The 48,416-nt window shown below is 73.5% G+C and carries 44 protein-coding genes and 1 riboswitch; of the genes, 29 read left to right on the plus strand and 15 right to left on the minus strand.

The window, feature by feature from the left end:
- Positions 1-140: 140 nt before the first annotated feature.
- Positions 141-1,250 carry a polysaccharide deacetylase family protein gene (locus ACZ55U_RS31475; RefSeq protein ID WP_465531648.1) on the minus strand — a complete coding sequence of 370 codons (1,110 nt, stop codon included), beginning with the start codon at positions 1,248-1,250 and terminating at the stop codon, positions 141-143.
- 176 nt (positions 1,251-1,426) lie between these two features.
- A complete protein-coding gene (locus ACZ55U_RS31480) occupies positions 1,427-3,253 on the minus strand; it encodes an AMP-dependent synthetase/ligase (protein ID WP_465531566.1) in 1,827 nt (608 codons plus the stop codon).
- Between the two features lie 642 nt (positions 3,254-3,895).
- Here ACZ55U_RS31480 and ACZ55U_RS31485 point away from each other — a divergent pair.
- The 6 genes from ACZ55U_RS31485 (at position 3,896) to ACZ55U_RS31510 (ending at position 10,810) form a co-directional block, all read left to right on the plus strand.
- Positions 3,896-7,009, plus strand: coding sequence for a sensor histidine kinase (locus ACZ55U_RS31485; protein ID WP_465531568.1), 3,114 nt, complete (start codon positions 3,896-3,898; stop codon positions 7,007-7,009).
- Complete coding sequence (locus ACZ55U_RS31490; RefSeq protein ID WP_465531570.1) at positions 7,006-7,425, plus strand: roadblock/LC7 domain-containing protein; 420 nt, start codon at positions 7,006-7,008, stop codon at positions 7,423-7,425. Before ACZ55U_RS31485 ends, ACZ55U_RS31490 begins: the two co-directional genes overlap by 4 nt.
- Positions 7,426-7,685: 260 nt before the next feature.
- Positions 7,686-8,015 carry a DUF742 domain-containing protein gene (locus ACZ55U_RS31495; RefSeq protein WP_465531649.1) on the plus strand — a complete coding sequence of 110 codons (330 nt, stop codon included), beginning with the start codon at positions 7,686-7,688 and terminating at the stop codon, positions 8,013-8,015.
- 145 nt (positions 8,016-8,160) lie between these two features.
- Positions 8,161-8,709, plus strand: coding sequence for a GTP-binding protein (locus ACZ55U_RS31500; RefSeq protein WP_465531650.1), 549 nt, complete (start codon positions 8,161-8,163; stop codon positions 8,707-8,709).
- A 507-nt stretch (positions 8,710-9,216) separates the two neighbouring features.
- A complete protein-coding gene (locus ACZ55U_RS31505) occupies positions 9,217-9,417 on the plus strand; it encodes a hypothetical protein (RefSeq protein ID WP_465531572.1) in 201 nt (66 codons plus the stop codon).
- 790 nt (positions 9,418-10,207) lie between these two features.
- Positions 10,208-10,810, plus strand: a complete 603-nt coding sequence (locus ACZ55U_RS31510; RefSeq protein WP_465531574.1) for a winged helix-turn-helix domain-containing protein — start codon at positions 10,208-10,210, stop codon at positions 10,808-10,810.
- A 207-nt stretch (positions 10,811-11,017) separates the two neighbouring features.
- Here ACZ55U_RS31510 and ACZ55U_RS31515 read toward each other — a convergent pair whose 3' ends face one another.
- The gene (locus ACZ55U_RS31515; protein ID WP_465531576.1) at positions 11,018-11,800 is read right to left on the minus strand and encodes an IclR family transcriptional regulator; all 783 of its coding nucleotides are present in this window, start codon (positions 11,798-11,800) and stop codon (positions 11,018-11,020) included.
- Between the two features lie 472 nt (positions 11,801-12,272).
- On the opposite strand from ACZ55U_RS31515, the gene ACZ55U_RS31520 reads away from it, so the two are divergent.
- The 6 genes from ACZ55U_RS31520 to ACZ55U_RS31545 all read left to right on the plus strand — a co-directional run bounded on the left by ACZ55U_RS31520 (position 12,273) and on the right by ACZ55U_RS31545 (position 18,310).
- Positions 12,273-13,418, plus strand: a complete 1,146-nt coding sequence (locus tag ACZ55U_RS31520; protein ID WP_465531578.1) for an ABC transporter substrate-binding protein — start codon at positions 12,273-12,275, stop codon at positions 13,416-13,418.
- A 78-nt stretch (positions 13,419-13,496) separates the two neighbouring features.
- Positions 13,497-14,525, plus strand: coding sequence for an NrtA/SsuA/CpmA family ABC transporter substrate-binding protein (locus tag ACZ55U_RS31525; protein WP_465531580.1), 1,029 nt, complete (start codon positions 13,497-13,499; stop codon positions 14,523-14,525).
- Positions 14,522-15,388 carry an ABC transporter permease gene (locus tag ACZ55U_RS31530; protein WP_465531582.1) on the plus strand — a complete coding sequence of 289 codons (867 nt, stop codon included), beginning with the start codon at positions 14,522-14,524 and terminating at the stop codon, positions 15,386-15,388. The genes ACZ55U_RS31525 and ACZ55U_RS31530 overlap by 4 nt, the downstream gene beginning before the upstream one ends.
- Entirely contained in the window at positions 15,385-16,137 is a 753-nt protein-coding gene (locus tag ACZ55U_RS31535; protein ID WP_465531584.1) for an ABC transporter ATP-binding protein, read from the plus strand. Before ACZ55U_RS31530 ends, ACZ55U_RS31535 begins: the two co-directional genes overlap by 4 nt.
- A gap of 187 nt (positions 16,138-16,324) precedes the next feature.
- Entirely contained in the window at positions 16,325-17,230 is a 906-nt protein-coding gene (locus tag ACZ55U_RS31540) for an ABC transporter substrate-binding protein (protein WP_465531586.1), read from the plus strand.
- 3 nt (positions 17,231-17,233) lie between these two features.
- Positions 17,234-18,310 carry an LLM class flavin-dependent oxidoreductase gene (locus ACZ55U_RS31545; RefSeq protein ID WP_465531588.1) on the plus strand — a complete coding sequence of 359 codons (1,077 nt, stop codon included), beginning with the start codon at positions 17,234-17,236 and terminating at the stop codon, positions 18,308-18,310.
- Between the two features lie 305 nt (positions 18,311-18,615).
- Here the strand turns inward: ACZ55U_RS31545 and mgrA are convergent, their stop codons facing one another.
- Positions 18,616-19,608, minus strand: a complete 993-nt coding sequence (gene mgrA / locus ACZ55U_RS31550) for an L-glyceraldehyde 3-phosphate reductase (protein WP_465531590.1) — start codon at positions 19,606-19,608, stop codon at positions 18,616-18,618.
- Positions 19,609-20,101: 493 nt separating this feature from the next.
- Here mgrA and ACZ55U_RS31555 point away from each other — a divergent pair, with 493 nt between their 5' ends.
- From ACZ55U_RS31555 to ACZ55U_RS31580, 6 genes are all read left to right on the plus strand, one after another.
- Complete coding sequence (locus tag ACZ55U_RS31555; RefSeq protein ID WP_465531592.1) at positions 20,102-21,121, plus strand: LLM class flavin-dependent oxidoreductase; 1,020 nt, start codon at positions 20,102-20,104, stop codon at positions 21,119-21,121.
- A gap of 307 nt (positions 21,122-21,428) precedes the next feature.
- Positions 21,429-21,995: a TetR/AcrR family transcriptional regulator gene (locus ACZ55U_RS31560; RefSeq protein ID WP_465531594.1), complete on the plus strand. Its 567-nt coding sequence runs from the start codon at positions 21,429-21,431 to the stop codon at positions 21,993-21,995.
- Between the two features lie 38 nt (positions 21,996-22,033).
- On the plus strand, positions 22,034-22,678 hold the full coding sequence (locus ACZ55U_RS31565) for a DUF4865 family protein (protein WP_465531596.1): 645 nt from the start codon (positions 22,034-22,036) through the stop codon (positions 22,676-22,678).
- 11 nt (positions 22,679-22,689) lie between these two features.
- The gene (locus ACZ55U_RS31570; RefSeq protein WP_465531598.1) at positions 22,690-23,235 is read left to right on the plus strand and encodes a carboxymuconolactone decarboxylase family protein; all 546 of its coding nucleotides are present in this window, start codon (positions 22,690-22,692) and stop codon (positions 23,233-23,235) included.
- On the plus strand, positions 23,232-24,278 hold the full coding sequence (locus ACZ55U_RS31575) for a phosphotriesterase family protein (RefSeq protein WP_465531600.1): 1,047 nt from the start codon (positions 23,232-23,234) through the stop codon (positions 24,276-24,278). Before ACZ55U_RS31570 ends, ACZ55U_RS31575 begins: the two co-directional genes overlap by 4 nt.
- A gap of 81 nt (positions 24,279-24,359) precedes the next feature.
- Entirely contained in the window at positions 24,360-24,851 is a 492-nt protein-coding gene (locus ACZ55U_RS31580; protein ID WP_465531602.1) for a GNAT family N-acetyltransferase, read from the plus strand.
- Between the two features lie 180 nt (positions 24,852-25,031).
- Here ACZ55U_RS31580 and ACZ55U_RS31585 read toward each other — a convergent pair whose 3' ends face one another.
- Positions 25,032-25,796, minus strand: a complete 765-nt coding sequence (locus tag ACZ55U_RS31585) for an SDR family NAD(P)-dependent oxidoreductase (protein ID WP_465531604.1) — start codon at positions 25,794-25,796, stop codon at positions 25,032-25,034.
- A 138-nt stretch (positions 25,797-25,934) separates the two neighbouring features.
- Here ACZ55U_RS31585 and ACZ55U_RS31590 point away from each other — a divergent pair, with 138 nt between their 5' ends.
- Both ACZ55U_RS31590 and ACZ55U_RS31595 read left to right on the plus strand, forming a co-directional pair.
- A complete protein-coding gene (locus ACZ55U_RS31590) occupies positions 25,935-26,555 on the plus strand; it encodes a TetR family transcriptional regulator (RefSeq protein ID WP_465531606.1) in 621 nt (206 codons plus the stop codon).
- 298 nt (positions 26,556-26,853) lie between these two features.
- On the plus strand, positions 26,854-27,996 hold the full coding sequence (locus ACZ55U_RS31595) for an alpha/beta hydrolase (RefSeq protein WP_465531608.1): 1,143 nt from the start codon (positions 26,854-26,856) through the stop codon (positions 27,994-27,996).
- Between the two features lie 151 nt (positions 27,997-28,147).
- Here ACZ55U_RS31595 and ACZ55U_RS31600 read toward each other — a convergent pair whose 3' ends face one another.
- Positions 28,148-28,477 (minus strand): phenolic acid decarboxylase, encoded by a 330-nt coding sequence (locus tag ACZ55U_RS31600; protein WP_465531610.1) that lies wholly within the window; start codon positions 28,475-28,477, stop codon positions 28,148-28,150.
- 210 nt (positions 28,478-28,687) lie between these two features.
- Between ACZ55U_RS31600 and ACZ55U_RS31605 the strand changes: the two genes are divergently transcribed.
- Both ACZ55U_RS31605 and ACZ55U_RS31610 read left to right on the plus strand, forming a co-directional pair.
- Positions 28,688-30,007 carry an esterase/lipase family protein gene (locus ACZ55U_RS31605; protein ID WP_465531612.1) on the plus strand — a complete coding sequence of 440 codons (1,320 nt, stop codon included), beginning with the start codon at positions 28,688-28,690 and terminating at the stop codon, positions 30,005-30,007.
- Between the two features lie 251 nt (positions 30,008-30,258).
- Positions 30,259-30,407: riboswitch (cyclic di-AMP (ydaO/yuaA leader) on the plus strand.
- A 15-nt stretch (positions 30,408-30,422) separates the two neighbouring features.
- Positions 30,423-31,019 (plus strand): hypothetical protein, encoded by a 597-nt coding sequence (locus tag ACZ55U_RS31610; protein ID WP_465531614.1) that lies wholly within the window; start codon positions 30,423-30,425, stop codon positions 31,017-31,019.
- 107 nt (positions 31,020-31,126) lie between these two features.
- On the opposite strand, the gene ACZ55U_RS31615 is transcribed toward ACZ55U_RS31610, so the two are convergent.
- Both ACZ55U_RS31615 and ACZ55U_RS31620 read right to left on the minus strand, forming a co-directional pair.
- Entirely contained in the window at positions 31,127-31,735 is a 609-nt protein-coding gene (locus tag ACZ55U_RS31615) for a hypothetical protein (RefSeq protein WP_465531616.1), read from the minus strand.
- A gap of 391 nt (positions 31,736-32,126) precedes the next feature.
- Positions 32,127-32,924 carry an IclR family transcriptional regulator gene (locus ACZ55U_RS31620; RefSeq protein WP_465531618.1) on the minus strand — a complete coding sequence of 266 codons (798 nt, stop codon included), beginning with the start codon at positions 32,922-32,924 and terminating at the stop codon, positions 32,127-32,129.
- Positions 32,925-33,127: 203 nt separating this feature from the next.
- Here ACZ55U_RS31620 and aceB point away from each other — a divergent pair, with 203 nt between their 5' ends.
- Together aceB and ACZ55U_RS31630 are read left to right on the plus strand one after the other, a co-directional pair.
- Positions 33,128-34,780: a malate synthase A gene (gene aceB, locus ACZ55U_RS31625; RefSeq protein ID WP_465531620.1), complete on the plus strand. Its 1,653-nt coding sequence runs from the start codon at positions 33,128-33,130 to the stop codon at positions 34,778-34,780.
- 129 nt (positions 34,781-34,909) lie between these two features.
- Complete coding sequence (locus tag ACZ55U_RS31630; protein WP_465531622.1) at positions 34,910-35,296, plus strand: allophanate hydrolase-related protein; 387 nt, start codon at positions 34,910-34,912, stop codon at positions 35,294-35,296.
- Positions 35,297-35,560: 264 nt separating this feature from the next.
- On the opposite strand, the gene ACZ55U_RS31635 is transcribed toward ACZ55U_RS31630, so the two are convergent.
- From ACZ55U_RS31635 to ACZ55U_RS31665, 7 genes are all read right to left on the minus strand, one after another.
- Positions 35,561-36,946 carry an 8-oxoguanine deaminase gene (locus tag ACZ55U_RS31635; RefSeq protein ID WP_465531624.1) on the minus strand — a complete coding sequence of 462 codons (1,386 nt, stop codon included), beginning with the start codon at positions 36,944-36,946 and terminating at the stop codon, positions 35,561-35,563.
- Positions 36,947-37,017: 71 nt separating this feature from the next.
- Entirely contained in the window at positions 37,018-38,517 is a 1,500-nt protein-coding gene (locus ACZ55U_RS31640; protein WP_465531626.1) for a nucleobase:cation symporter-2 family protein, read from the minus strand.
- Between the two features lie 370 nt (positions 38,518-38,887).
- Entirely contained in the window at positions 38,888-39,808 is a 921-nt protein-coding gene (pucL, locus tag ACZ55U_RS31645; RefSeq protein ID WP_465531628.1) for a factor-independent urate hydroxylase, read from the minus strand.
- A gap of 31 nt (positions 39,809-39,839) precedes the next feature.
- Positions 39,840-40,175, minus strand: coding sequence for a hydroxyisourate hydrolase (uraH, locus tag ACZ55U_RS31650; protein WP_465531630.1), 336 nt, complete (start codon positions 40,173-40,175; stop codon positions 39,840-39,842).
- A 126-nt stretch (positions 40,176-40,301) separates the two neighbouring features.
- Positions 40,302-40,805 carry a 2-oxo-4-hydroxy-4-carboxy-5-ureidoimidazoline decarboxylase gene (gene uraD / locus ACZ55U_RS31655; RefSeq protein WP_465531632.1) on the minus strand — a complete coding sequence of 168 codons (504 nt, stop codon included), beginning with the start codon at positions 40,803-40,805 and terminating at the stop codon, positions 40,302-40,304.
- A 288-nt stretch (positions 40,806-41,093) separates the two neighbouring features.
- Positions 41,094-41,474, minus strand: coding sequence for a helix-turn-helix domain-containing protein (locus ACZ55U_RS31660; protein ID WP_465531634.1), 381 nt, complete (start codon positions 41,472-41,474; stop codon positions 41,094-41,096).
- A complete protein-coding gene (locus ACZ55U_RS31665) occupies positions 41,471-41,725 on the minus strand; it encodes a thiamine-binding protein (RefSeq protein WP_465531636.1) in 255 nt (84 codons plus the stop codon). The genes ACZ55U_RS31660 and ACZ55U_RS31665 overlap by 4 nt, the downstream gene beginning before the upstream one ends.
- A gap of 240 nt (positions 41,726-41,965) precedes the next feature.
- On the opposite strand from ACZ55U_RS31665, the gene ACZ55U_RS31670 reads away from it, so the two are divergent.
- The 5 genes from ACZ55U_RS31670 (at position 41,966) to alc (ending at position 48,332) form a co-directional block, all read left to right on the plus strand.
- Entirely contained in the window at positions 41,966-42,811 is an 846-nt protein-coding gene (locus ACZ55U_RS31670) for a TIM barrel protein (protein WP_465531638.1), read from the plus strand.
- Positions 42,812-42,992: 181 nt separating this feature from the next.
- Positions 42,993-43,880 carry a 2-hydroxy-3-oxopropionate reductase gene (locus ACZ55U_RS31675; protein ID WP_465531640.1) on the plus strand — a complete coding sequence of 296 codons (888 nt, stop codon included), beginning with the start codon at positions 42,993-42,995 and terminating at the stop codon, positions 43,878-43,880.
- 361 nt (positions 43,881-44,241) lie between these two features.
- Positions 44,242-45,384: a glycerate kinase gene (locus tag ACZ55U_RS31680; RefSeq protein ID WP_465531642.1), complete on the plus strand. Its 1,143-nt coding sequence runs from the start codon at positions 44,242-44,244 to the stop codon at positions 45,382-45,384.
- Positions 45,385-45,630: 246 nt separating this feature from the next.
- The gene (gene allB, locus ACZ55U_RS31685) at positions 45,631-47,007 is read left to right on the plus strand and encodes an allantoinase AllB (RefSeq protein ID WP_465531644.1); all 1,377 of its coding nucleotides are present in this window, start codon (positions 45,631-45,633) and stop codon (positions 47,005-47,007) included.
- A 119-nt stretch (positions 47,008-47,126) separates the two neighbouring features.
- Complete coding sequence (gene alc / locus ACZ55U_RS31690; RefSeq protein WP_465531646.1) at positions 47,127-48,332, plus strand: allantoicase; 1,206 nt, start codon at positions 47,127-47,129, stop codon at positions 48,330-48,332.
- The last annotated feature ends 84 nt before the right edge of the window (positions 48,333-48,416 follow it).

Genomic DNA, 48,416 nt, shown 5'->3' on the forward strand with positions numbered 1-48,416 from the left:
CGCCGAGCCGAGAGGAAAAGGGCAAACAACAGAAACCCCACCAAGCCCGAACACGGGAGGGGGACGCCCCTCCCTTTTTGGGGGGGGCGGCGGCGCGTCGCGCGGTCCGTTCCCGGACGGATGGCGGAGCAGGCGGCCGGTCAGCGCAGGTAGTCGGCCAGGCCGGCCGGCTTGAGCCCGGCGGCGTCGGCGGCGGCCAGGGCGCGCTGGAGGTCGGTGGCGAGGGTGTCGGTCCAGTGCATCAGCACGACGTCGCCCGGCTGAAGCGGGCCCGGGTGCCAGATGTTGGAGGCGCCCCAGCTGAAGTCCGCGTCGGCGGTGAGCACGGTGCGGATGCCGCAGTTGGCGGCGGCCTGGAGGGTGTCGGCGTTCCAGGCGAAGTAGGGCGGGCGGAAGACCGTCGGCGCGGTGCCGAAGAGGCGGGTCAGGGAGTCGCGGGCGTCGCAGATCTCGACCTGCTGCCGGTCCGCCGGGAGCGTGCTGAGATCGGTGTGGGAGACGCTGTGGTCCTGCACCGAGGAGCCGGCGACGGCGGTGACCCGCTTGAAGAAGGACGGATCGGTGGCGGCCGGCATCGGCAGCGGGAAGGTGGTGATCGGCAGGTGGTGGTCGGCGATGAACTTCTCCGCCTCCGGAGTGCGCTGCCAGCCGTCGTCCACGGTGAAGAAGACGACCTTGTCGGTGGTGGGCACGGAGCCGGCCGCGACCGCCGGGGTGGGCGCGGGGCCGTCCACCCGGACGTCGTCCACCGAGAACGGGCCCTGCTGGTACCAGCCGTGGACGTACAGCCGGATGCTGTGCGCGTTCGGCCCGGTGGTGAACCGGGTGGTCAGCCGCTGCCAGCCGCCGCCGGTGGAATCCGTCCAGGCGGGTGCGACGTCGTTGCCGGTGCCGGTGGCGCCCAGGTGGACGAAGTCGCCGCGCACCCACGCGGAGGCCGTGTAGGTGGTGCCGGGCTGGACCGCGACGGTCTGCGCGCACTCCCCGGTGGAGTCGTCGTTCGCGGGGGTGACGGTGAGCGCGGAGGTGCCGTTGTGCGGGGCGGTGGTGGTGACGGCCGCTTCGGCCGGGCCGCCGGTGCAGCTCCAGCCGGGGATGCCGCCCCAGTCGGCGAGGTCGGGGGAGGGCAGCTCGAAACCGGGATTGGTGGTGAGGTTGACGGTCGGGGGAGCGCCGGCGGAGGCCGCCGGCGCCGTCAGACCGGTGAGCAGCGCGACCGAGGCGGCCAGCGCGGACAGGCGCGTGGACATCGACACGTGAGGACTCCAGCAGGTGGGGGCACGCCCGTGGGGAGGGCGGAGCGGGAATCGCAACGATGGACTAGACCAATGGGGTCGTCAAGGGAACGGCGGATGAACCCGTGCTCATCACCCCTGTGACACAAGGGACAAGATGGTAAGTCAGAGAACGGGCAGAACCGTTGACTTCAGGACAGGTACAGCTCCTCGATGTCCGCCGCGTAGTGCTCCGCGATCGCCGTCCGGCGCAGCTTGAGCGACGGGGTCAGCAGTCCCTGCTCCTGGCTGAACTCCCGTGGCAGCAGCCGGAACGCGCGGATCGACTCGGCGCGCGAAACGGCCGTGTTGGCCGCCGCCACCGCGCGCTGGATCTCCGCGTGCAGCTCCTCGTCCGCGAGCACCGCCCACGGGTCCGCCTGCTCCCGGCCTCGGGTCTTCAGCCAGTGCGACAGCGCCGCCGGGTCGAGCGTGACCAGGGCGGCCACGTACGGCCGGTCGTCGCCCACCACCAGGCACTGGGAGACCAGCGGGTGCGCCTCGACCCGCTCCTCCAGGGCGGCCGGGGCGAGGTTCTTGCCGCTGCTGGTGACGATCAGGTCCCTCTTGCGGCCGGTGATGCTGAGGTAGCCGTCCTCGTCCAGCCGCCCCAGGTCGCCGGTCGCGAACCAGCCGTCGACCAGCGACTCGGCGGTGCAGCGCGGATGGTTGAGGTAGCCGCCGAAGACCGAGCCCCCGCGCACCCACACCTCGCCGTCGTCGGCGATCGCGACCGAGGCCCCCGGCACCGGTCGGCCGACCGTGCCGAGCTTCTGCCGCCCGGCCGGGTTGGCGGTGATCGCGGCGGTGGTCTCGGTCAACCCGTAGCCCTCGTACAGCTGGAGGCCGGCGCCGGTGAAGAACAGGCCCAGCTCGCGCCGCAGCGTGGAGCCGCCGCACATCACGCTGCGCACCCGGCCGCCGAGCACCGCCCGCAGCTTCGGGTAGACGGTCCGCTCGTAGGCGAGGTGGCGCAGCCGCAGCGCCGCACCCGGGCCGGGGCCGCGGCCGAAGGCCTTCTGCTCCCGGGCGGCGGCCCAGTCCACGGCCACCTGCCGGGCCTGCTCGAAGAGTTCGCCGCGCCCGGCGTCCTCGGCGGCCCGCCGGGCCTGCTGGAAGATCTTCTCGAAGACGTACGGCACGGCGTGCAGGAAGGTCGGACGGAAGGTCTCCAGCGCGGGCAGCAGCGCGGCGGTGGAGACCTCGGGGATGTGACCGATCCGGAAGCCGCCGCGGATCGCCGCGACCTGCACCGCCCGTCCGTAGACGTGCGCGAGCGGCAGGAACAGCAGGGTGGCGGGCCGGCCGCCGCCGGTGTCGCGCAGGACCTCGCCCCAGCCGGCGAGCAGGGCGTCGGACTCGGCGGCCAGGTTGGCGTGGGTGATGAGGCAGCCCTTGGGGCGGCCGGTGGTGCCCGAGGTGTAGACGACCGTGGCGATGTTCCCGGCGGCGACGCCGAGGCGCTGGCGGTGCACCAGGGAGTCCGGCACGCCGTGGCCGTCCTCGGTGATGGTGGTGACGCAGTCCCGGTCCAACTGCCAGATGCCGGTGAGGTCGGGCAGCGCGTCGCACACCGCGCCGACCGTCATCGCGGCGTCCTCGTCCTCGACCAGGCAGGCCACCGCCTGGGTCTCGGCGAGGATCCAGCGCACCTGTTCGGGGGCGGCCGTGGGGTAGACCGGGACGGTGATGGCGCCGATCGACCAGAGTGCGTAGTCGAACAGCGTCCACTCGTAGCGGGTGCGGGACATCAGGGCGACCCGGTCGCCGTAGCGCACGCCGTGGGTGAGCAGGCCCTTGGCGAGGGCGAGCACCTGGTCCCGGAACTGCCGGGCGGTGACGTCCCGCCACTGGCCGTCCTCGGTCCGCCAGGACAGCTGGACCAGGTCGGGGGTGCGCTCGGCGGTGTCGTACAGGGAGTCGGCGAGTCCTCCGGTGGCCTCGGGCACGGCCGGGGCGGGAGTGGTGAACTCGCGCACGGTCCTCCCCAGTTCGGTGACGGTGGTACGAAGTGGGCCGAAACTATCGGATCGGTCCGTCACTGCCCAGGGTTGTGTCGGTGACACGACGAGATCGGCACGGGTCGCCACCGGTGGTGTCCTGGTCGGGGAGGTCCGGGCAGCCGAGGGGAGGCGCCGGGGACGAACCGCGGAGGATCCGGGGAGGGCGCGCGCTTCGGGGAGTGCGGGGGTTCCGGGCCGAGCGCGCATGCCGGACCCACCGGGCATCCGGGACGATGCGGGCGCGAGGCGGGGCGGGGAGGACCGGGTTCCGGCGCCTGCGGGGCGAGACCGGCAAGTGGACTGGTTCGCCCCTCGAACGAGTGGTCAGGGCGTAGTAGAGTCTCGCAGACCTGCGGCCGGGCGCCCTCCCCAGACCTTCCCCAGCACCATCCCCGGACTTTCCCCAGCACCGTCCGCGAACCCGTCCCGAGCCTCTCCGTCCCGCCCCGAACCGCTCGCCCCGAACCGGCCCCCCAGGGCCCGGCCCCGCTCCCGCTTCGACCCCGCCCGACCCGCCACGGCACGGCCCTGCCCCCGCCCCGATCCGCCCCGCCCCCGCCCGTTCACCGGCCCCGCCGCTCCCCGTCCGCGCCCGGCACCTTCCCGAACGAGGACTCCATGCGTCTGCGCAGCAGCTCGATCCGCGCGAAGATCATCGCGCTGCTCCTGGTGCCCATCGTCGCGCTCACCGCCCTGTGGGCGTACGCGACGATCGCCACCACCGGGGACGTCTGGAACCAGCTCGGGATCACCCGTACGTACAAGGAGTTCGCGGGCCCGGTCGACCAGTACACCGGCGACCTCCAGAACGAGCGCCGAGCGGCCGTCCAGCGGCTGGCCGACCCGCGCTCCCCGGCTGCCAGGGAGGGCTACGAGCGGGCCAAGGCCGCCACCGACCGCAGCCTGGAGGTGCTGCGGCAGAAGAAGGACAGCTCCGACGGCAAGCTCTCCGTCCCCCAGCGCGGCCGCTTCGTGCAGATCATCGCCGCCGCCGACCAGCTCGGACCGCTGCGCGCCCAGGTCGGCCGTTCCGCGCTGAACTGGGAGTTCGCGCTCGGCCAGTACAGCGACCTGGTCAAGCCGGTGTTCGGCTTCCGTTCGGCCTACGTCGCCCGGCAGAGCGGCCAACTCCCGCGCCAGGGAACCATCCTGATCGAGCTGGTGCGCGCCCGCGAGTACCTGGCGCAGGAGGACGCGGCGATGGAGGGACTGCGCACCGGCGCCGCCAAGCCCACCGCCGAGCAGTACCAGGTCGCGCTGGACGCCCTGCACAACCAGCAGGCCCTGTTCACCGTCTACGTCGCGGAACTCGAACCCGCCGACCAGGCCGACTACGTCGCGCTGCGCGGTGGCGAGGCCTGGGGCGCGCTGGCCCGGGCCGAGGCGGACTTCGTCGGCGCCGGCGGCCCCGACAGGGTCGTCCAGGCACTCAACGGCGACTCCTGGCGGGAGACCGCCGACCGGGCGCTGGGCGACCTCGCCTCGATCAACACCCGGATCTCCGCCGGGCTGGACGAGCGCGCCCGGTCCACGGCGATGGGGATGCTCTGGCGCGGCGGCATCGCCGGTGCGGTCGGCCTGGTGGCGGTCGTGCTGTCGATCATGATCTCGTTCCGGATCGGCCGGGGCCTGGCCCGCGAGCTGATCGGTCTGCGCAACGCGGCCGACGAGCTGGCCGGCACCCGGCTGCCGTCCGTCATGCTGCGGCTGCGCCGTGGCGAGCCGGTGGACGTGGCCGCCGAGGCGCCCGAACTGCACTTCGGAGACGCCGAGATCGGACAGGTCGGCCAGGCCTTCAACGCGGTGCAGCGGGCCGCCGTCGAGGCCGCCGTCGAACAGGCCGAACTGCGGCGCGGAGTCTCGGCGGTGTTCGTCAACCTGGCCCGGCGCAGCCAGGTGCTGCTGCACCGCCAGCTCACCCTGCTCGACACCATGGAGCGCCGCACCGAGGACCCGGCGGAGCTGGAGGACCTCTTCAAGGTCGACCACCTCACCACCCGCATGCGCCGCCATGCCGAGGGCCTGATCATCCTGGCCGGCGGTTCGCCCGGGCGAGCCTGGCGCAAGCCGGTCCGGATGGTGGACGTGGTCCGGGCGGCGGTCGGCGAGGTCGAGGACTACGCCCGGGTGATCGTCCGGCCCTTCCCCGGCACCGGCCTGCTCGGCAGCGCGGTCGCGGACGTCACCCACCTGGTCGCCGAACTCGTCGAGAACGCGGCGGTGTTCTCCCCGCCCAGCACCCAAGTCACCGTGCAGGGCGAGGTGGTGGCACACGGCTTCGCGCTCGAGATCGACGACCGCGGCCTCGGGCTGAGCGAGCAGCTGCTCGCCGAGATCAACGAACGCCTCGCCGTGGAGCAGGAGTTCGACCTCGCCGACACCGATCGGCTGGGCCTGTTCGTGGTCAGCCGGCTGGCCCGGCGGCACGGCATCCGGGTGCACCTGCGGCCGTCCCCGTACGGCGGGACGACGGCGGTGGTGCTGATCCCGCGCGAACTGCTCGCGGAGGCGCCGGACGGGTTGCCGGAGCCGGGCGCGGCCGCATCACGGCAGACGGCGGCCTCGGGCGGGCGGCGAGGCCAGCGGGACCTGGTCGCGGTGCCGGGGCCGGGGGGTGCCGTCGGCGCCTCGGCTTCCGCGGCCGGTTCCGGTGCTGCCGGTTCCGGCGCCCGTTCCGGCGCCCGTTCCGGCGCCCGTTCCGGCGCCCGTTCCGGCGCCGCCGCTGGGGCCGGGACCGGAGCGGGTGGCGGAGGCGGGCACCGGGGGGCGACGGGCGGGCCCCGGCCCTCCGTGACGGAGCCGGGCCGTACGGCGGGCGGGCTGCCGCGCCGGGCCTCGCGGGCCAAGGGCGGGCCGGTCCTGGTCCCCGCGCCGTCGGCGGACGCCGGGGACACACCGGGGACGGGGCGGCACCGGCGGGAGGACGCCGTGGTGGCGGTGGCCGAGGCGGCGGTCGCCGCGGCCGAGGCCGACCCGTCGGCCGACGCCGTCCGGGCGGGCGCCGCCCCGGCCGCCGCGCCGGCCGTCCCGACCGAGGTGGCGCCCGCGGACGCCGCTCCCCGGACGGCGGGTGGCCTGCCCCGGCGGGTCCGGCAGGCGAACCTGGCGCCGCAGCTCAGGGAACAGCTCACGGACCAGCTGAAGGAACGCTTGCGTGCCGGGGGCGGAGCCGATGGCGGGAGCGGGGGCCGACCGGCCGCTGACGGGACCGGAACCGGGGAGACCGGCGGCGGCGGCGGAGAGCCCCGGGAACGCCGGGAGGCCCGGGAGGTCCGGGAGCGCTCGCCGGAGGAGGCCAGGGCCACCTTCGCCTCCTTCCAGCGCGGCTTCACCCGGGGACGCGGCGCTCCGTTGACGGATCGTCCCGGGAGGCCGGACGATCGTGCCGGGCAGGGGAACGGGCGGCCCGCCGCCGTCCCGGCCTGGCAGCCGCCGGACGGGTCGCGCAAGGCGATCAGCCCGGCTCCGGCCCCGGCGGCGCTGCCCGCGCCCCGGGACACCGGGCGGGCACCGCTCGTCCGCCGACTGCCGCCGGTACCGCCCGTACCGACGGGGCCGGCCACCGGTCACCGGGCGCCCGGTGTGTCCGGCGTGCGTGGTGCGCCCGGCGAGCCCGCACCACCGGTCGTACCGGAACCAACCGTTGTACCCGCTCCACCCGCTCCACCCGCAGCACCTGCTCCACCCGCACCACCCGCACCACCCGCTCCAGCGGAAGGAACTGATTCATGACCACGTCGATGCAGTCGCCCGGGGACCTCAACTGGCTCCTGGACGACCTGGTGGGGCGCGTCGCGGCCCTGCGGCACGCGGTGATCCTCTCCAACGACGGCCTGGCCACCGGTGCCTCCCGCGACCTCGACCGCGAGGACGCCGAGCACCTGGCAGCCGTCGCCGCCGGGTTCCACAGCCTGGCGAAGGGCGCCGGAGGGCACTTCAAGGTCGGCGGCGTCCGGCAGACCATGGTGGAGCTGGACGAGGCCTTCCTGTTCATCACGGCCGCCGGCGACGGCAGCTGCCTGGCCGTGCTCAGCGAGGCCGAGGCGGACATCGGCCAGATCGCCTACGAGATGGCGCTGCTGGTCAAGCGGGTCGGCGAGCACATGGCCGCCGAGCCGCGCACCGAAACCGCCCCGCCGGTGGGATGAGCGGTCCGATGGCGGATCCGAACCCGGATGTGCCGGACGGCTCGCAGACGTCGGACGGCCCCCAGGTGCCGGTGGGCACGGTGGGGCCGTCCGGGACCGGAGGGCCGTCGGGCGCCGGCGCTCCGCCGGACCCGGCGGCCCACGCCGAGGACGGACCGGCGGCCCCGGACACCCCCGACATCGACCTGTTCCGGCCGCGCACCCCGGTCGACGACCGCTGGTTCGACGACGAGGCCGGGCCGGTGGTGCGGCTCTACTCGATGACCCGCGGCCGCACCCGGCCGGCCGAGGAGGGGCTGTTCGACCTGATCTCGCTGATCACCGCCGTCGACCCCGGGCCGGTCGCGGGCGCCGTGCCCGCGCACGTCCTCGACCCGGAGCACCAGACGCTGCTCGCCCTGTGCCGCCGCGAGCCGCTCTCCGTCGCCGAGCTCGGCTCCTACACCGACCTGCCGGTCAGCGTGGTGCGGGTGCTCCTCGGGGACCTCTACGACGCCGACCTGATCAGCGTCACCCGACCCGTTCCGCTCGCCGAGCTGCCGGACGAGCGCCTGCTGCGAGACGTGATCAATGGACTCCGTGCGCTCTGACCCCCACCACCACCCCCGCCCCGACGGCACCGGTCCGCACTGGGACGGCACCGCGACCCACGCCGCCGCCCGCGAACCTGCCCACGACGCGGCCCACCACGCCGGCGCCAACGACCCGCGCTGGCGCGGCGGTCCGGCCGTCGCGGTGAAGATCCTGGTCGCGGGCGGCTTCGGCGCGGGCAAGACCACCCTGGTGGGCTCGGTCAGCGAGATCCGGCCGCTGCGCACCGAGGAGGAGCTCAGCGAGCTGGGGCGCCCGGTGGACGACACCTCGGGGGTGGAGGCCAAGCGCACCACCACCGTCGCGATGGACTTCGGCCGGATCGACCTGCGCCCGGGACTGGCCCTCTACCTGTTCGGGACCCCGGGGCAGGACCGGTTCTGGTTCGTCTGGGACGAGTTGGCGCGCGGCGCGCTCGGTGCCCTGGTGCTCGCGGACACCCGGCGGCTGGCCGACTGCTTCCCGTCGGTCGACTTCTTCGAGCAGCGCGGCATCCCGTTCGTGGTCGCGGTGAACTGCTTCGACGGCACCGAGCGGTTCGCACCGGACGAGGTCCGCGAGGCGCTCGACCTCGGTCCGGAGATCCCGGTGCTGATGTGCGACGCGCGGTTGCGGCAGGACGGCAAGGACCTGCTCGTGGCGTTGGTCGAGCACGCCGCCGCCCGCCGGCACCGCGCACCGGTCGGCACCTGACGGGGTCTCGGTCGCCCCGCGTCGGGGTGCCTCGCGCCGGGTGTCTCGTGTCGGGTGCCTCGCGTCGGGGTTCCACGCGCCGGGGCCCCGCCCGAGGCGGTCTCGCGCACGGCCGACTCGGTGGGGGTGCCCCGGTGGGGACGCCGCGCGTCACGGAGGCCGCCCCGTCCCGGCTGACCCCGGCCTGACCTTGACCCGTTCCCGCCCTGGCCCTGGCCCGTCCGGGTGGCTCGGCCGGTGCGCCGAGCTGCCCTTTCCTCCCCGCGTCTCATTCAGCTGTCCGTATCCCGGACAATCGCTGCGCGGAAGGTTGCCTAGACCGCCCCCGCCGTGGAAGGCTCTGTGGACGAGGGCCGCCCGGCCATGCCGTCGGGAGCGCCGGAAATGCCCCGTTCACACGGGCGTTGCCGACCGGCGGACGGCCTTCGGCGAACCGGCGAGGCAGCGTCGGCGGGTGCCGGCAGCGGTACGCCGCCGCATCAGGGAACGAAGGGGGAGGGCAGCGGAATGACCGTCGGACGACGCATCACCACTGCCGTTCCGGGCTTCCCGACGGCCGGCGCCCGGATGGCCGGTGCCCCGGTGGCCGGCGTCTCCCTGTTCGGCGGCATCGCGTCCGGTGCCGCCATACCCGGTGCCGCCGGTCCGGCGCTCACCGTCCGCCGCTACATCGACCACGCGCTGATCTGTAGCGCGTGTTGTCGCTGACCGGCCTGTCCTTCCCGGTACGTCCCCCGGCGCCCCCGGCCCCATCCGGCCCGGCGTCCGACGCACCGCCGAATTCCGTCGACCAGGCCGTAGCGGACCGCCCGTCCGGCGTGCCCGCGGCCGACCAACCGGACCCGCCCAGCGGAGAGACCAACCAGTGAACATCGTCTGCCCCAGTACCGCCCCCGGCATCGTCGGCCGTACCCGAACGACCGGGACGGCCCCCGCGATGCGCGCGGACGGACGGACCGGACGGTGGAACCGGTGCGGGAGCCGCGCCGTGGACAGCCGACGGGGTCGCCTCGACCTCGAACCGTTCTGGACGTCCCGGCAGCCGCACCTGTTCGATCAGACGTGTCCCGGCTCGCCCAGCGCGTCCCGGCTCTCCGCCCGCTGACCCGGTTCGACCCGGTCCAGCCCAGGCAGTACGCCCCGGTCGACGCGCAGACGACTCCACCCCGTCCGTCACGCGCGAAATGAGCGGCACACCATGTCTTCTTCTTCCACGGCCACCCTGTCCCTGCCCACCGCGACCCCGCACCTGCGCGCGGTCCGCTCCGTCCCTCCGGTCTCCTCCGTCCCCGCCGCCGTGCCGGTCGGTCCCGGCGCGTCCGGGGCCGCGGGAGCGTCCGTTCCGCCGGCCCCGGTGTCCGACCGGTGGCACGGAGCGGGGGTGCGTGCGCCTCACGTCCGTCCGCCCCATGCCGGTCCGGCGCACGCCGGTTCGGCCCATGTCGGCCCGACCCGTCCGACTCCCGCCGTCCCGCAGCCGGGCACGGCCGTCCCGCAGGTGCCCCAGACGTTGCTCGCCGCGCTGCCGGAGGGGGCGGCCGTCGTCGCGGCCCTGCCGCAGGGCGTGCTGCCGCAGGGGCTGCTCGCCCAGTACGGCACCCAGTTCGGCGGCCTGAACGGCAGCCCGATGGTCGGGTACCTGGTGCTGGTGCCGACCGACAGCCCCGCGGCGGGGCCCGCCGGCCTGCCGGGGGCTCCGGTCGCCGCGACCGGCGCCGCGACCGGGGCGCCGCCGGCCCCCGGGGCGCAGTCGTCGACGGGCGGGCCCGGCGCCCAGACCGTGGCGGGCGTCCGTCCCGTCCGCCCGGCCGGACGCGGCATCTCCGTGGACACCGAGCGGCGCAACGCCTATGTCGACGGGCGGCTGCTCGACCTCACCTACCTCGAATTCGAGCTGCTCGCCCACCTGACCGAGCACCCGCAGCGGGTGCACACCCGGGACCACCTGGTCTCCGCGGTCTGGGGCTACGGTCACGTCGGGGACGGGCGGACGGTCGACGTGCACGTCGCCCGGCTGCGCCGCAAGCTCGGACCGGCGTACCGGGACACCATCGTGACGGTCCGCCGGGTGGGCTACAAGTACACGCCGGCGACGGTCTGACGGGCCTGACGCCTCCTGCCGGTCGAAGCAGCGGGCCGCCCCCTCATCCGGGCGGCGGTCCGCTGCTTCGCCGTTTCGGGCCGGGCCGACGGCGGGGACGCCAGGGGCGGCTGGGCGCCTGGATCGTCAGGGGCGTCCGCGCCGGTGGGGCGGCTACGGGCGTCCGCGCCGTCAGGGGCGTCCGGGCCGTCAGCGGTGTCGGGTCTGTCAGGGCCGTTGGTCCGGCGGGAGCAGGAGGACGGCGAGGGCGTCCGCACAGGTGCGGGCGTGGCCGAGGAACCAGTCCAGCCGCGCGTCGGTGAGGTACGCCGGCGTCGAGCGGACCGCCAGGGCGAACCGCGCCTGCCCCGCGCCGTCCAGCACGGGCACGGACAGCGTCCGTACCCCGGCGGCCGACTCGCCGTCGTTGAGCGCGAACCCGGCCTCCCGGACCTTGGCCAACTCCTCCTCCAGCACGGCCGGTTCGGTGATCGTCCGGTCGGTGAAGGAGGGGAGCGGACCGAGCGCCGACAGCGCCGCCTCGCCCGGGCGGGGCCAGGCCAGCAGGACCTTGCCGAGCGCGGTGGAGTGCAGCGGGCGGCGCAGGCCCAGCCCGGTGTCCGGGCGGACGGATCCGCCGACCAGGATCACCGCGTGCGCCCCGCTGCGGATCGCCAGGTCGGCCGTCGCCTTGGTGCGCCGGGACAACAGCTCCAGCTCGGGCGCGGCGAGGTGCAGTCCGCGCTGGTGGAAGCTGAGTTGACCCAGCTCGGCGACGGCGGGACCGAGCCGGTAGCGGGCGGTCTGCTCGTCCTGCTCCAGGAACCCGGCGCTGACGAGCGTGCGGGCCAGCCGGTGCGCGGTGGAGACGGACAGCGCCATCCGGCGGGCCAGGTCCGAGGCGCTCAGGTCGGGGCCGTTGTCATGGAAACAGTGCAGCAGTCCGAGGGCGCGCTGGACGGCCTGCGCACCGGCCGGCGGGCTCTGGACGGCGGTGGCGGCCTCGGCCATGGCACCTCGCTCTTCGGTTCGGAACTCCGGCTGGACGGCCGGAGGCGGTCTCAGCGTAGGGCAGTCGATGCTGCGGGTTTGTGTCGACGACGTTGCAATAGCGTGGCGTTGATGAACAACTGATCCCACCATGTGGCAAACGCTTGCCTCCGGCTCACCTGTCGTGGAACGCTCCTTGCACCGCGCCGGACGGCCACTCGGCCGAGGCGGCGCCCGTCCCGACCCATGGAAGGAGAAACACCGTGACGTCCCACCGGTGTCCTTCCTTCCGCACGTGTTGTCGCTGACCGGTACCTCTCGCGCCGCCCGCCCTGGCTGCGTCCCGGCGCACAACTTCCCCGCGTACCGGGCTTCCTGAGCTGTCGTGCGGCGATCGGCCGCGGACCTCTCAAGCTTCCCGAACCCGTCAGGCCCCTCAAGCCCCCCAAGATCCTCCGGTCGTGGCCGGAGTCCCCGTGGAGGACCGACTCCCTTGTCCAGTCGCACCCCAGGCGCCGCCGCGCTTCCCGACACCCTCTGGTTCACCCGTTGCCCGGTGCCCACCGCGACCGGAATCGCCGCCGATCAGGGTTGGCTCGCCCGGGAGTTCGCCCCCGACGGCATCGCGGTGCGCTCGCTCCAGGACGCCCCGCCCGAGGTGGCGGCGGACCACCACTACACCCACGCGCTGACCGGGCTCTTCCGGGAAGGCGGCAACGTACCGGCGCTGTGGGCCCGTTCGAGGGGTGAGGCGACCAGGCTGGTCGGCCTCACCTGGATCGAGGAACGCCAGGTGGTCCTGGTCCGGGCCGGCAGTGGCATCACCGAGCCCGGTCAGCTGCGGGGGCTGCGGCTGGCCATCCCACGTCATGGCATCGGCATCGACTTCTGGCGGGCCATGGCCCTGGCCGGTTTCCGCGGCGCCCTCGGGCTCGCGGGGCTCACCCTGGCGGACGCCGAACCGGTGGACGTCCCCGGCGTCCCGGGCGGCGGGCAGTGGTCCGCCGAGCTGGCCGCGCTGCGGGACGGCACGGTGGACGCGGTGTACGTGAAGGGGGCGCTCGCCGTCGAGGCAGCGCGCCGGATCGGGGCGGAGGTGGCCGTGGAGCTGGACGCGGCGCCGGACCGCCGGGCCCGGGTGAACAACGGCACCCCCCGGCCGATCACCGTCCACCAGCGGCTGCTGGACGAGCAGCCCGACCTGGTCGCCCGCTTCCTCGCCGTGCTGCTGGAGGCGGCCGACTGGGCGGCGGAGCACCCGGCGGAGGTGGCCCGGATCCTGCAGGCCGAGACCGGTGCCGGGGCCGAGGGCGTCGCCGGGGCCTACGCACCGGGCAGCCACCGCACCCTGCACCTGGACCTGTCGGCGGAGCGGCTGGAGCTGCTGGGGGTGCAGGAACGATTCCTCTGGGAACAGGGCTTCCTCGCCGCGCCGGTGGACGTCCAGGCGTGGGCCGACCTGGAGCCGCTCCGGGCGGCGCGCGAGCTGCTGCGGCTGCGGCGGGCGACCGGTGAGGGCACCGTGGGTGCTGGTGCTGGTGCTGGTGCTGGTGCTGGTGCTGGTGCTGGCGGCGCTGGCGCTGGCGCCGGCGACTTCCGGGCTGGGGGCGGCGCCGTTCGGATCACAGACTTCGGCTGACAGCCTTCAGATAACAGATTTCGAAAGTTGTCAGCTGTTAGTTGTCAGCTGTCATCTGTCACTCGCTTGGAGACTCCCGTGAAGACCCCCCGCCTCGCCCTCGCCGCCACCGCGCTGCTCGCCTCCACCGCCCTGGCCGCCTGCGGCTCGTCCGCCGACGGGGCCAAGGCCTCCGCCGACGGCGGGGCCGGCGGCAAGGCCGACGTGGTGCTCCGCCTGCCCGACCCGGGCAACAACGGATTCCTCGCCCGCGGCAAGAAGGACGGTTCGCTGGACCGCGCCCTGGCCGCCGTCCACGCCAAGGTCGCCTGGACCGGCAGCGCCGGCCCCTTCGCCCCCGCCGCCCAGGCCCTCTCCGCCGACCAACTGGACGTCGCCCTCGGCTCGATCACCTCCGCCGTCGCCGCACTCTCCCAGAAGCCCGGCTTCAAGCTGTTCGCCCAGACCGCGCCCGACGGCGTCGGCGAGGGCATCCTGGTGAAGAACGACTCACCCATCAAGTCCGTCCAGGACCTCGTCGGCCGCAAGGTCGCCGTCTCCCAGGGCGGCACCAGCGAGTACCTGCTGCTCAAGGCACTGGCGAAGAACGGCGTCCCGGCCGACAAGGTGGAGCGGGTCTACCTGCGCGCCGACCAGACCTCCGGCGTCTTCAACTCCGGCCAGGTGGACGCCTGGGCGACCTGGAACACCTTCTCGACGCCCGCCATCGCCAACGCCGGCGCGCACTTCCTGGTCAACGGCCAGGAGGTGGGCTCCGACAACTACGCCGTCTGGGCCGTGCGCAACGGCTTCGTCGACAAGCACCCCGAGGTGGTCAAGGCGTTCTACGCCTACCTGCGGGAGAACGGGCAGAAGGAGAAGGCCGACCCGGCCGCCTACCTCAACGTCTTCACCGACGCGGGCCCGACCGCCGTCACCCCCGCCGAGAAGGACGTCGCGGTGAACGTCAGCCGGCAGGGCGCCCCGGCCGACGCCATCTCCGACGCCGACACGGCCCGTTTCGGGACGGTCGCCCAGTTCTTCGCCGACCAGAAGGTCACCAAGCAACTGGTGGACGTCAAGCCGTACGTGATCGACATCAACAAGCTCGGGGACGGTGCCAAGTGACCGCCACGGCCCTGAAGTCCACGCCCGACGAAACCCGGGCCGCGGTGGAGGCCGGGCTGGTCTCCCCGCGGAGCCGGCGGCACCGGCCCCGCCCCCGCGCGCTCGCCGTGACCCTGCGCACCATCGGTCCGCTCGCCCTCCTCGGCGGCTGGGCGCTTGCCTCCGCCACCGGCGCGCTCACCGAGGACGTGCTCGCCTCACCCGCCCAGGTCGCCCAGGCGGTGGGGGAGTTGTGGGGCAACGGCCAGCTGACCGACGCCCTGTCCGTCTCGCTCACCCGAGCCGGGCTCGGCCTGTTCTTCGGCGCCACCACCGGGCTGGTGCTGGGTGTGGTCACCGGATTCACCCGCCTCGGCGAGGAGTTGCTCGACTCCGCGATCCAGGTCCTGCGCACCGTCCCGTTCCTGGCCCTGGTCCCGCTGTTCATGGTCTGGTTCGGCATCACCGAGACCGCGAAGGTCGCCCTGATCGGGGTCGCCACCAGCTTCCCGATGTACGTGTCCGCCTCGGGCGGGGTCCGCAGCACCGACCGCAAACTGGTCGAGGCGATGCGCAGCTTCGGTCTCGGTCGCTGGGCGATCGTGCGCACCGTCGTACTGCCCGGCGCGCTGCCCTCGCTGCTGTCCGGGCTGCGCCTGTCGATGACGCTCAGCGTGATCGCCCTGATCGCCGCCGAGGAGATCAACTCCACCGAAGGAATCGGCTACTTGATGGCCCAGGCGCAGAACTACTCGCGCACCGACGTCCTCGCCGTCTGCATCCTGATCTACGGACTGCTCGGTCTCGCCGCCGACGGCATCGTCCGAATCCTGGAGCGCGTGCTGATGCCGTGGCGCCAGGCCGTCCAGGGAGCGGCCCGATGACCGCCGGACCGTCCAACGCCACGCTCACGCCTTCGGCCTCGGCCGCCGGGGAAGCCCTCCCGGCCGTCCACCTGCGCGGTCTGCGCCGGGTGTTCGGCACCCGGGCCGTTCTCGACGGCGTCGACCTGTCCATCGCCCGCGGCGAGTTCGTCGCCCTGCTGGGCGCCAGCGGCACCGGCAAGACCACGCTGCTGCGCATCCTCGGGGCGCTCGACCAGGCCGACGAGGGCACGGTGCTCGTCCCGCCCGTCCGCACCGTGGTGTTCCAGGAGCCCCGGCTGGTGCCGTCCAAGCGGGTGCTGGCCAACGTCACGGTCGGCCTGCCACGCGGCACCGTGACCCGGGAGACCGGGCTGAAGGCACTCGCCGAGGTCGGTCTGGAGCGGCACGCCGAGGCCTGGCCGGCCACCCTCTCGGGTGGTGAGGCGCAGCGCGTCGCGCTCGCCAGGGCGCTCGTACGGGAGCCTCAACTCCTGCTGCTCGACGAGCCGTTCGCGGCGCTGGACGCGCTCACCCGGCTGCGCATGCAGGACCTGGTGGGCGACCTGGTGCGCCGCCACCGCCCGGCGGTGCTGCTGGTCACCCATGACGTGGACGAGGCCGTACGGCTCGCCGACCGGGTCGTGGTGCTGCGCGACGGTCTGGTCGCCCGGGATGAAGCCGTCACCGTCGACCACCCCCGCGACCCGGCCGATCCGGCGTTCGCCGAGCTGCGGCGGCGACTGCTCGCCGATCTCGGCGTCCACTGACCCCGAGGGCTCCGGCGTTCCCGACTTCCTCGTCCCTTCTCCCGACCGTCCCCGGCTTCCCCCGCCCTTCCTCGACTTCCGAAGATCCAGCCCGTCCCGTCCCATCTCGTCCCAGCCCGACCGGGCCTGCCCCGGCCGCCCTTCCGGACTTCCGACAAACCGACTTCCCACCACCGGAGTTGACCAGATGACCGTCACCCTCGGCGTCCACGCCAGCAACCCCTCGCTCTACTACCTCGCCCGACTCCCGTACCTGGACGAGGAGCTGGCCCCGCTCGGCGAGACCGGCGCCTTCCACCACTACGCCGACGGCACCCGTACCGGCGCGCTGCTCGCCGAGGGCGTCATCGACTTCGGCGGCACCGGTTCGACGCCGCCGATCACCGCCCAGGCGGCCGGTCACGACCTGGTCTACGCGGCGGTCTCCGCGCCCCGCCCGGACCACGGCGCACTGCTGGTCCTGGACTCCGGCCCGGTGCGGACGGTCGCGGACCTCAAGGGCGCCACCGTCGTCCTCGCCGTCGGCTCCTGGCAGACCCACCTGCTCGCCAAGGCCCTGCACGCCCAGGGCCTTTCGTACGGCGAGGACGTCACCCCGGTGCGCCCTGAGGCCGGTGAGGACCAGGCCCAGCGGTTGCGCGACGGGGAGATCGACGGCTGGATCGCGCAGGGTGCCGAACTCGCCGCCGCCCGCCGCGGCGGGGAGTTCCGCGAACTGATCCGCACCGGCGACGTCATCACCGACCGCTCGGTGTTCTTCACCCGTCGGGACTTCGCGACCGGGCGCCCCGAGGTGGTCGCCGCGATCGCCACCGCGCTGCGCCGGGCGGACGCCTGGGTGGCCGCCCACCCGGCCGAGGCCGCCGCGATCGCCGCCGAGGAACTGGGCGGCACGGCCGCGGACTGGCAGTCCGCGTTGGTCGCGCTGCCCTGGCAACTGGAGCCCGCCACCGCCGGGTTCGTCGCCGAGCAGCAGGAGGCGGCGGACATCTTCCACGGTGTGGGCTTCATCGACCGGCCGCTGACCGTCGCCGACGCCCACCTCCCGGCGCTGGAAGCCCCGGTGGCCGCCGCGCTCGCGAAGGCGGTCTGACCCGTGGCCTCCGAAGTCCTCTGGTACATCATCCCGCGCGAAGGCCACTACCCCTGGGAGCCCGCCGGCCGCCGTCCGGTGGATCTCCGCTACCTCCAGCAACTGGCGGGCAGCGTCGAGCGTCTGGGCTACACCGGCGCGCTGCTCGCGACCGACCTGTACGACGTCTGGACGCTCGGGAGCGCGCTGGCGGCCGCCACCACCCCGGCCTTCAAGCCGCTGCTGGCCGTCCACCCGGGGCTGGTCTCGCCCACGTTGCTGGCCAAGATGGCGCTCAGCTTCGACCACCTGCACGGCGGCCGGCTGCGCTTCAACGTGGTGAACGGATCGACCGCGCAGCTCCGCGAGTACGGCCTGGACGTCGAGCACGACGACCGCTACCGGCTCAGCGCCGAGTACTGGTCGATCGTCAAGCGGCTGACGGCCGGCGAAGTCTTCGACCACAAGGGCGAGTTCTACGAGCTGAAGAACGCGGGAGCGAGCCTGCGCGAACTCACTCCGGTGCAACCCGGCGGCATCCCGCTCTGGTTCGGCGGCAGCTCGGCGGCCGGCATCGAGATGGCGGCCCAGCACGTGGACGTCTACCTGACCTGGGGCGAGCCGCCGCACCTGCTCAAGGAGAAGCTGGACCTGGTCCGCGAGCGCGCCGCCGCCCACGGCCGGACCCTGCGGATCGGACTGCGGCTGCACCTGATCGTCCGCGACACCGAGGACGAGGCGTGGGCCGCCGCCGACCGACTGCTGGACGTCACCAGCGAGGCCACCTACGCGCAGCAGCTGGGCGGGGCGAAGGGCGAGGACGGGGTCGGCTGGCAGCGCCAGTTCCGCCAGCACGGAGGCAAGGTGCCGGCGCGAGCCCGGGAGTTGGAGGCCTACCCCAACCTCTGGCCGGGGATGAGCCTGTTCCGCCCCGGACCGGGAACGGCGGTGGTCGGCTCGACCGCCCAGGTGATCGAGCGCTTGCAGGAGTTCGAGGAGTTGGGCGTCGACACCTTCATCCTTTCCGGCAATCCGCTGCTGGAGGAGGCCCACCGGGTTGCAGAAACGGTTCTGCCCGCCCTGGGCATCAGGCGGCCCTGAGCGGTCGAAGGGGCCCGTCGATGGTCGGCGGCTAGCGGACGGCGGACTAGCGGACGGCGGACTAGCGGACGACGGACTAGCGGACGACGGACGCGAACGGCGGACGCCGGCTGAGCGGTGCGGCACGGGGCCCCGGGCGCCTGCCAGCCGAAGGACAGGTAACAGCTGACAGATAACGGATAACAGATGACAGCTGACAGATTTCGAAATCTGTCAGCTGTCATCTGTCACCTGCCGGTCCCCAGCGTCGGCCCGTCCGCCGCCGACCGCCGACCGTCGACCGCTGACCGCCGACCGCCTCTCCCTCAGCGGCTCAGCCGGTCGATCTCCGCCAGCTCCTCCGCCGTCAGCGGCCCGCCCGCCAGCGCGTCGAGGTTCTGGTCCAGCTGGGCCACGCTGCTCGCGCCGATGATCACCGAGACCACCCGCGGGTCCCGCAGCACCCAGCACAGCGCCAGCTGCGCGAGCGTCTGCCCGCGCCGCTCGGCGACCTCGTTCAGCGCCCGCAGCTGCTGCAGCTTCGACTCGGTCAGCGCCTCCTCGGTGAGGAACTTCCCGACCGACATCCGCGAGCCCGCCGGCACCTCACCGGACAGGTAGCGGTCGGTCAGCAGCCCCTGGGCCAGCGGCGAGTAGGAGATCAGGCTGGTGCCGGTGTCGCCCACCGCGTCCAGTACGCCGGCGTCCTCCACGTACCGGTTGAGAATCGAGTACGCCGACTGGTTCATCAGCACCGGCGTCCCCAGCTCGCGCAGGATCGCCACCGCCTCCCGGTGCTGTTGCGCCGGGTAGTTGGAGATCGCGGCGTACAGCGCCTTGCCCGAGCGCACCGCGCGGTCCAGGGCCCCCATCGTCTCCTCGATCGGGGTGTCCGGGTCGTACCGGTGCGAGTAGAAGACGTCGACGTAGTCCAGCCCCATCCGCTCCAGCGACTGGTCGAGGCTGGCCAGCAGGTACTTGCGGCTGCTGCCGTTGCCGTACGGGCCGGGCCACATGTCCCAGCCGGCCTTGGTGGCGATGAACAACTCGTCCCGGTACGGCCGGAAGTCCTGGGCGAACAGGTAGCCGAAGTTGCGCTCGGCGCTGCCGTAGGGCGGGCCGTAGTTGTTCGCCAGGTCGAAGTGGGTGACGCCCCGGTCGAAGGCCCGGCGCAGCACCGCCCGCTGCACGTCCAGCGGCTGGGCGTCGCCGAAGTTGTGCCAGAGCCCGAGCGAGACGGCGGGCAGCCGGACTCCGCTGCGGCCGGCCTTCCGATAGGTCATCGAGTCGTAGCGGTCACCCGCGGCGAGGTAGGTCATGCCGGACATCCTGCCAGTCGCGCTCGGCACGCCCACCCTTGCCCCGCCCCCGGCCGGTGCCTATGCTCGCGGAGGATCGTGTGCGTGCGGGGCGAAGGGGGAGGCGAGATGGCAGTCCTGACCGTGGCCGCCGCCGCAGCCCGCTGTTGTTGTCGCCGGCACCGCAGCACCGAACGCTGACGCCACCGCGCGAGCCGCAGCCCACCTGATCGGCCCGCCGCCCCTCCGGCCCGCCCTCCTTACCGGCTCGCCGCTCGCGTGGTCCTCGGTGGACCGGCCCGTTCGAACGGGCCGCCGTCCGGCCGTCAGCGGTCCCCCCGGTGCCGTCCGCGAGGCCGCAGTGCCGGATCACCCTCCCGGCTCCCCGCGCCCCGCGCGCGGCTCGCCGGGCCCCTCGCGAGCCCCTCGGCGCCGCCCGAGCCCCGCCGAAGCCCTTCCAGAGCCCTTCCAGAACCCTGCCCCGAGCCCCGCCCGAGCCTCCAAGGAGTCCGCCGTGCGCTTCACCGTCTCGTCCCTCGTCGCCAACGCGCCCGATCCGGTCACCGGCGTCCAGCGCACCCCGCAGCAGAAGCTCCACAGCGTCATCGAGCAGGCCGTCCTCGCCGAGCGGCTCGGCTACGACGGCTACGGCGTGGGGGAGCGGCACGGCGAGCCGTTCCTCTCCCCGGCACCGCCCGTGCTGTTGAGCGCCATCGCCGCCCGCACCTCCACCATCCGGCTGTTCACCACCGTGACGGTGCTCAGCGTCCTCGATCCGGTCAGGGCCGCCGAGGACTACGCGATGCTGGACCAACTCTCCGGCGGGCGCGTAGAGTTGATCATCGGAAAGGGCAACGACCCGCGACACTTCGGCCTGTTCGGCCTTCCGGAGGAGCGCCAGTGGGAGGCGCTCGCCGAGAACTACGCCCTGCTGCGCAGGCTTTGGCGCGAGGAGAAGGTCACCTGGGAGGGCTCGACCCGTCCGCCGCTGCGGGACGCCACCGTCTCGCCGCGCCCGCTCCAGGACCCGATCCCGGTGTGGCACGGCAGCGCGACCAGCACGCGGTCCACCGACCTCGCCGCCCGCCACGGCGATCCGCTCTTCTCCGCCAACGCCTTCCACCCGCTGGAGAAGTACCGGACGCTGGTCGAGCACTACCGCGAGCGCTGGGAGCACTACGGGCGCGACCCGAAGCTGGCCCGGGTGGGCGCGGGCTTCGGCGGGCTGTACCTCGCCAAGCGTTCGCAGGACGCCGTCGAGGGCTTCCGCCCGTACTGGAACGCCCTGTTCGACTCGGCCGCGGGCCGGCACAACAACTCGCCGTTCACGTCGCTGGAGGACGCGCTGGAGCGGGGCTCGGCACTGGTCGGGAGCCCGCGGCAGGTGATCGAGAAGATCCACCGCTATCACGAGGCCTTCGGCAACGAGGTGGTCGGCATCGGGGTGGACGCGCTCACGGAGGGGGCGCAGCGCGAGCAGCTGGAGCTGTTCGCCGGTGAGGTCGCCCCGGAGATCCGCCGCGCGCTGCCGTAGCCGCCCGGGGGCGTCGGCGGTCGCCCGTGGCGTCCCGCGGTCGCCCGGGGCCGCCGCCCGCCCGCGCAGTGCGCCGTGCACCCCTACGCGGCGTGACGTCCACCACCGTCCGTGACGTGACGCGCGCCACCGGGTGCGCCGGAATGCCGTTCGGTGGCGTGGGGGATGACGAACCGTCGAGGGGCCGTGGCCGCCGGGGGGCGGCGCACGGCCCTCGGCCGTTCGGATCGGCGGGAAGGAGCCCCCGGAGGCCGGGTGCGGACGTCGTGCTGGCCCTCTGTACCTACTGGTATGTACAGTGATCGGCATGAACACCCAGGACCGCCTCATCGAGAGCACCCAGGCCCTCCTCTGGGAGCGCGGCTACGTCGGCACCAGCCCCAAGGCCATCCAGCAGCGCTCCGGGGTGGGCCAGGGCAGCATGTACCACCACTTCACCGGAAAGCCGGACCTCGCCGCCGCCGCCCTGCGCCGCAGCGCCGAGCAGATGAGGAGCGTGGCCGAGGCCGACCTCGCCGCCCCCGGCACCGCCTGCGACCGGATCGCCGCCTACCTCCGGCGCGACCGCGACGTCCTGCGCGGCTGCCGGATCGGCCGGATGGCCCAGGACCCGGACGTGGTCGCCGACCCGCACCTGCGGGCGCCGGTCGAGGAGACCTTCGACTGGCTGCGCGGCCGGATCGCCGAACTGATCGCGGAGGGCCAGCGGGACGGCGAGTTCGCCCCCGCTCTCCACCCCGCCGACACCGCCGCCGCCGTGGTGGCGGTCGTCCAGGGCGGTTACGTGCTGGCCCGCGCCGCCGACAGCGCCGAGCCGTTCGACCAGGCGGTCCGCGGTGCCCTCGGCCTGCTCGTGGTACACCGCACGTCCTGACCCCTCCACCGAGCCCGTCGCACCCGAGGAACCCCGCCGTGCACGCCATGCAGTACGAGATCACCCTGCCCGCCGACTACGACATGGGCATCATCCGCAAGCGCGTCGCCGACAGGGGCCACCTGCTCGACGCGTACCCGGGCCTCGGCCTCAAGGCCTACCTGGTCCGCGAGCGCGGCCGACACGGCTCGCCCGTCAACCAGTACGCGCCGTTCTACCTGTGGCGCACGGCGGAGGGCATGAACGGCTTCCTCTGGGGCCCGGGCTTCCGCGGTCTGAGCGCCGACTTCGGCCGCCCCGCCATCCACCACTGGCTCGGCGCGGGCCTGGCCCACGGGCACGGTGGGGCAGGCGTGGGGACGGCCGGCGCGGAGGCGCCGACGGGGGAGCCGGCCGAGCCCCCGACCACCGCCACCCGCGAGACCGTACGGCTGCCGGAATCCGCAGACCCGGCCGAGGCCGTCGAGCGGGCGCTGGCCGAACCGCCCGCGCACCCCGCGCTGCACACCGCCGCCGTGGCCGTGGACCCCAGCCGCTGGGAACTGGTCCGCTTCGCCCTCTGGTGCGGCCCGGCGCCGGAGGAGGCGCCCGGTGTCCGGTACCAGGTGCTGCACCTGTCCCGCCCCGAACTCGACCGGCTACCGGCCGGTCGCCACTGGTGGAAGGCCCGACCGCCCCGATGACTTCCCCGCCGATGGCTCCCGCTCCGCCGCTTCCCGCCTCCGGTCGCACCGACCTCGCCCCGGCCCCCTTCGACCGTACGGTCGGCTACGCCCTGCTCGCCGACCTCGCCGGACCGGACGCCACCGCCACCCTCTGCGGGCTCGACGCCCTCGCCCCCGGTTTCCCCGACTGGATCGTCACCAGCCTGTTCGGCGGCAGCTACCAGCGCCCCGGTCTGGCGCTGCGCGACCGCCAGATCGCCAACCTGGCGGCCCTCACCGCCCTCGGCGGCGTCGAGCCCCAGCTCGCCGACCACGTCCGGTACAGCCGGCGGATCGGCATGACCGAGTCGGAGATCATCGAGGTGATCGTCCACCTCGCCCCGTACGTCGGCGTCCCCAAGGCCCTGGCCGGCCTGCGCGTGGCCGCCGCCACCCTCGCCGAGCCGGGCGCTCCCGCCGGGAGTGCCGAGGGCGCCTACCCCGCCGAGAGCACGGGGACCGCCGCCGGGACCGCCGAGACCGGTGGGACCGTCGACAGCACCGATACCGCCGACGATGCCGAGGCGGGGGCATGAGCCGCACCGTCCGTACCGTCCTCGGCGACCGCGCCCCCGCCGACCTCGGCGTCACCGACTCCCACGACCACCTGTTCATCCGCAGCCCGCTGCTCCCCGGCCAGGAACTGGACGACCCGCGCGCTGCCGAGGACGTCCTGCGCGCCTACGCCGCCGCCGGTGGCCGGACCCTCGTCCAGTGGACCCCGTTCGGCCTGGGCCGGGGCGCGGCCTTCCTCGCCGCCCTCTCCCGGGCGACCGGGGTCCACATCGTCGCCGCGACCGGCGCGCACCAGGCGGCGCACTATCCGCCGGGCCGCTTCCCCGAGCCCGCCACCGACCCGGCGGGGCGCCCCCATCCGACCGGGCGCCCGAACCCGACCGAACATCCGGACCCGACAGAACATCCGGACCCGACCGAACGTCCGGAACCGACCAGCCACCCGGACCCGCGCGCAGACCCGTACGCCGACCTCGCCGAACGCTTCGTCACCGAGCTCACCGTCGGACTGCCGGGCGCGCCCGAGGGCGTCCGGGCCGGGCTGATCAAGGTCGCGGCCGACGCCGGGCCCGAGAGCCGGCACACCCGCCGGGTGCTGGCGGCGGCCGCGGAGGCGCACCACGCCACCGGCGCGCCGATCGCCGTCCACCTCGAAGCCGCGGGCGATCCGCACGCCGTCCTGCGCCGGCTCCACGGCCGGCACGGCGTCCGACCCGACCGGATCATCCTCGGCCACCTCACCCGGCTGCCCGACCCCGCGTCCCACCGGTCCCTCGCGGCCGAGGGCGTCCACCTCGCCCTGGACAGCCCCTCCAGGGCCGGGCACCCCGCCGACCACCAGGCCTTCGACGTCATCGCCGATCTGGTCGAGGCGGGCCACGCCACCCGGCTGCTCCTCGGCGCCGACACCACCACCCGAACCGCCCGCGAGGCCGGCGGCCCGGTCCGCCTGCTCACCGACCTCGCCCCGCGCCTCGCCCGCAGCTACGGCCCCGAACTGCCCGAGCTGCTCCTCACCACCAACCCGGCCGCCGCCTTCGCCGCCGACTGGCGCACGCCCTGAGGCGCTTCCGGGGTCCGACGGCCCCGTCGCAGGCGGTAGGGGACCGACGGCCGCCGGGCGGCGCCCGATACGGTGCCGGACATGGCCGCACTGACGCTCCGAACCCTCACGGCCGCCGACTGGCCGCTCTGGCGGGACCTCCGCCTCGCCGCCCTGTCCGAGGCGCCGGACGCCTTCAAGGCAGGGCTCGCCGACTGGCACCACGGCGGCGAGGAGTGCTGGCGTGCCCGGCTGCTTCGCCCGGACGCCCACCAGGTGGCCGCCTTCCTGGACGGCCGCCCGGTCGGTCTCGTCGGCTGCCTGCCCGGATCGCCGGACGGAGTAAGGGAGTTGCGGTCGCTCTGGGTCGCCCCGCAGGCGCGCGGCCGGGGCGTCGCGGACCGCCTCATCGAGGAGGTCGAACGCTGGGCCCGGGCGGACGGCGGCGCCACGCTGCGCCTCGCCGTGCTCCCGGGCAACGAGGCGGCGCTCGCGCTCTACCGCCGTCACGGCTTCGCCCCGCTCGCGGAACCCGGTGAGGTCCTCGCCGACGGTGTCACCCGCGAACTCCTGTGGGCGAAGCCCCTGCGGTGACCACCGCCGCTCACGGCGCCCCGACCGTGGCGGCGCCCGGAAGCCGACCGCGCCCGGAAGCCGACCGCGCCGGGAACAGAGTCGGGAACTGTGTCGGGAACCGCGTCAGGATGCGTGAAGGCGGGGCCTGTGCCGTACGGGGGAAGGCGCAGGCCCCGCGGTCGACCGGACCGGCGGGGGTCACATGTGGGTGCCGCCGTCGATGCGGAGTTCGGTGCCGGTGACGAAGGCGCCGTCGTCGGAGGCGAGCATGGCGATCACCCCGGCGACCGTCTCCGGGCCGGCGAAACCCTGGCCCAGGGCCGGGGAGAGCTTGGCCAGCAGGCTGAAGTCGGCGTCGGCGGGCAGGCCCGGGTTGTGGGTCATGCCGCTGTCGATGCTGCCCGGTGCGACGCTCACCGCGCGCAGGCCCTGCTTCGAGTACTCCGAGGCGATGGCGTGGGTGAAGGACTGGATGCCGCCCTTGGTCGCGGCGTACGCGGCCATGTAGGGGTGGGCGAAACTCGCGGACGTGGAGCTGAAGTTGACCACCACGCCCTTGCCGCCGGCGAGCAGCGCCGGGAGCGCCTCGCGGGTCATCAGGAAGGTGCCGGTCAGGTTCACCGCGAGGAGCTTGTTCCAGAACTCCAGGGTGGTCTCGTGGGTGTGCGAGGAGCGGAGGATGCCGGCCGCGTTGACCAGCACGTCCAGGCCGCCCAGGCCGGCGACCGCCTCGGCGACGCCCGCGACGACGGCCGCCTCGTCCGAGATGTCCAGGACCTGGATGGCCAGGCGGTCCGCGGTGCCCTCGGCGGTGGCGCGGTCCAGGGTCTTCTTCAGGCCGTCCTCGTTGACGTCGACGGCGACGACCTTCCCGCCCTCGGCGAGGATCCGGTGCACGGTGGCCTGGCCGATGCCCGAGCCGCCGCCGGTGATCAGGACGTTCCGTCCGCTGAAGCGCTCCATGGTGGTACTCCGTTCGTTCGTGGCCTCTCGACCTCGAAAGACACGGTACGCCTCAGTGGCACGTCATGCCAAAAAGTCTTTTCGTGCCAGCTTGACGCTTCATGCCGCCATGGCATCCACCCGCGTAGGCTGGGCTCCGTGACCGGACGCCCGACCCTGACCCAGCGCCGCCGCGAGGCCACGCGGCTGGACATCGCCCGCGCCGCCGCCGCGCTCTTCGCCGAGCGCGGCGCGGAGGCGACCACCGCGGAGGAGATCGCGCTCGCCGCGGGGATCTCGCTGCGCACCTTCTACCGGTACTTCTCCGTCAAGGAGGACGCCGTCGCTCCGCTGCTCGCGGCGGGCGGGCAGGAGTGGGTGGAACTGTTCGCGGCGAGTCCGCCGGACCTCCCGCTGCGGGACGCGCTGGAGCGCGCGGCGGTCGCCTCGCTGACTCCGGCCGACGAGGCGCGGGCCGAGATGATGCGGTGGGCCCGGGGCCTGCTGCGGGATCCGAAGCTGGGTGCCACCTGGCAGCGCGTCCACGCGGACTCGGAGGGGCGCCTGCGCGCCGCCCTCGCCGAGCGCTGCCCGGACGGTACCGATCCGGTGGAGATCAGGCTCGCGGCCGCCGCCGCGAGCGCGGCGATCCGGGTGGCGCTGGAGCAGTGGGCCGCCTCCGACGCCGCCCTCACCGGTCCGGGCTCCCCGCAGGACCTCGGCGCGCGCTGCATGCGCGAGCTCACGGCGGGGCTGCGGCTCTGGGAGCGGGTGGGCTGAGCTCGGGATCCCCTGCGGCGGGTCGGGCGATGGCCCCCGCCGCGGACCTGGGTGGCGGACAGCGGACAGGGGACAGCGGACAGATTTCAGCTTTCAGATTTCAGATGACAACTTTCGAAATCTGTTATCTGAACGTTGTCACCGGCCCGCCCCACTCCCCGTCACCTCCCAGCCGCGATCAGCCTCCTCCCAGCTACCGCTAGGGTTGGTGCTCGCGCCCCGGCGGGGGAACCGGGGTGGCCGCCCTGGATGTCCCCAGCGGAGGGGCTGGAGTTCGAGGCGTGGGAGCAAGCGGGACATGGGTCTGACGAGCCACAAAGTGCTGGCGCTGACCGCACTGATCGCGGTCGTGATGATGGGCGGCACGGTCTGGTTGTGGCCCAGACTCGCGAAGAGGACCTGGCAGGCGGTGCTCGGCCGGATCGGCGCGCTGCTCGCCACGCAGCTCGCGGTGCTCGCCGCGCTCGGCCTGGTCGCGAACAACTACTTCGCGTTCTACAGCAGTTGGGACGACCTGCTGGGCACCGGAGACGCCGGCCCGGTGGTGATCCACAACAAGGCGGACGCCTCCGGCCGGCTGATGGTGGAGACGATAGGCCAGGCCGCGGTCAAGGGCGGCGGCGCGATGGGGCGCGAGCCCAGCCAGTCCGGCGAGATCCGCAAGGTCCGGATCGACGGTGCGGTCAGCCGCCTGTCCACCGAGGGCTACGTCTACCTGCCCCCGCAGTACTTCCAGCCGGAGTACGCGCAGAAGCAGTTCCCGGCCGTGATCGTCAGCACCGGATTCCCAGGAATCGCCGAGAACCTGATCACCCGCTTCAACTACCCGGGGGCGGCGCTCAAGCTGCTCCAGGAGGGGCGGATGCAGCCGACCGTCATGGTCCTGATGCGGCCCTCGCCCGCGTTGCCGCAGGACACCGAGTGCGAGGACGTCCCCAACGGCCCGCAGTCCGACACCTACTTCACCAAGGACGTGCCCTCGGCGATCGAGGCCAGCTTCCGGGTCTCCACCGACCCGCAGGCCTGGGCCTTCATGGGAAACTCCACCGGCGGCTACTGCGCGCTCAAGCTGGCCATGCGCCACCCGGACGTCTTCCCGACCGCCGTCGCCCTCTCCGCCTACTACGACGCCGCGGACGACCCGACCACGGGGGACCTGTTCGGCGGCAGCAAACAGCGCCGCGACGAGGCCAACCTGATGTGGCGGTTGCAGAACCTGCCGCAGCCGGAGGTGTCCGTGCTGCTGGCCGGCACCAAGAAGGGCGACGGCAACTACCGCCAGGAGACCGAGTCCTTCGTCAACGCCGTGCAGAGCCCGATGAAGGTCTCGTACAGCATGCTGGAGAACGGCGGCCACAACTTCGAGACCTGGAGCGCCCTGCTGCCCTCCTCGCTGGAGTGGCTCTCCCAGCACCTCAAGGTGCCCGGCCAGCCCGTCTGAGCGGGAGCCCCTCCGAACAGCCGGAACAGGCCGAGCGGGCCGAGCGGACCGAAGCGGAAACGGGCCGAACCCCGGAAGCCACAGCCCCGGGGTTCGGTCCGTCGTTCGTACGTTCAGGAACCGTTCGGCTCGCGCCCAGCGGTCCCGCCGCTCAGGCCACCCGCTCCAGCGTCCCGGTGTGCAACTCGCCGACCCGGCCGCCCTCGCCCTCGAAGGTCCAGAAGGCCCGGACGGTCAGCTTGCCGAGGTCCATGACGTGGCTGACGGTGATCCCGCTCTGCTCGGTCCAGCTGACGAAGTAGACCTCCGGCGCGACCTCGGCGACGTGCAATCGCACGTCCTCCCACTGGCCCGCGGACTCGCCGAGGCCCTCCCAGCGCAGCCGCGTGCCGTCGGCCGAGTAGGTGTTGCGGAAGGCCGCGCCGTTGTCGGCCCGGAAGAGGTAGGTGCGGCCGGCGAAGGCGGGCAGGGACGCGGTCATGGTGGGGCGGGTCCTCATTCCTGTGAGGTCGCGGCGAGCCTCCGGTCGGGCTCGCCGCTCTTGTGCACTGCGGACGATGTCAGACTTCCAATTTATCCGACCGGGCGCACTCGGTCAGGTGCTCGCCACGGTACGGTCCGCCACCGCCCGGCCGTCGGGATGTGCGACCGGCACATGGGCACGGCCGGTCGGCGGCCCTAGCGTCCGGCCATGAGACGCACCCCCACATGCCCCGCCCCGACGAGGCGCGCCCCCACCGCCCTCGCCGCCGTGCTCCTGGTGCTGGCCGCCGCCCTCCTCGGCACCCCCACCGCCGCCCAGGCCGCGAACACCGCCACCACCGCCACCACCGCGAACACCGCCACCACCGCGCCCCTCACCCTGGAAGCCACCTTCCCCACCCCCGGCAACGGCTGGGCCAAGGTCGAGCGCTACCTCGACGCCACGCCCGGCTTCCGCACCGAGCAGTTCCCGTCCGACGGCCGCGGCGACCAGGACGGCGCCCGCCGGACGTACTTCGGCACCGGTCGGCCCTCCTCCGCCCGCTTCCTGCTCTACTCCGCCACCGGCTGGGACACCGGCGGCAAGGCCACCCCCGTCCTGCTGGTCCACGGCGCCAACGACAACGCCGACCGCGCCTGGGCGAACCCGGGGGAGAGCGGCGCCTGCGGTGCCGCGAGCTGCCCGTCCACCGGCCTCGCCCAGTACCTGTCCGGCACCGGCCACCGGGTCTTCGCGATCGGCTTCGCCCACAAGCACGGAGACAACCTGCTCCAGGCGCAGGCCGTCGGGGACGCCGTCGCGCTGATCCGGGACCGGCTCGGGGTCTCCCAGGTCGACGTGGTGGCGTGGAGCAAGGGCGAGGTCGCCGCCCGCGCGTACGTGTCCTCGGTGAAGCCCTCCTGGGGGAGGTCCTACGCGGGTGACGTGCGCCGCCTGATCACCCTCGGCGGACCGAACGGCGGGCTCGACTACGTGTACGCGCACGGCTGGGACTTCGACCTGGCCACCTGGCCGGCCTGCGGCGGCACCGCCAACGCGCCGTCCCCGCACCTCTACATGACCTGCTACGGCACGTACACCGCGCAGCCCTGCCTCGGCGTCCTGCCGAGCGGCGGACACGACTGCTTCCCGGGCCAACGCCAACTGCTCGCCCGCTGGGACGGCACCTACGGAGTGGACTCCACCGCCCAGGACTGGTGGACCACCTACTACGGCGGCCAGGGCTTCTACACCTCCGGCCAGGGCATCCAGGCGGCGATCGACGCGGGCTCGCTGATCGCGCCGCTGCGGCAGGCCGGCATCCCGGCCTCGGTGCGCACCTACCTGCTGGCGGGCGGGTCGGCGGACATCCCGGGCGTGCTCAACGAGAACCGCGGGCCGAGCGACGGCCTGGTGTTCACCGCGAGCGCGCTGGACACCACCGGCATCGCGACGGTCGGCGGCACCCGGCTGCTCAGCGGTCTCAACCACATGAAGCTCGCCTGGGCGCCGGAGGCGGAGAGCCAGGTCGACGCCTGGCTCGGCTGACCGGACCGGACTCAGGCCGAGCCACACGCGGCGGACTCGGCCCGACGTCCTCCCCTCCTGGCCCCTCCCGCTCCCGGAACTCGATCAACTCGACTGCGATCCGGCGTCGTTGATCGACACCACTGTGACCTGCGCGACAACCGGCCGGGCCGAGTTGTCCGTTCACGGACGGCCCGCCTAGCCTGCAACGGTCGTCCGCCCTCGCGGACCCCGTCGCCGGGACGCCGAGTCCTGTCCACCCGTCGGCGGGCCACCGAGTACCACAGCGGACGGGAGCGGGGGAACCAAGGTCAGCGCCCGGCCCGTACGCTCCCGCGTGCGGGCCGCGGCTAGGGGTGAAGCCGCTCCCCGGGCGGCCGGGCGACCTCAGCCCGAACCCGACAGCTCACCTCGCAGGCGTCGCCGAGGTGACCGCATGTCCACGCCCGAGAGCTCCACGCGCAGGCCCGCGCTCGTACCCGGCCGCCGCCGGGCACCGCGCCACGCCCGTCCGTCCCACCGCGGCCGCAACGCGGTCCTCGCCGCCGCCGGGGCGTTCGCCCTCAGCGGCGCGGGCCTGCTCGGGCTGCCGTCCATCACCGGTGCCCAGGCCACCACCGGCGCCGAGGCCGCCACCGGTGCTCAGCCCGCCACCGGTGTCCACGTAGCCGCCGCGCCGGCCGTCACCCAGGACCGCCTGGCCCCCGCCGCCATGGTCGCGGGCAAGGCTGCGGCCGCCACGCTCGGGCTGCACTCCTCGGACTGCGTCACCGCGAAGACCGTCGGGGTGGGCGTGCGCGACGCCCGTGGCAACAACCTCGACTTCCCCGGTCACGCGTCCGACGTGCGGATCTGCCCGGAGGGGTTCGACCTCACCAGCGCCGCGCGCACCCTGCCGGCCGGGACGTACACCCAGTTCGGCTTCTGGCAGGACCTCGACGGCACCTGGCACGACCTGGCCGCGCAGCAGCTGGTGGTCGCCGCCGCCGGAACCCCGACGCCGACGCGGACCCCGGCCACCCCGAGCCGGTAGAGCCGATCCCCGCCCCCCGATCCCCGACCGCTCGGCGGCGGGTGCGGGGCGGGGCCGTCCACCGGTGGGCGGTCGGCGGCGAGCGCCCACCGGCAGGACCGCGCGGCTCAGGAGCCGGCGGCCGGCGCGACGACCGTGATGTCGAACGGCTGCCGGTTGTTGCTCTCGTCCGGGTCGTCCGCGCCGTGCGCCTCGACCGAGCCCCCGCCCAGCGTTCCCACCGGCAGTTCCGGGTCGAGCCGGACCGGGACGAGGGCCGTCGCACTGCGTCCCTCCCGCAGCCCGGGCTCGAACGAGCACCGCACGACGCGGCCCTGGTCGCGGTTGCGGCCGAGCACCCGGCAGTCGGACGGGAAGTACGGGCCCTCGGGCGTGACCCCCTTGGGCAGGGTGACCAGGACGGTGAACGGGGAGGCCGTGGTGCCCGGGCCTCGGTTGCCGACGAAGGCGCGGACGGTGGTGGTGCCGCCGGGGGCGGCCGCGTCCGGGTCGAGCCGGACGACCTCCAGGTCGGCGCGGGACGGGCGGTCGGCGGTCGGCGCGGGCAGGGTGGTGGCCTCGGAGACCCCGGGTGTCACCGGCGCGGGCAGGGTGGTGGCCTCGGAGGTCGTGGGCGCGGGCAGGGTGGACGCACCGGGTGCGCCCGGCACGACGACCTCCACCGCGGGCCGGGGCTCGGGCCGCCGCAGCGCCCAGGACGGGTCGGTGGCCAGCATCGTCACCGCGCACCCCGCCGCCACGGCCGCGACGAGTCCGGCGCCGCCGAAGCCCCCGCCTCTCCCGGGGGCGCGCCGCGTGCCACCGTCCCGACCGCCACGGCCCCGCCCCTCACCGACCCGACCCTCACGGCTCCGACCCTCACCGCGCCGCACCTCGGCGCCCTGTGCCGTCTGGCCCCGCACGTCCCGGTCCTGCTGCTCCATCCCCGCTCACCCTGTCCTCGCGTCCCGGCAGCCCGCGCCGTCGCGGGCCGCGTCGGCACCAGGGTGGCGGAGCCGGCGCCGTCGCCGGGTGACAACCCGCCCGTCGTCCGCCCGAACGGATGACGCGGCGCACCGACGTGACCACGTGCGCCGGCGAGGGGAGTCAAGAGAGGTTGACGCGGCGTCAGGGCGCGAGGACCTGCCCCAGCCGGGCCGCGATCTGGTGCATCACCGGCACCAGCGAGGCGGCCCCGGCCTGCTCCTCCAGGGCGCGGATGCGGGCCTCGGGGCCGGAGACGGACAGCGCGGTGGGCGTCGGCGCGCCCGGGACGGCGAGCGCGATGCAGCGGACGCCGATCTCCTGCTCCTGGTCGTCGACCACGTAGCCGCGCTCGCGCGCCTCGGCGAGCTGGCGCATCAGCTCCTGAGGATCGGTGACGGTGTACTCGGTGTGCGCGGGCAGCGGATTGGGGCCGAGCACGGTGCGTGCCTCGTCCTCGGGCAACTGGGCGAGCAGCGCCTTGCCGACGCCGGTGCAGTGCGGCTGCACCCGTCGGCCGACCTCCGTGAACATCCGCATCGAGCGGCGTGACTGCACCTGGCCGACGTACACCACCTCGCCGCCCTCCAGCACCGCCAGGTTGGCGGTCTCGCCGGTGGCCTCCATCAGCTCGGCCAGGTACGGGCGGGCCCAGCTGCCGAGCAGCCGGCCGGCCGTCTCGCCGAGGTGGATCAGCCGGGGACCGAGGGTGTACCGGCGCGCGGTGTCCTGGCGGACATAGCCCTGCTGGACGAGGGTACGAACCAGCCGGTGGATGGTCGGCATCGGGAGGCCGGAACTGGTGGAGAGCTCGCTGAGCGTGGCCACGCCGCCGGAGTCGGCCAGCGCCTCCAGGAGTTGGAAGGCGCGCTCGACGGACTGCACGCCGCCACTCGCGCGGTTGGTGCCTGTCGTCGATGCTGGGTCGGGGGTCGCGGCCACCGGCGTTCCCTTCGCTGTCGGGGAGGAGTAGAGTCCCGGCGATCTCTTCAACAAACCGTTGAAATTCTGTATCGCGGAAACTACTCTCCACTTTACAGAATCGAACTCGCCGGTAGGCGGGTCCGGATCGTGGAAGTTCCCCCGAGGAAGTTCCCACTGGAGCTCCCTTCGCCAGGTTCAACCGTCTTAGGAGTGTCCTGCCCATGGCTGCAGATCAGGGGCCCGTCGGCGCCTCCCCCGTCGCTCCGGCCGTCACTGTCGCCGGTCCTCGCGTCCACCGGGCGGAGGAGGTGCTCACTCCGGAGGCGCTCGCCTTCGTCGCTGGGCTCCATCGAGCCTTCGAAGAACGCCGGCAGGAACTCCTGGCCAGGCGCAAGGCCCGCCGCGCCGAGATCGCCGCCACCGGCACGCTGGACTTCCTCCCCGAGACCGCCGCCGTCCGGGCCGGGGACTGGAAGGTCGCCGAAGCGCCCCGCGCCCTCCAGGACCGCCGGGTGGAGATCACCGGTCCGACCGACCGCAAGATGGTCATCAACGCGCTCAACTCCGGCGCGAAGGTCTGGCTCGCCGACTTCGAGGACGCCACCTCCCCGACCTGGGAGAACGTGGTCAGCGGCCAGGTCAACCTGATCGACGCCTTCGAGGGCCGGATCGACTTCACCAGTGCGGCCGGCAAGGCCTACGCCCTCAAGCCCGCCGCCGAACTCGCCACCGTCGTGGTCCGCCCGCGCGGCTGGCACCTGGACGAGAACCACCTGCTGGTCGACGGCACCCCGGTGGCCGGCGCGTTCGTCGACTTCGGCCTCTACTTCTTCCACAACGCCGCCCGGCTGCTGGCGAAGGGCGCCGAGGACCCCAACTCCGGCCCGTACTTCTACCTGCCGAAGACGGAGAGCCACCTCGAAGCCCGGCTGTGGAACGACGTGTTCACCCACGCCCAGGCCGAACTCGGCATCCCGTACGGCACCGTCCGGGCGACCGTGCTGATCGAGACCGTCACCGCCGCGTTCGAGATGGACGAGATCCTCTACGAGCTGCGCGACCACGCGGCCGGCCTCAACGCCGGACGCTGGGACTACCTGTTCTCGATCGTGAAGAACTTCCGCGACGCCGGCGCGCACTACGTCCTGCCGGACCGCAACGGCGTCACCATGGCCTCGCCGTTCATGGCCGCCTACACCCGGCTGCTGGTGCAGACCTGCCACCGGCGCGGCGCCCACGCGATCGGCGGCATGGCCGCGTTCATTCCGAGCCGCCGCGACCCCGAGGTCAACGCGGCCGCGCTGGAGAAGGTCAAGGCGGACAAGGACCGGGAGGCCGGAAACGGTTTCGACGGCTCCTGGGTCGCCCACCCCGACCTGGTGCCGATCGCCCGGGCGTCCTTCGACGCGGTGCTCGGCGAGCGGCCGAACCAGAAGGACAACCCCGGCCCGTCCGAGCCGGTGACCGCCGCCCACCTGCTCGACATCGCCGGCGCCGGAGGCAGCTGCACCCGGGTGGGGCTGCACAACGCCGTCCAGGTCGGCATCCGCTACATCGAGGCCTGGCTGCGCGGGATCGGCGCGGTCGGCATCTTCAACATGATGGAGGACGCCGCCACCGCCGAGATCTCGCGCTCGCAGATCTGGCAGTGGATCCACAACGGGGTCGTGCTGTCCGACACCGGCGAGAAGGTCACCGCCGAGCTGGTCCGCACCCTGGTCGCCACGGAGTTGGCGGAACTCCACGCCGAGCTGGGCGAGGACGCCTACGGTGCGGGCCGCTGGCGCGAGGCCGCGCAGCTCTTCGAACAGGTCGCTCTGGCCGAGGAGTTCGCGGACTTCCTGACCCTGCCGGCGCTTCCGCTGCTGGGCTGAGTCCAGACCACCCGCCGGGCCAACGGCGCTCGGGCGGGTCCACCCTCGCGTTCCGTGCGGCGGCGCATCCACCTGTCCTCCGCCGCCGCACGGGACGTCATCCTCGTTCCGCAGCACAGGAGTTGAACCATGGCTCGCATGTTCTTCAACGGTCAGGCGATGGTCGGCGGTCCCTTCCACGCCAAGGTCGCCGACTCGCTGATCGGGTCGGCGCGCACCGCGCCGGGCTACCGCTTCTTCTCCATCGACGACGTGTGCCCCGGACTGCTGCGCGACCCCGCCGCAAACACCTCGATCGAGGGCGAGCTGTACGAGATCAGCCTGGAGCGGCTGCGGGACGTCATCCTCCCCGGTGAGCCGCGCGAGCTGGAGCTGGGAGTGATCGAGCTGGAGGACGGCTCGGCCTGCCTGTCGATGCTGCTGGCCCGCGGTGAGGTGGAGCGCGGCGTGCACCGCGAGATCACCCACCACGGCGGCTGGCGGGCCTACCTGGCCACGCTGGGGCGAACGGCCTGAGGGAGCGACAGAGGACGGACGGATGACAGCTGACAACTTTCGTCATCTGTCATCTGTTATCTGCAATCTGTTATCTGTTCGCTGTCAGTCGTGCGCCTGACACCTGTCCCGCTGGTCCCCCGTTGCGTCGGCGGCCCCGGACCCACGCGTTGGGGTCCGGGGCCGCGCCGGTGTCCACGCGCGGCGAACGGATGTCAGCTGACAGATGACGAAAGTTGTCATCTGTTATCTGTCAGCTGACATCCGTCACCCGCCCGCCGGCCCTCACCCCCGGCGGCCTGCCAGCTCCCGGGCGGCCCGGGCGCAGTCGCGAGCGATCCGGTCCTCGTCGACGGTGGTCAGCCGCCCCTGCTCGACCACCGCGTTGCCGTTGACGAGCAGCACCGCGAGCGGAGGCAGCGCGCCGAAGGTGAGCGCGGCGACCGGGTCGGCGATGGAGGAGTGCATGAGCCCGTCGATCTTCCACAGCGCCAGGTCGGCGAGCTTGCCGGCCTCGATCGAGCCGATCTCGTCCTGCCTGCCGAGCACCCGGGCACCGCCCATGGTGCCCAGCCGCAGCGCCTGCCGCCCGGTCAGCGCGGCGGGCGAGCCGTGCAGCCGGTTGATCAGCAGCGCGTTGCGCAGCTCCGTGCCCAACTCGCCGGATTCGTTGGAGGCGGTGCCGTCGACCCCGAGCCCGACCGGGACGCCCGCCCGGAGCATGTCGGGCACCCGGGCGATGCCGGCTGCCAGCCGGGCGTTGGAGGACGGGCAGTGGGCGACGCCGGTGCCGGTCTCGGCGAACTTGGCGATGTCGGAGTCGTTCATGTGGACGCAGTGCGCCATCCAGACGTCCTCGCCGAGCCAGCCCACCGACTCGAAGTAGTCGGTCGGGCCCATCCCGAACTGCTCCCGGCAGAACCGTTCCTCCTCCGCCGTCTCCGAGCCGTGGGTGTGCAGCCGGACACCCTTGCGGCGGGCGAGTTCGGCGGACCGGCGGAGCAGCTCGGTGGAGACCGAGAAGGGCGAGCAGGGCGCGAGGGCGACGTGCAGCATCGAGCCGAAGGAGGAGTCGTGGTACCGGTCCACGGCGGCCTCGGAGGCGGCCAGGATGTCGTCCGGCTCCTCGACCGCGTGGTCCGGCGGCAGCCCGCCGTCCTTCTCGGAGAGGTCCATCGAGCCGCGCAGCGCGGTGAAGCGCAGGCCGAGCTCCCGGACGGCCTCGACGGAGGCCCCGAGGACGTCGCCGCCGTCCTTCGGGAAGACGTAGTGGTGGTCGGCGGCGGTGGTGCAGCCGGACTTCAGCAGCGCCGCGGCGGAGCCCTGGGCGGCGGCGTGGACGAGCCGTTCGTCGATCCGCGCCCAGGTCGGGTAGAGGGCGACCAGCCAGTCGAACAGGATGTCGTCCTGGGCCAGGCCGCGGGTGATCCACTGGTAGAAGTGGTGGTGGGTGTTGATCAGCCCGGGGGTGGCCAGGTGGCCCTCACCGTCGATCCGGCGCACCACGCCGTCCAGCCCCGCCGGGGCGGGGCCGTCGCCCACCGCCTCGATGGTGTTGCCGAGGACGACCACGTGGCCGCGGGCGTACTCGGTGTCGTCGGTGTCCACGGTGGCGATCGCGACGTTCTCGATCACGGTCCGCCGGTCGGCGGGCGGGGGCTGGACTGCCATGGTGTGCCTCCTCTGGGGAAGGGCCGAGAGGGGGCGCGTACCCAGTGGCGCGCGCCCCCTCGCCGTACCGGTCAGGACGGTGTCGCCGCAGTCGGAACCTGGGGGACCGTGGGCACCGCCGTACCGGAATCCTGGCCGGATCCGGCTCGGCGGGCGGCTCCGACATGGTGGAAGAGCAGGTTGAGCAGTACGGCCATCACGCAGCCGGCCGAGATCCCCGAGTGCATCAGGGTCCGGACGGCCTCCGGGAAGGAGTCGTAGAACGCCGGCACGGCGATCGGGATGATGCCGACACCGAGCGAGACCGACACCAGGATCGTGTTCGAGCTGGACTCCATCCCGGCCTCCGCGAGGGTGCGGATGCCGCTCGCCGCGACCGTGCCGAAGAGCACGATCCCGGCGCCGCCGAGCACGGGCTGCGGCACCAGCGAGACGATCGAGCCCAGCACGGGGAACAGCCCCAGCAGGACCAGGATGACGCCGCCGGCCGCGACCACGAAGCGGCTGCGGATCTTCGTCAGCGCCACCAGCCCGATGTTCTGGGCGAAGGCGCTGGCCGCGAAGCCGTTGAAGACGGGGCTGAGCGCGGTGGCCAGGCCGTCGGCCCGCAGGCCGGCGGCGAGGGTCGGTTCGTCGGCCTCGCGGTCGACGATCTTGCCGAGGGCGAGCATGTCGGCGGTGGACTCGGTCATCGAGACCACCATGACGACGCACATCGAGACGATCGCGGCGGCGTCGAAGACGGGCGCGCCGAAGTGGAAGGGGGAGGGCAGCGAGAAGATGCTCGCGTCCTTGACCGCACCGAAGTCGGCCAGCCCCAGCGGGAATGCGATCAGGGTGCCGAACGCCAGGCCGATGAGCAGGGACAGCTGCTGCCAGAAGCCGCGCAGCAGCCGGTTGCAGAGCACCACCGCGACGAGGGTGATCGCGGCGAGGCCGATGGCCCGCATGGAGCCGTACCCGGGGGTGCTCGGCGAGCCGCCGCGCGCCCAGTTGACCGCCACCGGGAGCAGGGACACCCCGATGAGGGTGATCACGGTGCCCTGGACGACCGGGGGGAAGAACCGGATGAGCTTGCAGAAGTACGGCGCCGCGAGGAAGCACAGGAGCCCCGCGACGATCACCGCTCCGAAGATGACCGGGAGGGCGTCCTTCGTTCCCCCCGTCCTCTCGATGGAGCCCTTCGCGATCGCGATCATGGGCGCGACCCCCGCGAAGGAGACGCCGTTCACGAACGGCAGGCGGGCGCCGATCTTCCAGATGCCGAGGGTCTGGAGGAGGGTGGCCAGTCCGGCGGTGAACAGGCTGGCCGAGATGAGCAGGGCGAGTTCGGCGGGGGAGAGCCCGACGCCGGCGCCGACGATGAGCGGGGGTGCGACGACTCCCGCGTACATCGCGGCGACGTGCTGGAGCCCGGTGGAGATCAGCTTCACCGGGGGCAGCAACTCGTCCACGGGGTGGGTTCCGGAGCCGGACGGCTCACCGAGGAGCCGGGCTGACGCGCCGTCCGGTCCGTGCGCTCTTGCTGGGGTGGAACCGCCGTCTGTACTGCTGGTGTTGCTGGGTGCCATGTCGAGCCCCTCTTGTGCCCGTGGCTCCCGGCGCGCCCGTGACGCTGGAGTGCGGTTGGTGCCGGTGTGGCCGAGGGCGGGACGGCGGTGCAAGGGCCCCTCGGCCGGGCTCTCCAGTGCCCCGGGCCGGCCGCCGCGAGGCAGACACGAACTCCGGTGGGTGGGGGTGGAGAAACGCTTGGTGCGGGTGGATCCGCTGGTACGGGTTCAGCTGGTGGAACGAATGAGGCGGATGGAGCGAATGGAGCGGCTGGAGCGGGTTGAACGGCCGAAGCGGTCACTGCGGGTGGAGCGGCCGCCCGGACTCGGCCGGTCCGTGGGGGACCGGAGGGTGCGGCGGTGCCGGGCGGTGTCCACGCGGTGGGGGAGGTCAGGCGACCGGGATGACCGGGACGACGCCCTCGCGGTGCACGGTGCCCTCGATCAGGCCGTACATGCGGTCCGCGGCGAAGTAGACCTCGTTGTCGTTCTCCAGGCCGAACGGCTTCAGGTCGACCAGGAAGTGGTGCTTGTTGGGCAGTTCGAGACGGACCTCGTCCACCTCGGCGCGGTTGTTGAGGACCCGGGTGCCCATCGCGTGCAGGGTCTGCTGCAACGAGTAGGAGTAGGTCTCGGCGAACGCCTCCAGCATGTGCCGCTTCACCTGAGCGTAGGAGCGGTTCCAGTTGGGCTGGGCCTCGCCGGCCCCGCCGCTGTAGCCGAACTTCCAGCGGGCGGTGACCTGGGTGGCGAGGATGCGGTCGTACGCCTCCTGGAGGGTGGTGTAGTCGTCCTTGATGTAGCCCCAGAACTCCGAGTTGGTGGAGTTCAGGACGACCAGGTCCTTGAGGCCGGAGATCACCTGGACGGACTCGCCGTCGTAGACGATCTCGCTGGTGCGGACCTCCTGGCCGCTGCGGACGAAGGAGTGGCCGACCTCCTCGGAGCCGATGAAGCGGGCCGAGCTGTCGGGCGTCCTGATCCGGTCCCAGGCGTACTCCTCGATCCGGATCCGGGCGCCGTGCACGACGCCGCGCTCGGTGTCGTCGACGAAGTGGCGCGCCAGGAGGATGCCGAAGGCCTCGGCCGACTCGATGCCGTACTCCTTGGCGAAGGCGTAGACGGTGTTCTTGGTGGTGTCGGTGGGGAGGCAGTTGGCGTTGGACCCGGTGAGGTGGACGTCCTCGAACTCGCCCCGGAGCGAGACCGAGACGTTCAGGTCCTTGATCTCGTGCCGGGTGGAGTCGCGGGTGATCCGGACGATGCGGTTCTCCGCCTTGCCGTACTGGTTCTGACCGAGCACGTGGGCCATGACGTGGCTCCTAGGTATCAAGGTCGGTCCACTAACTTCCGCGGTAGACCGAGTATCCGAACGGGTTGAGCAGCAGCGGCACGTGGTAGTGGTGCTGTTCGGGCGCGACCGTGAAGACGATCGAGACCTCGGGGAAGAACGGCGGCTCGGCGGACCGGAGCGCGTAGTGCGCGCCGGTGTCGAAGAGCAGCCGGACGACCGAGCCCGCCTCCACGGCCGGCAGGTCCTTGACCCGGCCGTCGGAGTCCGTGGCGGAGGTGCCGAGCACCTGCCAGCCACCCTCGGTGTGCAGTGCGAGCTCGACCGGGACTCCCTCGGCCGGGCGGCCGAGGCTGGTGTCGAGCACGTGGGTGGAGATGCCAGTCATGGGTGAAGTGACCTTACTGATGGCAGAAATGATGGCGCGTCAGTTCCAGGGCGAGACGCCCGGGGGGGCCGTGCCGTTCGACGAGTTGACGAGATGTCAGAGGACGTCAGAGGACGTCAGAGGACGTCAGGAGGCGTCGAGCAGGCGGTTGAGCCGGATGTCGTTGATCTTGCGCAGTTCCCCGCGGACGATCTCCGCCTCGGTGGCGGCGTCGTTGGGGTGGCGCTCGCGCAGGGCGGTGAGCATGCCGATCGCGGTGCGGCCGGTCGCGCAGATCAGGAACACGTGGCCGAACTTGGCCTCGTAGGCGGCGTTGGCCTCGTGCAGCTCGTCGAGGATCGCCTGGTCCACGCCGTGGATTCCGGCCTGTTCGCGCTCCGAGGTGGCGTCGCCCGCTATGGGCTCGCCGATCCGGGCGTGGCCGGCCATCGCGTCGTTCAGGTCCTCGGCCGTCAGCGACGCCATGGCCGCCGCGTTGGCGGCGAGCAGGGCTTCACGGTCGGGCCAGGGGCGGGTTTCCGCGACGGCGGCGGCCCAGCGGGGGCTGGAGCATACCTCCAGCAGGATCTCCGTCAACCGCGCGGTGTCGGCCGCGGCCAGGGAGTCGAGGGTGTGGGGGTGGTTGGTCACGAGTGGACCTCCTGAAGAGTGGTGCCACCCGGAAAAGCTAGATCGACCCCACCCGGTCGTCAACACTTTGTTGAACGCTTGGTGGTCACGTTTTGAACCGGGCCTGGGGTGCCGGGCCCATTCGCGTGCGATTCGCCAAGTGTGCCCCGCCGCAGGCCGATCCAGTCCTGCCGCGCCGGCGGGGTCACCCGTTCGGAAGCCCCCGGAGGAGGTCGCGCGCGCCCCGGAGGGCGCCGCGCCGTACCGAAGTGTCAGGGCGACACCGAAGTGTCAGGGCGACACCGAAGGTCAGGACGACTTCGAGCCGTCCTGGCGGTTCAGGTAGTTGTACACGGTGAAGCGGCTGACGCCCAGGGCCGAGGCGACCGTCTCCACGCCGTGGCGGACGGTGAAGGCGCCGCGCTCCTCCAGCAGGGCGACCACCCGCTGCTTCTCCAGCCGGTCGAGCTCGGCCAGCGGGCGGCCGTCGAACTGGCGGGTCATCTCGGCCAGCATCCGGTCCAGCGCACTGCTCAGGTGCGGCAGCCGGACGGCCAGGGCGGGGACGCCCTCCCACTCCAGGACCACGTCGTCGGGCTTCGCCTCGTCCAGGGGGACGGGGGTCGCGCCGACCGCGGCCAGCAGCGGCTTCACCGCCGCGGCGAGCGGGTGTTCCACGTTCTCGGTCACGGCGTACCGCCCTCCTCTCCCAGCACGCTGACCTGGACCGAGATCCGGGTCGCCCCGGCGTCCAGGGTCTCCTTGAGCAGCTTGGTCACCGCGGTGAGGACCTGCTCGGCCCCGCCCTCGGCGCTGGTGCCGAAGGGCCCGACCGACACGTCGAGGCCGGCCTCGTCGACGACCGTGCGGGCCGCCGCGGCGTGCTCCGGAAACGTGTCCAGTTCGAACGGTTCTGTCGTGAACTCCACCATCAATCGCACGGGGTCACTGTAGCGAGCGGGGTGCCGGGCCGGGCAGGGGCCGGGTGATCGAACAGTCCGGCCCTCGGGCGGCGCGTCTCCGGCGCGTCTCCGGCGCATCGCCGCGGCGCCGCTTCGACGCTGCTTCAACAAAATGTTGCGACTCCCTTGACACCCGCTCGACGGGCCGGAGATGCTTCCACCACACAGAATCCCTCTTCCGGATCGTGGAAGTTGCGGATGACGGAAGAGAGCTGAGAGGTGAGTGGCGTGACAGCGGCTGCCAAGCACGACTTCACGGTCAACCTGTCGATCCTGTTCGGCGAACTGCCGCTCCTGGAGCGCCCCGCCGCGGCCGCCGCGGCCGGCTTCACGGCGGCCGAGCTGTGGTGGCCCTTCGGCGAGCAGCACGACCCGTCGAAGGCCGAACTGGACGCGCTGCGCAAGGCGTTCACGGACGCCGGGGTCCGGCTGAGCGGCCTCAACTTGCTGGACGATCTGAGCAAGGGCGCCCGCGGGACGGTCTCGGTGCCGTCCGAACGGGACCGCTTCCGCGCCAACGTCCCGGTCGCCGCGGAGTTCGCCGCCTCGCTCGGTGCCACCGCGCTCAACGCGCTGTACGGCAACCGGGTCGAGGGCGTCGAGCCGGCCGAGCAGGACGCGCTCGCCCTGGAGCACCTGGTGCTCGCCGCCCGGGCCGCGCACGGGATCGGCGCCGTCCTGCTGATCGAGGCCCTGAACGGGGCCGAGTCGCCGGACTACCCGCTGGTCACGGCCGCCGCCGCGGTCGAGGTGGTCGACCGGGTCAACGCCGCCACCGGCCTGGGGAACGCCAGGTTCCTCTGCGACCTGTACCACCTGGCCAAGAACGGCGAGGACCTGGCGGCGGTCATCGACACCCACGCCGACCGCATCGGCCACGTGCAGATCGCCGACAACCCGGGCCGCAACGAGCCGGGCACCGGGGAACTGGACTTCGAGGAGCTGTTCGCCCGGCTCACCGCCGCCGGCTACACGGGCTCGATCGGTCTGGAGTACCGCCCCTCCACCGGCGTCAGCGCCGACAGCTTCGCGTGGCTGCCGCGCGAGCTGCGCGCCGCCAAGTAACGAGGCCGAGCGACGCGGCCGCGCAGCGAGGCCGAACGACACGGCCGCGCACAGCAAGGCCGGCCCCTCCGGCCGGACCTTCCGGCCGGACCGCCGTCCGCGCGGCGCGGCCGTCGAGCCGCGCGCCGCCGACCCGCCGACCCGCCCGACCCCCACCCGCACACGTAAGGAACTCGACGCGATGAGCCGCAAGATCGCCTTCATCGGCCTCGGCATCATGGGCAGCCCGATGGCCGCCAACCTGGTCAAGGCCGGCCACCACGTCACCGGCTTCAACCTCACCCGGCCGCCGATCGACGCCCTGGTCGCGGCCGGCGGCCACGGCGCCGCCGACATCGCCGAGGCGGTGCGGGACGCCGAGGTCGTCATCACCATGGTCCCGGCCGACCCGCAGGTCGAGCAGGTCATCCTGGGCGAGGGCGGCGTGCTGGAACACGCCGCGCCCGGCACCCTGGTGATCGACATGTCCTCGATCACCCCGCAGACCTCCATCAAGGTCGAGGCCGCCGCCCGGGAGAAGGGCATCCGCACCCTGGACGCCCCGGTCTCCGGCGGTGAGGCGGGCGCCGTCGAGGCGGTGCTGTCGATCATGGTCGGCGGCAGCGCCGAGGACTTCGCCGAGGCGAAGCCGCTGTTCGACGCGCTGGGCACCACGGTCGTCCACGTCGGTCCGGCCGGCGCCGGGCAGACCGTCAAGGCCGCCAACCAGCTGATTGTCGCGGTCCACATCCAGGCGCTCGCCGAGGCGGTGGTGTTCCTGGAGAACGCCGGGGTCGACCTCGCGGCCGCGCTGGACGTGCTCGGCGGCGGACTGGCCGGTTCCACCGTGCTCAACCGCAAGAGGGCGAACATGCTCGACCGCGAGTTCGCCCCGGGCTTCCGGATCGACCTCCACCACAAGGACATGGGCATCGTCACCGACGCCGCCCGTGCCGTGGGCGCCGCGCTGCCGGTCGGCGCGGTGGTGGCCCAGCTGGTCGCCTCCGCCCGGGCCAACGGCGACGGCTCGCTCGACCACTCGGCGCTCCTGCGTGGCGTCGAGCGGCTCTCCGGGCGCGAGGTCAAGTAGCCCGAGCGCCACTCCCGGGGGCTCCCGCGCGGAGCCCCCGGCCCGAACTCCTCCTGGCGGCGTGTACCTCATCCGGTCGTGCCCGCGCCGTCAGGAGGCCAGGACCCGACCGGCGGGCGAGCCGGGGCTCATCCGCCCGTCCGCCGGTCGATCCAAGCCGGTGACGCGTACGTCCCCAGAGGGCACTTCGGTCGTGCCCGGTACGCGTCGCCCGGCCTCCTCCCCGCCGAGGGGAGCTCTCGTACGTCGGAAGCGGGACGAGGGAACGGCGGGGAGGGGGTCGCACCCCCGGACCACGGGGCACATGCTGGACGCACATCGGCGGACCGCCGCCGGACCCGTACGGAAGCGAGGACGCGCCATGCCCCCCATCCCCCACCAGGGCCATGTGGTCGTCGCCCCCGACAAGTTCAAAGGCACCTTGGAGGGCGCCGAGGCGGCGGCCCGGATCGCCGCGGGCATCCGGCGGGCCGCACCCGGTACCGAGGTGCGCGAACTGCCCGTCGCCGACGGCGGCGAGGGCACCCTGGCCGCCGCACTCGCGGCCGGTTTCCGCCGGGTCCCGGCCAAGGTGGCCGGTCCGACCGGTCTGCCGGTGGACGCCGCGCTCGCCGTCCGGGACGACACCGCCGTGGTCGAACTGGCGCAGGCCTCGGGCCTGGCCCGGCTGCCCGGCGGCCGGACGGCCCCGCTGGCGGCCGGTTCCCACGGGGTCGGCCAGCTGATCGCCAAGGCGGTCGAGCTCGGCGCCAAACGGATCGTGCTGGGCCTCGGCGGCAGCGCCTCTACGGACGGCGGCGCCGGCATGCTCCAGGCGCTCGGGGTGCGGCTGCGGGACGCCGACGGCGTCGAACTCCCGCCCGGTGGAGCGGCGTTGCGCCGGCTCGCGGAGATCGACCTCGGCCCGCTCGCCGGGGTGCCGGCCGGCGTCGAGGTCGTGGTGGCCTGCGACGTGGACAACCCGCTGCTCGGGCCGCGCGGCGCCGCCGCCGTCTACGGCCCGCAGAAGGGCGCCGACGACGGGGACCTGATCGTCCTGGAGGAGGGGCTGACCCGGTTCGCCGACCTGGTCGCCGAGACCGCGGGGCGCGACGTCCGGGAGGCTCCCGGCGCGGGCGCCGCGGGCGGGGTGGGCTTCGCCGCCCTGGCACTGCTCGGTGCCACCATGAGGCCCGGCATCGAGCTGCTGCTCGACCTGCTGGGCTTCGACGCCGCCGTGCGCGGGGCGTGCCTCGTGGTGACCGGCGAGGGCTGCCTGGACGCGCAGACGCTCCACGGCAAGGCCCCCGCCGGGGTCGCGGCGGCGGCCGCCCGGGCGGGGGTCCGGGTGGCCGCCGTGGCGGGGCGGCTGGAGCTCTCCGAACCGGAATGGCGGGCCGCCGGCTTCGCCGCCGCGATCGCCCTGACCGACCTGGCCGAGCACCCGGGGGAGAGCATCACCAGGGCCGCCGAGCTGGCCGAACTCGCGGGGGAGCGGCTGGCCGGCCGGCTGCTGCCGTGCTGAACCCGGCCGATTCCATCCATTGACGTTTTGTTGAAGGCGGCCCTAGGCTCCCGGCAACCGCTCACCACCTCCCGCGTTCCACGGCCCGGGAGCCGGCCCCGGCAGCGGCCTTCGAAGCGATCCTCGACGCACCTCCAACGCATCTCCGACGCATCTCCCCGCGGTTCGACGCAACTTCGGTGCACCCTCGTAGCGGCCTCGAACAACCCTCGAACCACCCCCAACTCCCAGGTTCCGGAGGTCCCCATGCCTTTCAGCCAGCCGACGGTGATCCGCTCCCGACGGGTGGTCCTGCCCGACGGCGAGCGCCCGGCGGACGTGCTGATCCAGGACGGGAAGATCGCCCGGACCGCCCCGCACGGCTCGCTCGCGGCGGGCGGCGGCGAGCTCACCGACCTCGGTGACACCGCCCTGCTGCCCGGCCTCGTCGACACCCACGTGCACGTCAACGAGCCCGGCCGCACCGAGTGGGAGGGCTTCGCCACCGCCACCCGGGCCGCTGCAGCCGGCGGCGTCACCACGATCATCGACATGCCGCTCAACTCGATCCCGCCCACCACCACGGTGGCGGGGCTGGCGGTCAAGCGGAAGACCGCCGAGGGCCAGGCCTGGGTCGACCTCGGCTTCTGGGGCGGGGCCGTCCCCGGCAACACCGCGGACCTCGAACCGCTGCACCAGGAAGGCGTGTTCGGCTTCAAGAGCTTCCTCGCCCCCTCCGGGGTGGACGAGTTCCCGCACGTCGAGGCCGCCGACCTGGAGGCCGCGCTGGCCGAGCAGGCCCGGATCGGGGCGCTGGCGATCATCCACGCCGAGGACCCGGGCGTGCTCGCCGCCGCCCCGCAGCAACCCGGCGTCCACTACCGGGACTTCCTGGCCTCCCGGCCCGCCGACGCGGAGACCGCGGCCGTCGCCCGGCTCCTCGACGCGGCCCGCCGCACCGGCGCCCGGGTGCACATCCTGCACGTGTCCTCGGCCGCCGTGCTGCCGATGCTGCGGCAGGCCCGCGCGGACGGGGTGCGGGTGACCGCCGAGACCTGTCCGCACTACCTGACCCTCGCGGCCGAGCAGGTGCCGGACGGCGACACCGCCTTCAAGTGCTGTCCGCCGATCCGCGACGAGTCCAACCGGGACGCGCTCTGGGAGGCCCTGGCGAACGGCGAGTTCATCGCCGTCGTCTCCGACCACTCGCCGTCCACCCCGGACCTCAAGCTGCTGCCCGAGTACGGCGGCAGCGGCGACTTCGCGGCCGCCTGGGGCGGCATCGCCTCGCTCCAGCTGGGTCTGCCGGCCGTCTGGACCGAGGCCCGTCGACGCGGCCACACCCTGGCCGACGTGGTGCGCTGGATGTCCGCCGGCCCGGCCCGACTGGTCGGCCTCACCGGCACCAAGGGGGCCATCGCGGCCGGCCACGACGCGGACCTGGTCGCCTTCGACCCCGACGGCGCGTTCGAGGTCCGGGCGAGCGGGCTGCACCACCGCAACCCCGTGACGCCCTACGCCGGCCGGACCCTCGTCGGAGCGGTGCGCGGCACCTGGCTGCGCGGGCGCGAGGTGGACCCCGCGGGCCGGCCCTTCGGCCGGCAGCTCACCCGGCCCGCCGCCCGGGCGGCCACCGCCTCCTGACCCGCCACCGCCCCCGGCCCGCCACCGTCCCCAGCCCGCCGCCGTCCACTTCGCCGTCGCCACTCCACCACCCTCCACACCACTGCCCCGTTCGATCACGCCTCAAGGAGAGTCAGTCCGTGACCACTGCCGACACCCCGAGCGCTCCCTTCACCGAGCTGGTCGACCTGGCTTCCCGCCTGCTCGGCGCGGGCGTGGTCGCCACCAACGAGGACACCTTCGCGGACGCGGAGAACCTGCTGGTCGCCAAGCCCGCCGAGTTCCGGCCGCACACCTTCGGGCACAAGGGCCAGATCATGGACGGCTGGGAGTCCAAGCGCCGCCGCGGAGTCTCCGCCGAGCAGCCGCACCCCACCGACGAGGACCACGACTGGGCGGTCGTGCGGCTCGGCGCCGCCGGAGTGATCCGCGGCGTGATCGTGGACACCGCCCACTTCACCGGCAACTACCCGGAGTCCGCCTCGGTCGAGGCCGCGTCCGTCCCCGGCCACCCGTCACCCGAGGAGCTCCGGGACGCCGAGTGGACCACGGTCGTGCCGCGCACCCCGCTGAAGGGCGACACCGCCCACGAGTTCGCCGTCGCGGACGGCACCCGCTACACCCACGTGCGGCTCAACATCTTCCCGGACGGCGGCGTCGCCCGGCTGCGGGTGCACGGCGAGGTGCTGCCCGACCCGCGCGACCTGGCCGGCCTCACCTTCGACCTGGCCGCCCAGGAGTTCGGCGGCGTGGCCGAGGCGGCGTCCGACCGCTACTTCTCCTCCCCGCACAACCTGAACGCTCCCGGCCGCGCCTCCGTCATGGGCGACGGTTGGGAGACCCGGCGTCGGCGCGACAAGGCCAACGACTGGGTGCGGATCGCCCTGGCCGGGGGTGGTGAGGTCCTGGCCGTCGAGGTGGACACGTCCTACTTCGTCGGCAATGCCCCCGGCTGGGCCGACCTGCTCGGCTTCGACGCCTCGACCGGGGCCGACCCGGCCGACGGCGAGTGGTTCGAACTCCTGCCCCGCACACGGCTCCAGCCCGACACCCGGCACCGCTTCCGGCTCGCCGCCGGGCGCCCGGTGACCCATGTGCGGATCAACGTCTACCCCGACGGCGGGCTGGCCCGCCTGCGGCTCACCGGCCGCCTCACCGAGGCCGGCCTCGCCGCCCTCGCGCTGCGCTGGTTCGACGCGCTTCCGGCTGCCGAGGCCGTCGCGGCCCTCACCGGCGCGGGTCTCGCCGCGGACGAGGCCGCAGCGCTGACCGCCGCCCGCCCGCTGGCCGACCGGGCGTCCGAGAACCCGGCCGTGACCGTCGTGCGGACGCTCGTCACCTCCTAATGCTGTTGTCAAGCCGCTGATGTGACTGGGAGGTCGCCTTGGTAGCACCGTCCGTCACGGATCAGAGCCCACAGGACGTTCACC

This window comes from Kitasatospora sp. NPDC034533, assembly GCF_055575155.1.

Coding starts and splice junctions, on each gene's coding strand:
- ACZ55U_RS31680 (WP_465531642.1), top strand. CDS start 44,242: ATGCCCCCCATCCCCCACCAGGGCCATGTGGTCGTCGCCCCCGACAAG.
- ACZ55U_RS31580 (WP_465531602.1), top strand. CDS start 24,360: ATGGCCGCACTGACGCTCCGAACCCTCACGGCCGCCGACTGGCCGCTC.
- uraH (WP_465531630.1), bottom strand. CDS start 40,175: ATGACTGGCATCTCCACCCACGTGCTCGACACCAGCCTCGGCCGCCCG.
- pucL (WP_465531628.1), bottom strand. CDS start 39,808: ATGGCCCACGTGCTCGGTCAGAACCAGTACGGCAAGGCGGAGAACCGC.
- aceB (WP_465531620.1), top strand. CDS start 33,128: ATGGCTGCAGATCAGGGGCCCGTCGGCGCCTCCCCCGTCGCTCCGGCC.
- ACZ55U_RS31505 (WP_465531572.1), top strand. CDS start 9,217: ATGACCGTCGGACGACGCATCACCACTGCCGTTCCGGGCTTCCCGACG.
- allB (WP_465531644.1), top strand. CDS start 45,631: ATGCCTTTCAGCCAGCCGACGGTGATCCGCTCCCGACGGGTGGTCCTG.
- ACZ55U_RS31535 (WP_465531584.1), top strand. CDS start 15,385: ATGACCGCCGGACCGTCCAACGCCACGCTCACGCCTTCGGCCTCGGCC.
- mgrA (WP_465531590.1), bottom strand. CDS start 19,608: ATGACCTACCTCGCCGCGGGTGACCGCTACGACTCGATGACCTATCGG.
- ACZ55U_RS31630 (WP_465531622.1), top strand. CDS start 34,910: ATGGCTCGCATGTTCTTCAACGGTCAGGCGATGGTCGGCGGTCCCTTC.
- ACZ55U_RS31570 (WP_465531598.1), top strand. CDS start 22,690: ATGGCTCCCGCTCCGCCGCTTCCCGCCTCCGGTCGCACCGACCTCGCC.
- ACZ55U_RS31610 (WP_465531614.1), top strand. CDS start 30,423: ATGTCCACGCCCGAGAGCTCCACGCGCAGGCCCGCGCTCGTACCCGGC.
- ACZ55U_RS31635 (WP_465531624.1), bottom strand. CDS start 36,946: ATGGCAGTCCAGCCCCCGCCCGCCGACCGGCGGACCGTGATCGAGAAC.
- ACZ55U_RS31515 (WP_465531576.1), bottom strand. CDS start 11,800: ATGGCCGAGGCCGCCACCGCCGTCCAGAGCCCGCCGGCCGGTGCGCAG.
- ACZ55U_RS31495 (WP_465531649.1), top strand. CDS start 7,686: ATGACCCGCGGCCGCACCCGGCCGGCCGAGGAGGGGCTGTTCGACCTG.
- ACZ55U_RS31575 (WP_465531600.1), top strand. CDS start 23,232: ATGAGCCGCACCGTCCGTACCGTCCTCGGCGACCGCGCCCCCGCCGAC.
- ACZ55U_RS31560 (WP_465531594.1), top strand. CDS start 21,429: ATGAACACCCAGGACCGCCTCATCGAGAGCACCCAGGCCCTCCTCTGG.
- ACZ55U_RS31475 (WP_465531648.1), bottom strand. CDS start 1,250: ATGTCCACGCGCCTGTCCGCGCTGGCCGCCTCGGTCGCGCTGCTCACC.
- ACZ55U_RS31490 (WP_465531570.1), top strand. CDS start 7,006: ATGACCACGTCGATGCAGTCGCCCGGGGACCTCAACTGGCTCCTGGAC.
- ACZ55U_RS31615 (WP_465531616.1), bottom strand. CDS start 31,735: ATGCTGGCCACCGACCCGTCCTGGGCGCTGCGGCGGCCCGAGCCCCGG.
- ACZ55U_RS31640 (WP_465531626.1), bottom strand. CDS start 38,517: ATGGCACCCAGCAACACCAGCAGTACAGACGGCGGTTCCACCCCAGCA.
- ACZ55U_RS31605 (WP_465531612.1), top strand. CDS start 28,688: ATGAGACGCACCCCCACATGCCCCGCCCCGACGAGGCGCGCCCCCACC.
- ACZ55U_RS31600 (WP_465531610.1), bottom strand. CDS start 28,477: ATGACCGCGTCCCTGCCCGCCTTCGCCGGCCGCACCTACCTCTTCCGG.
- ACZ55U_RS31540 (WP_465531586.1), top strand. CDS start 16,325: ATGACCGTCACCCTCGGCGTCCACGCCAGCAACCCCTCGCTCTACTAC.
- ACZ55U_RS31585 (WP_465531604.1), bottom strand. CDS start 25,796: ATGGAGCGCTTCAGCGGACGGAACGTCCTGATCACCGGCGGCGGCTCG.
- ACZ55U_RS31485 (WP_465531568.1), top strand. CDS start 3,896: ATGCGTCTGCGCAGCAGCTCGATCCGCGCGAAGATCATCGCGCTGCTC.
- ACZ55U_RS31595 (WP_465531608.1), top strand. CDS start 26,854: ATGGGTCTGACGAGCCACAAAGTGCTGGCGCTGACCGCACTGATCGCG.
- ACZ55U_RS31675 (WP_465531640.1), top strand. CDS start 42,993: ATGAGCCGCAAGATCGCCTTCATCGGCCTCGGCATCATGGGCAGCCCG.